Below are 50,601 nucleotides of genomic sequence, written 5' to 3'. Positions count from 1 at the left end.
AAAGCCTAGCGGCTAAAGAATTAGTGCATTTTATTTATGAGCAAGCTAAAAACAATGTACCCATAGAATTAATACTTGATGAGCTGAAATTAGCTTCTTAGAAAAATTTTCAAGTTATTTATAGGACCAATATAGTGTGAAACACTGTAACTATATTCCTGCCAAGGAATTTGAATCTACAATTGGTATTTCAACTTCTTAAATTAAAGAAGTTAAGTAAATAATAAATTTTTATGAATAATACATTATAAAGTGAATGTTTTTATATATAAGTGTAAAATATTAATATAGAGTCATTGTCTTAAAATTAGCAAATTAATAGATAAACAGTTTTTATGATATAATGAATTTATATGTACCATAGAGAGGAGCACGGATATGGATAAAGAAAAATTACTGATTTTAGATGGCAATAGTTTAATGTTCAGATCTTTTTATGCTTTGCCAGAACTTACAAATGCAGAAGGAATACACACCAATGCTATTTATGGTTTTTTAAGCATGCTTTTTAAAATGAAAGAGGAAATAAAACCTGATTATATAGTTTGTGCTTTTGATAAAAAGGCGCCTACCTTTAGACATAAAGAATATAGTGAATATAAAGCAGGAAGAAAAAAGATGCCTCCAGAGCTTTCTGAGCAAATGCCAATAATTAAGGAAGTATTAAATAAATTAGCTATAGATATATTTGAAATAGAAGGTTTTGAAGCGGATGATTTAATAGGAACCCTTTCGGTGTTTTCAGAGGGAAAGGGAATAGAGGTTTACATAGTTACAGGAGACAGGGATGCACTTCAGCTAGCCACGGATAATGTTAAAGTTATTATAAATAAAAAGGGTATGACTCAAACAGAGGTGTATGATGAGAAAAGAATGATAGAGGAATTAGGTGTTACGCCTAAACAGTTCATAGATGTAAAGGGACTTATGGGAGATACTTCTGACAATATACCAGGGGTGCCGGGAGTAGGAGAGAAAACAGCCTATAAGCTTATAAAGGAATACGGCAGCATAGAGAATGTGCTTATGAATATAGAAAATATCAGTGGAAAGAAGCTTAAGGAAAACTTGACTAATTTCAGTGAACAGGCTATTTTTAGTAAAAAATTAGCAACCATAATAACTGAAGTTCCTATAGAAATAGACATGGATTCCATAAGGTCTAAAGAAAATTTTGACATAGAAGGACTTAGAACATTATTTATAAAACTTCAATTTAAAAGTTTTTTAGACAAATTGCCAAGGGGACATGAAGAAGAAATTCAGTGTAACTATAAAGAAATAGCTGATGTAGAAGAATTAAAGAAATTTTATAAGCTTTTTAAAGAAACTATATTTGTGCTATTTAAAATAGAAAATGAAACTGTATATTCTAAATGTAACTTGAAAGATATATATATTCACTGTAATAATGAAAATTTCTTTATACCAGTTGATAAACTTATGGAGGAAAACAGAGAAAAAACCATTGAAATTTTAAAAGATATAATGGAAAACTTAAATATAAAAAAGATTTCTCACGGAGTAAAAAGTGCTTATACAGCTCTTAGAAAACTGGGCATAGAGCTTAAGGGATTAGCATCTGATACAGAAATACAGGCCTACCTAATTGATTCTTCTAAAGGGGAATATAAATTAGAAGATATTTTAGAACAATATTTATTTAAAAGTGTAAAAGGAGAGGAAATAGAAGATAATATTAAAAAGGTAATTCTTTTAGAGAAATTAAATGATGTATTTCATGAAAAGATAGAAGAATTAAATATGAATGAGCTTTTATATAAAGTGGAGCAGCCGCTGATAGAAGTATTAGCTTCCATGGAAACCCTTGGATTCAAAGTAAACAGAGAAATATTAAACGGATTAGGTGAAAAGTTTAGCTTAGAGATTGATGAACTTAAAAGGGATATTTATGAACTATCTCAAGAGGAGTTTAATATAAATTCTCCTAAACAATTAGGAAAAATATTGTTTGAAAAGCTAGATTTACCGGTGGTAAAAAAGACTAAAACAGGTTATTCTACTAATGCAGAGGTTTTGGAAAAATTATTGGATAAGCACCCTATTATAGAAAAAATAATGAATTACAGACAAATAACAAAGCTTTATTCTACCTATGTGGAAGGACTTAAAAATGTAATAGACGAGGATGGTAAAATACACTCTAGTTTTAATCAAACAGTTACCACCACAGGGAGACTTTCCAGTACAGAACCTAATCTTCAAAATATACCTATAAAATATGAAATGGGAAGAGAAATAAGGAAGGTTTTTGTTCCTGAAAATGAGGAATGTGTTATTTTATCTGCAGACTATTCACAAATTGAACTTAGAGTTCTTGCACATATAGCTGGAGATGAAAATATGATAAATGCATTTAAGCATCATAGTGATATACATACTAAAACGGCATCTGAAGTGTTTGGAGTACCTATAGATCAGGTTACATCACTTATGAGAAGCAGGGCTAAAGCTGTAAACTTTGGAATAGTATATGGTATAAGTGACTTTAGCCTTTCACAGGATATAAAAGTGTCTAAAAAGGAAGCTAAACAATATATAGACACTTATTTTGAAAGATACCCTAAGGTTAAGGAATATCTAGATAATATCATAGAAAAGGGAAAAGAAAATTCTTATGTAGAAACTATACTAAATAGAAGAAGATTTATACCGGAAATAAATTCATCTAATAAAATAGTTAAGTCCTTTGGGGAGAGACTTGCCATGAACACACCTATTCAAGGAAGTGCAGCGGATATAATTAAAATGGCCATGGTAAATGTGTATAAAAAATTAAATGAAAAAGCTTTAAAAAGTAGTTTAATACTTCAAGTACACGATGAGCTTATTTTAAATGTATATAAAGATGAATTAGAACAGGTTAAATCCATGATAAAAGATGAAATGGAAAATGTGGTAAAACTTTCAGTGCCTTTAGAGGTGGATATTAATGTAGGTGAAAACTGGTATGGAGCTAAATAACTTGAACTTATAATTGCAAGTGGGGAATTGGAATTTTAACTCTCAACGTTCCATTCTTCACTCTCGACTAAAGTAATGGGGTGATTTTGTGCTTAAAATAGGACTAACTGGTGGGGTAGGTAGTGGTAAAAGTACTATTTCTAATATATTGAAGGATAAGGGTATTAAAATTATTGATGCAGATTTTATAGCCAGAGAGGTTTTGAATATATATCCAAAAATAAAAGAAAAAATAAAAGAAACCTTTGGGGAAGAATTTTTTGATAACCAGGGCAATTTAAAAAGAAGAGAACTTGGAAATTTTATTTTTATGCATGAAGAAAGACGAAAAGCCCTAGAAGGTATAATAATGCCATATATAAAAAAAGAAATAGACTTAAGATTTAAAACCTACGAAGAGGCTGGAGAAGATATATGTATATTAGATGCTCCTACGCTAATTGAGCAAGGTATATATAAGCATATGCACAAGAATATATTGATTTGGGTAGATAGAGAAACTCAAATAGAAAGAGTTATGAAGCGAGATAACTTTACAAGAAAACAGGTTTTAGATAGAACAAATTCGCAAATGGATTTGGAAGAAAAAAAGAAATATGTGGACTTTGTAATAGATAATAGTAAAGATTTAATTAGTACAATAAATCAGATAAATTATATAATAGCAATGATTAAAAAGGATGAGGGCCACCTATGAAAAAAAGAAAATTGGTTTTAATTATTATAATATTTGCAGTAATTTTAGCAATTTTAAATGTAGAAAATATAGCTAAAAACATGTACCCATATAAATATAAAGAATATATAGAGAGATATTCAAAAGAAAATGAATTAGATCCTATGCTTATAGCTGCTATAATAAAGACTGAAAGTAATTTTAATGATAGAGCTAAATCCAATAAAGATGCCTATGGACTCATGCAGTTAACACCTGAAACTGCAAAGTGGATATCAGAAAAAATGCAAATGATAAATTTTCAAGAAAATATACTTTATAACCCAGAAACCAATATTAAAATGGGATGTTGGTATGTGAAAAATCTTCAAAAGGAATTTAAGGATATGGATTTAGTACTAGCAGCTTATAATGCAGGTAGAGGAAGAGTTTCAAAGTGGCTAAAAGACCCTGAACACTCCAAGGATGGGAAAAATCTTCATTATATACCTTTTAAAGAAACAGATAAATATGTAAAGAAGGTAAAGATTAGTCACAATATATACAAAACCTTGTATAACAATCAAAGAAAAAATAAAACTCAGTTAATTAAGGATATGTTTAAAAACTTTCATATAAGTTCTAAATAATAGTATATAATTGAATTTTTGTATTTATCCCATGACTACCTGCCGTAACACTCCCACTTCTAATAAAGTGGGAGATAACGGCAGCTACGTCCCTGGATAACGATCTCTAACCTTCAGTTGGAGTAAAAACTCCATCTGAAGGTTAGAGATCTGTTTATAAAATAAATGTAAAATTTAAAATTGAAAATTTAATATTATGCAGGTGTGGCGGAATCGGCAGACGCGCTATCTTGAGGGGGTAGTGTCCGTAAGGACGTATGGGTTCAAGTCCCATCATCTGCACCAAAAATTACATAGGATAAAATAAAAAACTAGACTTAATAATGTAAAAAGTCTAGTTTTTTATTTTAAAATTTTATTTTTTTTTCAGGATTACAGTACAAGTAATTAATCTTTGCTTTAGATGTTTTGTTTAAAATCGCATTATCAAAGAGTTTAAAAATAAAATCTACTAATTTAACAGTTACTAAGGCTAGTACAATTCCAGCTATTACGTCTATTACCCAATGTATTTCCATGTACATGGTAGAATAAACTACGCTTAAACAGAAAAAAGACCAAGCATATTTAAATATCTTATCTTTTTCATGTAAAACCACTAGAAACATGGCAAAAGCTATGGAAGTATGCATAGATGGAAAACAGTTTAGTGTCCATCCAGCTGCTTGCTGCGGTGTAAAGTTCCTTTGAAGTCTGTCAGGATTTCCAAGCACATACCAAACTTCTTGAAGACGTATTGCTGCATAAAAAGGGCTTATTAAAAAGATTTGCAATACATGAGCTGAGAGAATATATCTTATCATTTTTCTCTTATCCTTACACAAAACAGCTCTATATATAGGAATTAGTACAGGAACTACAAATCCATTATTATAGACAAAAGTGAAAAAATCATTTAGCCATTTAGCTTGATAGATTCTTGTAAAGCTAGCATCATTAAAAGGAATATTTTTAAAGGTTTCGTTCCAGTTCCAGCCCAACCCTTTTGTCATCTGCCATTGCAATACTTTTCCCCATATAGTATATCCATGTTTTTGAATAAACATTAGAAATGCCATTATTGGTATACACCATATTAAAAAATTTATAGCTCGTACATCTTTTTTTAAGTCTTTTTTTGCTGTGAATCCAGCAAATGCAAGCATTAATGTATATATAATGCTAGTAGTAGATTGACCATTAAATAGCGCTATACAAGCACTTATTGCAAAAAAACCTCCAAAAATTAAATATCCATAGTTATTCCAAATGTTATCAATGATGTTCCAAATATTATTAAGTTTGTTGCGAATATTACCGAACATAGCTACCTCCTGCAATATAAATATGAACTTTAAGTTAAATTATAACATAAAGTTAGTTAATTTGGGTATAAAGATTATTACAATATTTTTTACAAATTAGTATGTAATAGTGAATAAGGAATTTAATTTTAAATGGGTTAATGTCCATAAGTAAAAATGTAACTAGAATGCAAGATGTATAAAAATAAATTTCAAAAATATATTTACAGATAAATAACTACATGATATAATCTAATAAAAATTTAAGAAATAAAAACTGTGAAGAGAAGAGTAAATATAAAGTGAATTTAAAGCGAGCTAATGATGGTGAGAGATTAGTATGAAACTTGTATTGAAGAACATCTTGGAGTTTCTGACTGAAATTGCATTTAAAAAATGCAAAATTAGGCTCAGACGGAACCAAACCGTTAAAGAATGGGCAGTATCGAATTCATAGTTCCGTACTGTAGCTTAGAGTGAACTTGCTTGCAAGTTAATTAGGGTGGTACCGCGAAAATATAGCTTTTCGTCCCTTTGGGGATGGGAGGCTTTTTATTTTACAAAAAAACAGCTTTTTGAGAGTTTGTTAGTTTTAATGCAATTAGTATAAATTGGCTATTTAAAAGAAATAAGCTTAGGATCAATTTATAAAAAACAATCAGGTTTAGGAGGAAGTTGTTATGAACAAAAGCAAAAAGTTTCAAGTGATAAAAGGTTATAAATCAAGCTTGAGTTTAAAAGAAACAGAAAAAGCTATAAAAAAAGTTAAGGATTATTTTGAAAGGGAACTTTCAAAAAAATTGAACTTAACTAGAGTATCTGCGCCTTTATTTGTAAAGAGTGCTACAGGGCTTAATGACAATTTAAATGGATATGAAAGACCTGTGTCCTTTGATGCTTTAGATTTAGGAAAAGAGGAAAGTATAGAAATAGTTCAATCCCTAGCTAAATGGAAAAGAACTGCATTATATAGATATGATTTTGTAGAGGGTGAAGGCCTTTACACAGATATGAATGCCATAAGAAGAGATGAGGAATTAGACAATATACATTCTATATATGTGGATCAATGGGACTGGGAAAAGGTAATAAGTAAGGAATGTAGAAATGAAAAACAGCTTAAAGAAGTAGTTAGGTATATATACAGTGTATTTAAAAATACAGAGGATATTGTTCATAAGGAGTATCCTCATATAGAAAAGATATTGCCGGAGGAAATAAGTTTTATAACTACGCAAGAACTAGAGGACATGTATCCAGATCTTACATCAAAAGAAAGAGAAAATGCCATAGCTAAAAATAAAAAAGTTGTATTTATAATGAAGATAGGTGATACATTAAAATCAGGGAAAAAACATGATGGACGTTCTCCGGATTATGATGACTGGAGTTTAAATGGAGATATAATATTTTGGTATCCAGTTTTAAACTGTGCATTAGAACTATCATCTATGGGTATAAGAGTAGATGAAGAAGCTTTACTTTATCAATTAGAAAAAGAAAACTGTCAGTATAGAAAAGAATTGGAATATCATAAAATGTTATTGGAAGGAAAACTTCCTTATACCATAGGTGGGGGAATTGGACAATCTAGAATATGTATGTTTTTCCTTAGAAAAGCTCATATAGGAGAAGTACAAGCCTCACTGTGGACAGAAGATATAATAAAAGATTGCATGGAGCAAGGTATAGAGTTGTTATAAATATTCATTGAAATAATATTTATTTAACAGTATACAAACTATGTATCAAAAGAGCATATTATGCATATGTTGTTAGTGTAGTATTATTTTGTGGAGGTAAATTTATTTGGATATGGATATTAGAAAGGAAATAGATATTGAGGATGAATATGAAATGGTACCAATTTCACCTGGAGAAATGAATTTAAATATGAACCCCAATATGAATAATTATCCTATGGAAAATAATATTGATTATGATGGAATGTATAATACTCCTAATATGAATTCAGCAGGTGCTATGAAGCCAGCAGGCATGATTAATCCAATGTGTCCAGGAAATATGAATCCAGCCAATATGCCTATGATGTCATATATGATGCCATGCATGATGTATTGTATGCAAATGGCTCAAAACCCTATGGGCCCTATGGGACCAATGGGGCAAATGCCACCTCAGATGTTTATGGAAAATATGCAACCCCCTATGATGCCATTTATGATGCCTAATATGGGTGAAGGACCAATGATGCCTATGGTACCTGAAATGGAATCAGAAATGTCAAATAGGGAAAATGGAGAAAGCAATGAGGATGAGATGAATGTTATTAGATATAACAGTGAAGAAGAGAAACTTAGATATAGACCAAAAGATGTGGATAAAATTTTAAGAGAAATAGAGCGTTATAATCCAGGCGTATTTAGGATGCTAAGAAGTTATGGCGTTCCATATGATGAGGCTAGAAGAATTTGCAGAAGAATCATAAGACTTACATTAACATACTATGAAAAATAGTGGCGGAGTCACTATTTTTAGAGTGCTAGTTGGACAGAGTGCTAGAGGGCCCAAATTAGTGGGCTAGTGGGCTAGTAAAGGATAATTTTTCTTCATTGTATTACGAAAAATTTTAGAATGTAAAAAAGATAGCTAACATAATTTCACAATGTGAAATTATGTTAGCTTTTTGGCTTAACTTAAATCTTTTATTGGCGGTAGCCAGGCTAAATATATAGATAATAAATATCAGATATCAAATATCAAATAACAAATAATGTGGATTTTTTTCATTTTATCCGATGACTACCTGCCGTTATCTCCCACTTTGTTAGAAGTGGGAGTGTTACGGCAGGTAGTCATCGGATAAATCTTTCATTATAAATCAGCGGGCTACGCCAAAAAAAACTTTTTAAGTGCTAAACTTCTGAAATTTTACCTATTACTTCTTAACCCTTACTTAATTCTCAATTGTCAATTGTCAATTGTCAATTGTCCATTGTCACTTGTCACTTCTTACTTCTTCCACAAATTCTAATTTAAGAAATTCCATAGGAATTTAAACATTAATTGATATTTGATATTTGATATTTGATATTTCTATATTTTCGCTGGCTATCGCCAATAAAAGATTTTTTAAGCCCTAAAAGAAAAGATATAACTGCTTTGTTTAATGAAACAGTTATATCTTTTCTTACTATACCATTCTTCATATTCAATTAAAGGTTTTCTGTAACGCAGTGGAGGAAAATTATTCTTTCCTAGCACCTAGTACCTAATCTTTTACTTCTTACTTAATTGTCCCTTGTCCATTTTCAATTGTCAATTGTCCCTTAGTTCTTGGCGTACTGTTCAAGTCCAAAATTTCACATTTATCACGGAATTAAAATCAGATTTTTCCTATGCCATTACGTCACAATATACTCTTGTTATTTAATAAGGTAGTTTATTAGGGTTCTTGCGGGTTTTCCGTTGGAGCCTTTTTCGTATACGTCTGAATATTCTCTAGCAGAAGAACAGCCAGCTATATCTAAATGTGCGAAATTTACATCCTCTGCAAAACATTGTAAAAACATGCTGGCAACTATTGCACCGCAGCTATCTCCTGAGTTTTTAAGATCGGCACTAGGAGTTTTTAATTGTTCAATATACTCATCATTATTTGGCAATCTCCACAAATATTCTCCCGTTTCTTTACCAGAAGATATTAATTTTTCAGCTAATTTATTTGAATTAGAGAATAAACCAATATTTATACTACCCAAGAAATTAGCACAGGAACCTGTCAAAGTTGCCACATCTATAATTGTAGTAGCACCTAGTTCCTTAGCATAGGTTATTGCATCGCATAAAATAAGTCTGCCTTCTGCATCAGTGGAGATTATTTGTATAGTTTTGCCACTATAGCTTTTAATTACATCTCCAGGTTTATATGCTTTTGAAGAAGGCATGTTTTCAGCAGTAGGAATTAAAGCTATTACATTCTTCTTAGGCTTTAATTTACCTATGGCTTTCATAACGCCTAAAACAGAAGCAGCTCCAGCCATATCACCTACCATGCCATGCATTCCTTTAGATGGTTTAAGTGAAAGTCCGCCGCTATCAAAAGTAATACCTTTTCCAACTAGAGCGGTGATTTCTTTGCTGTCTGGATCACCTAGATATTGTAGTATTATTAAATATGGTTCATGACAGCTACCATTTCCTACATTTATTATTGAATTCATACCTAATTTTTCTAACATGTATTTATCATATATAGTTATATCTAAAGAGTTTTCAGTGGCTATAGCTTGAGATTTTTGAGCTAAATATTTTGGTGTTACAATATTTGAAGGAAGATTAGTTATTTCCCTAGAAAAGTTTATACTTTCTCCTGAAATTAATCCTCTTTCGATAGATTCTCTACAAGAAGATATTACGTTTATTTTTTCTAATTTAACTGGAGAAAAATCATTTTTAAAACCCTTAAATTTGTATAAAGATAAGGATATACTTTCGCCTATAGTAAATCCAAAATCATCATTAAAATTATCTAAGATATCAAGAGATTCTATGGATTCCCTGATATTTTTAAGTGCCAAGCCTAAAGACTTAAATAGTACAGATGTATTAAATTCTTCTGTTAGTCCCAGTCCTATTATGTATATTTTTTCGTAACTGGATTTTCCCATAGTGGTTAAAGTTTCAAATTCCTTAAATTTTCCCTTGTTTGTTGAGAATTTTAAAAATTCTTCTATTTCCTTTGGATAAGATAGATTGTAGTTTTCAAATTTAAAAATTAATAAATTTGAATTGAGAATTTTCTTTTCCACACTTACCATAAAAACACCCCCTATTAAGTATAACTAATTATAATATTACCACAATTATATATTTAATTTAACAATTGAAAATATTTATTATAAAAATATCAGTTAAAAAAGGAATTTATGGAGGCAATATAGAAATTTTAATTGCTTGGAGGTGTGAGGAGATATGTTTCAAGTCGATTTGAAATTTGAAGATATATGTATTGAGAGTATAAATAAAGATGATTTGGTGGGAGTATATAATTGGGTAAAAGATAATAATGTATATAAAGATGGAAGAGAAAATTTAGACTTTAAAGATTTTTGTGATAGATTTTTAGAATATTATCTTGGAGAAGGGGAGGTGTTTTTAAAAATAACTAGAAATAACCATATCATTGGATTGTTTAAAGGAGCAATAGAATTTAAAGATTATAATGAATTTTGGATAAGATATTTTGGATTAAAAGATAATGTAAATACTGAATATATTAAAAATAGCCTACTGAAAAAAATAATTAAAATATTTAGGGAATTTAATATAGGAAAATTTTATGTGATAATTTCTAGTGATGAAAAGGATGAATTGAATTTTTGGAATAAAAATGGTTTTTTATTGGTAAAGATATGTGATGACATCGTAAATGTAAAAGAAAAGGATAAGACTTTTATATTATTAAAAGAGGAAATAAAAAGTAAGAATTAATTTGGACAAGGTAGCATATATATATGAATAATTAAGAAAAAATCCGTAAATCTAAGGAAATGGGAGTTTGGTTAGGGTACTTGACAGCATTTAACTATATAAACTATAATTATATAGTGATAAAAAGGGGAATGGGTTAAGAAAAAGTTACATTTTATTAGGGGGTTTTTTTATGAACTTTAGTAGAAAAAAGGTTATTTTAGTATTAGCTTTAGGTATGATACTTTCCATTGGAAAACTTAATGTGGCAAAGGCAGATACTATACTAAAAAACAACGGAGTTTCAAAAATTCGTTCTACTAGCATAAAAGTAAATAAATCTATAAATACTCAGAATAATAGTTTGGTTAGTAATAGAGCTTCTAGAGGCGGAGATTATAATAGTGCATACCAAAGGGGAATGGGATTAATAGATTATGCCAAGGGTTTTCTAGGAAAGCCATATGTTTGGGGTGCAGAAGGACCTAATGCTTTTGATTGCTCAGGTTTAACATTATATGTATACAGAAATGTAGGAATAAGTCTTCCTCATTACACTGGATCACAAGCAGAATTAGGGAAAGCGGTAAAAAGAAATGAACTTATGCCGGGGGATCTTATATTCTTTAACACCACAGGGTATTTGGCACATGTAGGGATGTATGTAGGAAATGGCAAATTTATTCATGCGTCTTCTGGAGGTCATAGGGTAATAATAAGTGATTTGTCTCAAAGTTACTATAGCTCAAGATATGCAAAGGCTAGAAGGATTTTAAATTAGATATACAAAATCTCGATGTATTCGAGATTTTTTTTTATACAAAATCTCCTAAATTATATTGTTCTATTTATGGTTTACATAAAGTAATAATAAATATAGTTTAATAACAAGGAGGTAAAATTATGAAGTACACTAGATATAATGTTAAGAGAAAAACTAATAAAAGGTTTATAGCAGTAATCATATTGCTTGTGGCTGCAATGTTGATAGTTATTGGAAATGGTAAGGGAATAAAAATATTGAATAAAGCTGAAAATACTTCACCTAAGGAAATTAGTATTAAAAATACAACTGGGAAAAAAGAAAAAAATTTTTATGCTATTCAATGTGGAGTATTTTTAAGTAAAGAATATGCAGATACTTTAGTAAATACATTGAAACCCTATGGAAGTTCTTTTATAGTAAAAGTAGATGATAAGTTTAAAGTAATATTGGGTATATATAAAGAGGAGGACTTAGAGAAAACAGTAAGCATTCTAAATAAAAAAGAAATTCAAAACACTAAATTAACTTTTAAAATAAAAGGAGAGGATCTTTGTAATTTAGAAATTATTGAACTTATAAATGCCAATTTAGATGTTTTAAGTCAATTCTCAGATAAAAATGTAAAGGCATTTAAAACTGAAAAATTAAAAAAATGGAATAGTTCTCTAAAGGCTGTGGATGAAAAAAGTAAAAATATACAAGTTTTAAAATCTCTTAAGGACTATGTGAACAAGCTTCCTAATGAAATATCTAGAGAGCAAGTTTCTTCAGGGTATAATTTTATATATAATAGTTTAATTTCCATAAAATAATTTTTAAAAGTTTTTAAATAAATTTGTTGAATACTTGTTTATGATAATATTAAATGGTAAACTATATAAGATAGATTTTGTATGGGGATAAATGATATATTTTGAATGACTATTTTTATGAAGTTTTTGACAATAATATTAATATGTATTATGTTTAGGAAGTGATAACGTGGATTTAGTTTTAGCATCAGCGTCCCCAAGAAGAAAGGAAATACTTGGAAAAGTAACTGAAAATTTTACTGTTGTTGTAAGTACTTTCGAAGAGGACACAGTGAAATATAAAGGTGATATTCAATGGTATGTAAAGGAACTATCTAAGGGTAAGGCGGAAACTGTAAGTGCAAACTTAAAAAATGAAGCTTTAGTAATTGGATGTGATACAGTAGTATCACTTCAAGGAAATATTTTGGGTAAACCTAAAGATGAACAAGATGCTTTTTTTATGCTTAAATCTTTAAGCGGAAAGTGGCATGAAGTTTATTCAGGAATTACCATTATAAATACTAAAACAAATAAATTTTTAAGTGAATGTGTTTGTACAAAGGTTAAATTTAGTCATATATCAGATGATGATATTAAAAAATATATAGAAACTAAAGAACCGATGGATAAAGCAGGTGCATATGGAATACAGGGATTCGCCGGTATTTTTGTAGAGAAAATAGAGGGATGTTACTACAATGTAGTAGGTTTGCCTTTAAATAAATTGAATTTTATGATGAGGGATATGGGGGTAAATTTATTATAGGAGGAATAGTTTTGAATGTTTCTTTGAAGATAATGGATTTACCTAAAAATGAAAGACCAAGGGAAAGGTTGTTAAGATATGGTCCAGAGGCCTTGTCGAATGCAGAACTATTAGCAGTGATACTTAGAACAGGCTGTAAATCAGAAAACATCATTACATTAAGCAATAGAATATTAAAAGATGGCAATGGATTAAATGGTTTGTTAAATATGGATGCTGAAGAATGCATGAAGATAAAAGGTATTGGAAAAGCTAAGGCTTCTCAAATTCTAGCTTTAGCAGAAATTTCTCGGAGATTTAAAGCCTATAAATCAGGTGAAGAGTATAAAATAACATCACCTAGAGATGTAGCAAATTTATTGATGGAAGACATGAGATACCTAAAGAAGGAATACTTAAAAATTATAATGCTAAATGTAAAAAATATAGTTTTAGGTGTTAAAGATGTATCTGTAGGAAGTCTTAATTCTTCTATTGTGCATCCAAGAGAAATTTTTACTGAGGCTATAAAAAAACATAGTGCGTCTATAATATTGTGTCATAACCACCCATCAGGAGATCCGTCACCTAGTGGGGAAGATATAAATGTAACTAGGCGCATAAAAGAGTGTAGCAAAATACTGGGAATTGATTTCTTAGACCATATAGTAATAGGAAATGGAACTTATATTAGCTTAAAGGAAAAAGGAATAATGTAACGAAAGGAGAAAAACTTATGGGTTTTTTTGGAATATCAAAAGATATGGGAATTGATTTAGGAACAGCAAATACTTTAGTATACATTAAAGGTAAAGGAATTGTTTTAAGTGAACCTTCAGTGGTAGCTATAAATAATATAAATAAAAAGGTTTTAGCAGTAGGTGAAGAAGCTAAGCAGATGATTGGTAGAACCCCAGGGAATATAGTTGCTATAAGACCACTTAAAGATGGGGTTATAGCAGATTTTGATGTTACAGAAGAAATGCTTAGAAACTTTATAAATAAAGTTAGTGCTAAAAGTGCATTTTCTACACCAAGAATAGTTGTATGTTTTCCATCAGGTGTAACTGAAGTAGAAAGAAGAGCTATAGAGGAAGCTACAAAGCGTGCAGGTGCTAGGGAAGTTCATTTAATGGAGGAACCAATGGCAGCAGCAATTGGTGCAGGACTTCCAGTTAATGAACCAACAGGAAGCATGGTAGTAGATATAGGTGGAGGAACTACAGAAGTAGCTATTATTTCCTTAGGGGGAATAGTTACAAGTAAATCTTTAAGAATAGCAGGAGATGAATTAGATCAATCTATAATCAATTATATAAAGAAGCAATATAACCTAATGATAGGTGAGAGAACAGCTGAAAATATAAAGATAGAAGTAGGATCTGCTTTTAAAACTTCAGATGAGCAAAAGATTATGGAGATAAGAGGAAGAGATCTTATAACAGGTCTTCCAAAAGTAGTTGAAATAAATGAAGAAGAGGTTAGAGATGCTTTATCAGAGCCAATTGCATCTATAATAGATTCTATCAAAACTACTCTTGAAAAGACACCACCAGAATTAGCAGCGGATATTATGGATAAAGGTATCATGCTTACTGGAGGGGGAGCGCTATTAAGAGGACTTGATGATTTAATAAATCATGAAACACATATGCCGGTAAAAATTGCAGAATCACCATTAGAATGTGTTGCCATTGGTGCAGGAATGGCCCTTGCCAATATAGATAAAATGAATAAAAGAGCATAAGCATGAAGCTTTTTAAGAAAAAACTGACAGTCGCAATTATTGTGCTGTCAGTTGCATTTTTAGCCCTAATAGGCTACTCTGCAAAAAGGCAAAAGATTTCTGCAATAGAAAATGGCGTAGGTGTAACTTTGAATTCTGTACAAAAATTTATATATGATATTTGTTATGAAGTACAAAATTCTATTGGTTTTCTAAAAAACTTTTCAGAAGTTAAAGAGGAAAATATTAAACTAAAAAAAGAAAACGAAGAACTGAAAGATAAGCTTACTAGACAATTTATGATAACAGATGAAAATGAAAGATTAAAGCAAATGCTGAATTATAAAGATCAAAATTCAGAGTATGATCATTTAGGATGTGGTATCATAGGTAAAAGTGGAAGCGACTACTTAAATGGATTTATAATAAATAAGGGTAAAAAAGATGGAATAGACAAAAGAATGGCAGTGGTAAATTCTTTTGGATTAGTAGGTCAAGTTACTTCTGTAGCAGATAATTATGCTATAGTACAAACTATAGAAAATGAAAATATTGCAGTAGGAGGATACATAGTAGGTACAAAAGAAAACACTGGGATAGTCAAGGGATATAAGGACAAAAATAATAAGTTATTTGCAAGGCTGCATTATCTACCTATGGATTCAAAGGTTAAGGTAGGAGACGAAGTATTGACAGGACTTGTGGATGTATCATCAAAAGACGTAGAGCCAGGAGTATACCCAAAAGGAATAAGAATAGGCAAAATAGTAAGTATTGAAACAGATAAGGGTAAAATGATGAAAAATGCTGTAATTGAGCCTTATGTAGATTTTAATAAACTAGAAGAATTGTTTGTTTTGATTCCTAAAGAAACTAGAAAGATAAAATAATAAGGTGTGATGTAATGTGAAAAGAATAATAACAGTGTTTGTTTTATCTATAACGTTTTTAATACTGGATAATACTGTAATACCTTTTATAAATATTAAAGAATTTTATCCAAGCTTACTTTTTATATTTGCAATAAGTTATTCTATTGCAGAGGATGAGAATTCTGCAATACAAATAGGTATATTATCAGGAGTCTTACAGGACATTTATTTTCAAGGATTTTTTGGAATAAATTGTTTTGTAAATATGATTCTTTGCTTCTTAGCATCTCAAATAGGAAAAGTTATATTTAAAGAAAAAAAACTTATACCTATTTTAACTATATTTGCAGCCAGTATATTAAAGGGAGTTTTAATATATTCTTTTTCCTATGTATTAAAGTTTTATATGGAGCCTGCAAAAATTATATTTACAAGCATTTACAATATGCTTATTGGGATATTTGTATATGCCTATGTATATAAGCTTTCTACCAAAGAATACATGAAAAAAGATTGGAAGTTTTAAAAGAGGAGAGATTATATGCAAGATAAAAATAAGAAAAAGAAATTTACAAGATATACTGCATTGATAGTTTGTAATATTGTGATTATAACTAGTATTGTATCTAGATTAGTTTACTTGCAGATAGTTAAAGCAGATGAGTATAAAGTAAGAGCTGATAGCAATTACATAAGAGATATATCCACTCCTGCTCCAAGGGGAGATATTACCGACAGAAATGGAGTGATTTTAGCTACTAGCAAGCAAAGTTTTAACTTAACTTATATGGAAACTAAAGAAACTGAAAAAGTTTTTTTTGATACAATGAAGGTTGCTTTTAAAATATTAGATGAAAATGATGAAATTCAAGAAAATGATTTTCCTTTAAAAGTAAATCCTTTTAGATTTGAATTTAATGCAGCAAAAGCAAAAGATAGGGAATGGTTGGAACTTAGATTTAAAATAGATAGAGGGCTTGCAGATAGAGAAGCTAAAAAGTTATATGATAAGCAATATAATGAATTAGACTCAAAAAAGGATGCAGATAAAATTAAAAATATCCATGATAGGATTATGAAGATAAGTCCAGAGGAAACTTTTAAATTTTTAGAAGAAGAATATAAAATAAATAAGCAAAAGTTTTCTTTAGAAGATAGCCTTAGATATATGGTGCTTAAGGATGCTGTTAAGATGCAGAGTTTTTCAGGATATAAACCTGTAATAATAGCTAAAAACATAAAAAGAGAAACTGCTTTCAAATTTTATGAAAGACTAAGTGAATTACCAGGAATAGATGTTTCAAATGAGCCTATAAGATATTATCCTAATGGAGAATTAGCTTCTTCTGTAGTAGGATACATATCTAAAATAAATTCTATGGACAAGGATAGATATCAGGAAAAAGGTTATGACGCTAGCGTTGATTATATAGGTACTGCTGGAATAGAGAGGGTCTTTGAAAATAGACTTAGAGGTTCTAAGGGACAGAGAACTGTAAAAGTTAATAAATATGGTAGAATAGTTGAGGAGTTATTTAAAAAGAGCCCTTATCAAGGAGAAAATGTAAAACTTACCATAGATGCTAATATTCAAAATGCTGCGGAGAAAGCAATGGATGATACTTTGGCAGAATTAAGAAAAAACCCAAGACCAGATCCAACAGATTCAAGTATATATACAGCAAATGCTACTAGAGGAGCAGCAGTAGCTGTAGATATTAAAACTGGTGAAATATTAGCTCTAGTTAGTAGACCGGGTTTTGATCCTAACATATTTACTATTCCAGGAAAATTAAATGATGAAACTATGAAAAAATATTTCAATCCAGATTTAAATGAATTTGGAAGAGATTATATAAAGAAAATGGGATTAGCTTCTGGTGAAAGCGATATAGAGAAAAAGCTAAATGAATTATTTCCTTTAGATAAAAGTATTAAGGATAATAAAACTATAAGACAAGACATGTATGACATAGTTCCTAAATCTTTTTATAATTATGCTACCTATGGATTAACTCCACCAGGATCAACTTTTAAACCACTTACTGCTATAGCAGGATTGGAGGATGGAGTTATTGACATAAATACTACTGTCAATGACACAGGTACATTTGAAAAGTATAATGGGAAATGGAGTTGCTGGAAGCATGGTGGACACGGTATTATAGGTGTGGTAGGAGCTTTAAAAGAATCCTGTAACTATTTCTTTTATAATATAGGTTCTTTATTATATGAAAAGTATAAAGATACTTCATTAGAAAAGGCCTTTAATACACTACAAAAATATGCTGAAAAATATGGACTTGGTAATTATACAGGAATAGAGATACCAGAAAAAAAAGGTGGAGCATATAATTTTAATGATTCTATAAAAAATAGTACAATATTATTTTATTATACCGCTAGGGATATATTGAAAAATGGATATGAACCAGCTAGAAATAAGAGATTTACTCCTATAGACATAAATATAAGAGAAAAAGAAGAAGATAGCAATGTAACAGAAATAAAGAAAGATATAAAGAAAACTATAGAAAGTACAATAAAATCAGATTCAAATTTAAAGTCTAAAGCGGAAAATTCAATAAAATATACAAAAGAATTAAAAAATAATCTGAAGAGATTAATAGATACGTATGACAAAGATACTAAGAGTAAATATACAGAAAAGGATATAGAAAATGCAGCAGTAGCAACTATAGATTTTTGTATATGGGATGCAAATACTCAAATTTATACTCCAGGTAATATAATAAATGCTTCCATAGGTCAAGGTGAACATAATTTTACTCCAGTGCAACTGGCAAGTTATGCAGCTACTATAGCTAATGGTGGTCACAGATATGAACTTCATTTATTTAAAAGTGCTTATGATGAAGAAGGGAATGTTACAGAAGAAAAGAAACCTAAAGTAGTTGATGAGATAAATATTAAGCCATCTACAGACCAAGCAGTAAAAGAAGGTATGAAGGCTGTTACTGGCGAGGGTGGAACGGCTACAAAGGCTTTTGATGGATTCCCTATTAAAACAGCAGGTAAAACAGGAACAGCTACCTTCTCTGCTAAGCAAAATGAATTTGGAAGATCAGCTTTTGCAGTATATGTAGGATATGCACCAGCAGAAAATCCAGAAATAGCTGTTGCGGTAGTTGGATTTGACGCAGGCCATGGTGGTTATATAGCACCTGTGGCTAGGGCAATTTATGAAAAGTATTTTTCAGAGAGATTGAAAAAGGAATATCCATCCTATGTTCCAAAGTATAATTATACTTTAAAAACAGAAAAAAATCATGAAGCTTCGGCTAAAAGTGAAGAAAAAGACAAGCAAAGTGATGATTCAAAGGATAAAAGTGGAGATATTAAAAAAGAAAAAGATTTGAAAAAAGAAGTAAATTAAAAAAATGGGGATGTTGTACTAAGAATAAATACTACGATATATTGAGATAGATTTAAATTTTCAAAACAATTTATCGTAGGTAAATTCTTTAATGCAACAGCCTCATTTTTTTATATATTTTATAGACAATAAATTTCATATTATAGTATTATTAAAAAAAGCACTAAAAAGAAGGATTTTGCATGTGTATGTTGAAATAATAAATTATGTTGGCTTATGGAGGTCTAATTTAATTATGGTACGCAATAGTATATTGGTTAAAGGAAACAAAGAAGGATTGAATATAATTATAAATATGGAAGCATTTAAAGATTTTGAAGATATGATTGAAGCCTTAATAAAAAAATTATCTAGGGGAAAAAAATTTTATAAAGGAACTACACTTAGAATAACTACTCAACTAAAATACATAAATGAAAGAGAACTTAGAAAACTTAAGGATGCATTGTTTGATGAGCTACTAATACAAGATTGTATCTTTGAAGATATAAATGAAAAAAGCGATAAAATATTTGCAGGTATATATGAAGGGCGTACCAAATTTATTAGAAGGTCCGTAAGAAGTGGTCAAATAGTTAATTACCCAGGAAATTTGGTTATAATAGGTGACGTTAATCCAGGAGCGGAGGTATCTGCAGAAGGAAATATAATTGTCCTTGGAGTTTTAAAAGGCTATGTGCATGCAGGAAGTACTGGCAATATAAATGCTATAATAGCAGCTTTTAAACTTCAACCTCAAATAATACAAATAGCAAATGTAATAACAAGGGCTCCAGAGGATGAGGTTAAACCTCAATATCCAGAGGTGGCTAGAATAAAAGGTGAAAGTATAATAGTAGAACCTTATTTGCCAAATAAATTTATTTAATGGAGGTATATAGTATATGGGAGAAGCGATAGTAATAACATCAGGTAAGGGTGGAGTAGGAAAGACAACAACTACTGCAAATATAGGCACTGCATTAGCTGCCATGGGTAAAAAAGTTGTTTTAGTGGATGGAGATACTGGTCTTAGAAATTTAGATGTACTTATGGGACTTGAAAATAGAATAGTTTTTACAATTATTGATGTAATAGAAGAACGCTGCAGACTTAAACAAGCCTTAATAAGAGATAAAAGATTTGAAAGTTTATTTTTATTACCTACAGCTCAAACAAGAGATAAAAGTGATATAAATGCTAAAGATGTTTTGAAGTTGGTTACCAAATTAAAAGAGGAATTTGATTATGTTATAATAGATTGCCCTGCAGGTATCGAACAGGGTTTTGAAAACGCTATAGTAGGAGCCGATAGAGCTATAGTTGTAGTAAATCCAGAAGTTACATCTGTAAGGGATGCAGATAGAGTTATTGGAAAATTAGATGCAAAGGGTGTTGAAGATCATCAGCTTATTATAAATAGAATAAATTATGAGATGACTAGAAATGGAGATATGTTGGATATAGATGACATACTTGATAGTCTTGCAATAAAATTAATAGGTGTTGTACCTGACGATAGAAGTATAACCATATCTACTAATAGAGGAGAACCTATTGTTTTGGATGAGAAGGCCACAGCAGGTAAAGCATTTAAAAATATAGCAAAAAGAATAACGGGAGAGGAAATACCTTTTGAAACTGTAAATGATGAAAAAACAGGTTTTCTAGCATCCATTATGAAGCTTTTTGGTAGAAAATAAGGAGGTAGTGGAATGGATTTTTTTAAAATATTCTCTAACAAGCAGACCTCTAAGGATATGGCAAAGGAAAGACTAAAATTAATTTTAATACACGATAGAAGTGACTTTTCACAAGATTTTTTAGAGGACATTAAGGAAGCATTGCTTAAAGTTATATCTAATTATGCAGAAATAGACAAAGAGGGATTAAATGTGAAACTTGCTAAAACAGATGAATGTGATGGATGTAAACCAGCTTTAATAGCAAGTATCCCCATTAAGAAAATGAAAAATAGATATTAAATAGCTATGAATAATGAAAGTTATGTGTAAATTTATATTAGTTACACGTAGCTTTTTTTTAAATATATATGCTATAATATCATTTGTAGTGATGAAGTTTTGGAGGTCTATTATATGTTAGATAAACTTAAGATAAACAAAAGACTTTTAAAGGAAATAGATTTTTCCGTATTAATAATTTCTATAATTATAGTAGTATTTGGAGCCTTAAATATTTTTAGTGCTACTAGTGGAATAAAATATTTTAAGCTTCAGCTTTTGTGGCTTTTATTAGGATTAGCTGTGGTATATATAATATTAACTATAGATTACAATGTGATTAGAAATTATTCAACTTTGATATATTGGGCAGGGGTATTTTTACTTATTTTAAATGATTTTGTTATAGGTAAAGTAAGTAAAGGAGCTAAATCCTGGATAGGTATAGGCAGCAGGGCTATACAGCCTTCGGAATTTGCTAAATTAGGTCTTATACTTATGCTGGCCAAAAAGATAGATGACATGGAGGGCAAAATTAATGAGCCTAAGAATTTTTTTACTTTGGTATTTTATGCATTAGTCCCTATGGTGCTTATAGTTATCCAGCCAGATATGGGTATGACTATGGTATGCTTTTTCATAGTTTTAGGAATATTCTTTATATCAGGACTAGACCTTAAAGTTATATTTGGTGGGCTAGCTAGTTTAGTAGTATTTATAGCTATAGTGTGGAATTCAGGTATTATTCATGATTATCAACAACAGAGATTGACATCTTTTTTGCATCCGGAAAAAGACGCACTGGGTTCAAATCTGCAGCTTACACAATCTTTAATAGGCATAGGATCTGGTGGAATACTGGGAAAAGGATTTAGAAAAGGAACCCAAACGGCTTTAAGCTTTATTCCAGAAGCTCATACAGATTTCGTTTTTTCTGTGGTAGGAGAAGAGTGGGGACTTGTAGGTGCATTAGTTTTGTTAACATTATATGGAGTTTTGATATATAGATTTATAAAAATAGCCAGAACCTCTAAGGATTGGTTTGGAGCTATAATATGTGTAGGAGTTACATCCACATTTTTGTTTTCATTAATTCAAAATATAGGCATGACCATAGGCATTATGCCCATAACAGGTATAACGCTACCATTAATGAGTTATGGGGGAAGTTCTATACTGTCAAGTTTTATGGCTATAGGTTTAGTGTTAAATGTTTGTATGAGAAGAAAAAAAATAAATTTCTAAGGGGGGATTTATATGAAAATAGCCTTTATTGCACATGATAATAAGAAAGATGATATTATTGATTTTGTAAAAAGGTATAAAGATATTTTTATTGAGCATGAACTATATGCTACAGGAACTACAGGAAGGCTCTTAAATGAAATAGTGGGACTAAAAGTACATAGGTTTCTTTCAGGACCTTTAGGTGGAGATCAGCAAATTGGAGCTAAGGTAGCTTTAGGGGAATTAGATCTAATTATATTTTTAAGAGATCCACTTACAGCTCAGCCTCACGAGCCAGATGTATCTGCACTTTTAAGATTATGTGATGTGCACCACGTACCATTGGCTACTAATGTTGGAACAGCAGAAGTTTTTGCAAAGGCATTAAGAAGTCACTGCAATAATAATTAAATATCATAAATGAATAGCTTAAAACTGTTTTTAAAGTGTACAACTTTAGAAACAGTTTTTTTAATTAGCTCAAATTTTGCACATAAATTTCAAGCTCTACAGTAGATAAATAAATGTTTTTATTTTATAAATGTGAGAGTTGAATAATTAATTGATAAAGTTTTTGTGTAAAGGCAAAATGAAGATTGCCTCAAATAAAATTTTAGTGGTTACGTACTAGACACTGGCTACTGGGGAACGGTGATTATGGACTGGGGACTAGGGAATGGGGAGTGGCGACTAGAAATGGGTGATTTATAATTGTATCTTAAAAAATATATGAAGTACTTTGGTTATTTACAGGTGTGTAAATTAAAACTACATGAAAATCCGCATATAAGATTAATAAGATTAATATATATAAACAGTAATAAAAGATAGGAGGTAAAAAATGGGCAGTTATAATCCACAGTATAGAGAATATTACAATTCTATATTGAACAAAAGAGGAGTATATCCTAAAAATACTAAAAATTCAAATATAAAAAAGGAAGACTTTATAACCAGGAGGATAATAAGAGATTTAACAGGAGTGCTTATACTATTTATAATAGTTTTACTTTGCAAGATTGTTATTACACCAACTACTCAGAAAGTTTATAATTATTCTAAGAAAATAGTTAATGAAAATTTTGATTATAAAAAGGTCTTTGAGACTGTTAAAGCTTTTGATTTTAAAGAATTTAAAACTAAGTCCCAGGATTATATAGAAAAGGCTATAAATAAAATAAATAAAAAAGAGCCAGTAAAACAGGTAGTAAAAAATGATTATGAGGTACCCTGTGTAGGAAAGTTAGTTTCTGAATTTGGTGAAAGAGTAGACCCATTTACAGGTAAAAAGCAAATGCACAATGGAGTAGACATAGCAGTGAAGGAAAACACATCTATAAAGGTATGTGCTGATGGAAAAGTGAAAGAGTGTGGTGAGCACAAGGAACTTGGTAAATACATAGTAATTGACCATGGTGAAGGTATAGAAACTAAATATGCTCACTTAAATGAAATACTAGTAAAAAAAGATCAAAAGGTGAAGAAGGGTGAAAATATAGCTAAAAGCGGTAATACGGGTAAAAGTACAGGACCTCATCTACACTTTGAAATAATGTATATGGGAGAAAATAAGGATCCCAAGGATTTTTTGAAATTAGCAATGTGAATGGAGAATGGGATAATGAATGGTTAAGTTTAAAAAATATTTTTTTCTTATATTTTTATGTTTATTAGTTATGGGCTTTAGAGGTAAATTTTTAGTGGCGTTTATAATGGCTTTTCTGCATGAAGTAGTACATTATGTTACAGCTAGATTTTTAGGTTTTTCAGGATTTGATATAGAAATATGGCCTATAGGTACGGTGCTTAAGCTAAAAGATTTAGATGAAGCAACGCCTTTGGAAGATATAATTATTTCTGTATCAGGTCCTTTATTTAATATAATAGTTGCATTAGCTTTTCATATATTTTTTAATATTTTTAAGTTACAGCAGCTTAGATTATTAGAGATAACTAATTTAGCCTTAGGAATATTTAATTTAATACCTGCTTTGCCTTTAGATGGAGGTAGGATACTTAGGGATTTACTAAACATTAAAATTCATTATAAAAGAGCAAATATAATAACGGTAAACTTTAGTTTAGTCATTGGTTTTGCTTTTATTTTTTATTACTTTTTATTGTTTTATAAAAAAAGTATTTTTTTGTACAATTTAAACATAGGTCTTATTGGCTTATTCATAATTGTTTATTCAAGTAGAGAAAGAGAAAGGATAGTTTATTTAATTATGGGGGATGTTATTAAAAAAAGGGTTAATTTTTTAAAAAGAGGGTATTTACAAAATAGAACGGTTTCTGTTTGTAGTAAAAAAAATTTGCTATTTATGATGAATTTAATAGATAAAAACAGGTATAATATTTTTTATGTATTAAATGATGAGATGAATGTTATAGACATAATTTATGAGCAGGAAATAATAGATGCATTAAAGGTGTATGGTAATATAACTATTGAGGAGTATTTAAGATTAAAATTGACAATTGACAATTGAGAGTTGAGAATTGAGAGAACGATCTCTAACCTTCAGATGGAGTAAAAACTCTATCTGAAGCTAAGAGCTCTGTTTATAAATCATAAGCTTTTAAAGTTTTTAACTGGTGTATGATAGCCATATGTGATAAAATAATTAGATGTAAAAAACATGAGGAGGAAATATAATGAAGAAGATTTCTGATGATATTTTATATAAAGTTGAGAAACCTGCAAGATATATTGGGGGAGAAATTAATTCCTACAATAAAGATAAAAATAAAGTAGATATAAGATTTGCATTTTGTTTCCCAGATGTATATGAAGTTGGAATGTCACATTTGGGTACAAAAATACTTTACCATGTGCTTAATAAAAGGGAAGATACCTTTTGTGAAAGAGCCTTTGCGCCTTGGCCAGACATGGAAAAATTAATGAGAGAAAATGAAATTTCTATGTATGCTTTAGAGACAAAGGATCCACTTAAGGAATTCGATTTTATAGCCTTTACATTGCAATATGAAATGAGTTATACAAATATACTAAATATGCTAGATATGAGTGGAATACCTATAAGAGCTTCAGAAAGAAGTGAAGAAGATCCTATAGTATTATGTGGAGGACCTTGTGCTTATAATCCAGAACCACTTTATGATATAGCAGATTTATTTTCCTTAGGTGAAGGGGAAGAACATTTAAATGATGTTTTAGACTTATATAAGGATATGAAAAAACAGGGAAAATCTAAAGATGAATTTTTAAGAGAAGTAGCTAAGATACCTGGAACTTATGTGCCAAAGTTCTATAAAACTGATTACAACCAAGATGGAACTATTAAAGAATTTAAACCTGTTAGTGAAGAATTTCCAGAGAAAATTGCAAAAAGAATTATAAAAGATTTTAATGAAGTAGAATATCCAACAGATTTAATAGTTCCTTACACAGAAATAGTGCATGATAGAATAATGCTAGAGACTTTTAGAGGGTGTACAAGAGGCTGCAGATTTTGCCAGGCAGGAATGATATACAGACCTGTAAGAGAAAAGAAAACTGATAAGTTAGTGGAATTGGCAGATGAACTTATTAAGAAAACAGGTTATGAAGAAATATCCCTTACTTCCCTAAGTATATGTGATTATTCTGATATTAAAAATTTAATATTTTCACTAATAGAAAGATATAAGGATAAAAAGGTTGGGGTATCACTACCTTCTATAAGAATAGATTCTTTTGCAGTAGATTTAATAAAGGAAATTCAAAAGGTAAGAAAAACAGGAATTACTTTTGCTCCAGAAGCTGGAACTCAAAGAATGAGAGACGTTATAAACAAAGGTGTAACAGAAGAAAACTTAATAGATTCAGTAAGCAGTATTTTTAAAGCTGGGTGGAGTACTGTTAAACTATACTTTATGATAGGACTTCCTTATGAAACCATGGAGGATGTTAAGGGCATAGCTGAACTGGGAGATAAAGTTGTAGATGAATATTATAAAGTCCCAAAGACAGAAAGACAAAAGGGTCTTAAAGTTACTTTAAGTAGTTCTATATTTGTACCAAAACCATTCACACCATTTCAATGGAGTCCTCAGGATAATATGGAAAGTGTTAAGGAAAAAATACAGACACTTAGAAATACTATCAAGAGTAGACAAATTACATATAATTGGCATGAGTCACCAGTAAGCTATATGGAAGCTATATTTGCAAGAGGTGACAGAAGGATGTGCGATGTACTTATAAAGGCTTTCCAAAAGGGAGCTAAGTTTGATGGTTGGAATCAATATTTTAATTTCCAGATATGGCAAGAAGCACTAGAAGAGTGCGGGGTAGATGGAGATTTTTATGCATATAGACAAAGAAGCTATGATGAAATACTTCCATGGGATTTTATAGATGTAGGGGTTTCAAAGGAATTTTTAATTAAAGAAAATGAAAGAGCTAAAAATGCGGAGGTTACTCCAGATTGCAGACAAGGTTGTAAGCTATGCGGCATAAATACTAATAAGCATTTTAAAGAAGGGAAGTGTTTTGAAGGTGCGTTATTTAGTTAAGTGTACTAAAGAAGATGAAATAAAATTCATATCCCACTTAGATTTTTTAAGAACAGTACAAAGAATAATAAGAAGGTCGGAATTGCCAGCTGAATATTCAAAGGGATTCAATCCTCATTTAACTTTATCTATAGCACAACCTTTAGGTGTTGGAGTTTTCTCCTCCGCTGAGTATTTTGATTTTAGTTTAATAGAAGAATTAGATGAAAAATATATACTAGATAAATTAATAGAATCTTCTCCTTTAGGAATTAAAATACTGGATGTAATAAAGATTAAAACCATTGAAGGTAAGAAAACACCAGCTTCTATGGCGTTAGTTGAAGCATCAGATTATTCAATACATATACCTTATGAAAATGGTTCAGAAGTTGATATACAGTTAAAAGAATTATTAAATAGTAATGAATGGAATGTGATTAAGAAAACAAAAAATGGTGAAAAGGAATTTAATATAAGACCTTTAATTAAAAAAATAAAATTCCAGTTTAATGAAGGTTATTTAAAAATTGAAGTTTTAGTTACCTCTGGTAGTAAAGATAATTTATCTCCTCAGATTCTTGCAGAATACATACAAGACCATACAGAGGGAGCTCAAAAGGACAAATTTGTAAAGATTCAAAGAAAAGAACTTTATACTTATAGGGGAAAGAAATTGGTGAGTTTACAGGAATATTTTAAGAGCCTATAGAATTTTGTTGCATAGTAAAAATTATGCTTTATTAATTGAAAGTAATAAGCTATGTGAAAATTTAAATTAGGCATTGGAGAGCAGGGATTTGCAATAGGGTGGTGGAAAAGTGTGAAAAAAATATACATAGAGAAGCAAGGCACTTGCACTAGAGTAGCAGTAAAAAAAGAAGATGAGCTTAAAGCCATATTGATTCAGGAAGAAGACCGAGAGCCTCATATAGGTGAAATATATAAAGGTATTGTTAAAAACATTATAAATGCTAATAATAGTGCATTTATAGATATAGGAACAGAAAAAAACTGCTATATGCATTTACAGGATTCCAATGAAAATAAAATAAAAAAAGGGGATCATGTTATAGTAGAAGTGGTAAGGGAGGCTATTGGAGATAAAGGGCCAAGGGTTACCACAGAGATAAGTATTCAAGGCAGTTATTGTGTTTTAACTACTTTTAATAATAGAATCAATTTTTCTAAAAAAATAGAAGATGTTGAATTTAAAAGAAATATAATAAAGGGCATAAAGAAACATAAAAGTTTTGGTGTAATCATAAGAAGTAAAGCAATAGATGTTACGGTAGAAGATATGAATAAGGAAATAGAGTATCTATATAATATATATCTTAAAGTAATAAAAGATGGAACATATACTCTTAAACCTAAATTATTATACAGTAGCAGGGGAATTATAAATAGAGTTTTAAGAGAATATGTAGATGATACCTCTGCTGAAATAATTACAAATAACAAAGAGTATTATGATTACATGCTAGATTATATGATCAATAGAGAGTTACTAAGTACAAAGTTAACTCTTTATGATAAAACTGAAAACTTATTTAGCTATTATGAAATAGAAAAATCACTAGTTCATTTAAGAAATAATAAGATTTCTCTTCCATCAGGAGGAAATATAGTAATAGATAAAACAGAAGCCATGTATGTGGTGGATGTAAACACTGCTCAAAATATAAGGCATGAATCAATGAGAAAAGCTGTGCTAAACACAAATTTAGAGGCGGCAGAAGAGATTGTGAAGCAAATAAAGCTGAGAAATTTAGCAGGAATAATAATTATTGATTTTGTAGATATGCATATGGCACAGGATAGAGAAGCAATTATAAATGCAGTAGAAAAAGGCTTTAGTGATGAGGGAAACAAAACTAAAATTTACCCATTTACGCCTCTTGGACTTTTACAAATAACTAGAAAAAGAGTTGGAAAAGATATATATAGCTATTTAGAAGAAGAATGCAAAGAATGTAATGGTGAAGGAAAGCGATTGAGATTATCTTATATAGAATTTCTTATAAAGAATCTTATATATAAAATTCAAGAACAGTGTAAAGGGGATACCATATATATTGAAATTGATGAGAAATATAAGAAAAGTATTTCAGAAGATATTTTATCTTTTATAAAAGAAATAGATGCATTGGATAAAAGAGTTTATTTACAATATACTAACAATAGTGAACTTTTTAAGGTGGAGCCTCTTTTATTTATAAGTCAACTAAAAAAATTGGAAAGTTGTAAGGTTTATGAGGGGATTTTAAAAGAGTAAATTTTCCTTTACAAATGGGTTTTGTTGTGATAAAATGTCATTTGTAGACCGCTCAGATAAGGTTTTAAACGCAGAATGCGTGCCTTTGATGGCGAGACTGGATAGAGGAGGTGTATTTTAATGTACGCAGTTGTAGCAACAGGAGGAAAGCAATATAAAGTTTCTCAAGGAGACGTTATATTCGTTGAAAAATTAAATGCAGAAGTTGATTCAACAGTTGAATTAACTGACGTTCTTGTAGTAAGCAAGGATGGTAATTTAGTAGTAGGAAAGCCTGTAGTTGAAGGTGCTAAAGTTGTAGCTAAAGTACTTGAGCAAGGAAAAGCTAAAAAAGTTATAGTTATGAAATACAAACGTAAGAAGCACTTTAGAAAAAAACAAGGCCACAGACAACCATACACTAGATTACAAATTGAATCAATAGAAGCATAATTATGATTAGTGTAAAAGCTAAACGAAAAAAAGAGAAACTTGTTTGCATCAGCTTAGAAGGGCATTCAGATTACTCTGAAGAGGGCAGCGACATAGTTTGTAGTGCAGCTACTGCAATTTCATGTTCCGTAGGAGATGGAATTCTTACAGTACTTAATATACAGGCAGATTGTTCTGCAGAAGAGGGTTATATAAATATAAATATTGAAGATAATTCTCCAGAGGAAATAGATAGATGTCAAGTTTTGATGGAAACATTGCTTTTAGGATTAAAAAATATCCAGAGCAATTACGGTGGTTATATAAAAGTGCACGAAGAGGAGGTGTAACCCATGTTATTAGTTAACTTACAATTACTAGCTCATAAAAAAGGAGTTGGTAGTTCTAAGAACGGTAGAGATAGTGAATCTAAAAGACTTGGAACTAAATGTGCAGACGGACAATTTGTTTTAGCAGGAAATATCCTAGTTAGACAAAGAGGAACAAAGATTCACCCAGGTCTTAACGTAGGAAGAGGCGGAGACGATACTCTTTTTGCTAAGATAGATGGTGTTGTTAAATATGAAAGAATGGGAAGAGACAAGAAAAAAGCAAGTATCTACCCAGTTGAAGCAGAAGTTGAAATAGCTGAATAGTAAAGGCACCCTTCAGGGGTGCTTTTTTAAAACTTATATATGAAATAACCTGTGATGAAATTATGGAAAAAAGCTATGGGATTATATATAAAGACAAATGCAGGAAGTATTTTGTTTTAAGGATAATTATTATAAAAAGTTTAATTTAGTAAATAATATATTTAATGAAATAGAAAATAACAATTTAAAATTTGTTTACATATATTTTTTTAATAGATTTTATAAAATGGATATATTACAAATGTTGTGTTGCATTATTTAGAATACGCTATAATAGCAATATTTGTTTAAAATTAAAATATTGTTATAAAAACTTTTATTTAAATTGCACAGCAGTTACTAAATAACTATTTAATGTAATCATAATTTATAATATACAATTATATAGTGAGAATTTTAGATTAAAGAGGTATTAGAACTGAACTAAATATTAATTAAGGTAAGGTGAAAAATATGTTTATTGATACAGCGAAAATATTTGTTAAATCCGGCAAAGGCGGAGATGGAGCTATATCCTTTAGAAGAGAGAAATATGTTGCTCTAGGCGGTCCTGATGGTGGAGATGGAGGTAAAGGTGGAAATGTGATTTTGGTAGCAGATTCACAATTAACTACTTTACTTGACTTTACATATCGTAGAAAATATGTAGCTGAACCAGGGGAAAATGGTGGAAAAAGCAAGTGTTATGGAAAAGATGGAGAAGACTTATACATAAAAGTTCCTACAGGTACAGTTATAAAAGATTTTGAAACAAATAAAGTAATGGTTGATTTATCTCATGAAGGAGATAAATTTGTAATAGCAAAAGGTGGCAAAGGCGGAAAAGGTAATGCTAAATACGCAACGCCTACAAGACAGGCACCTTCCTTTGCAGAACCAGGTATGCCAGGAGAAGAAAGATTCATAATTCTTGAATTAAAGCTTTTGGCGGATGTGGGACTAATTGGATTCCCTAACGTGGGAAAATCCACACTGCTTTCTACTGTTTCAAAGGCTAGACCTAAGATAGCTAACTATCATTTTACAACTTTAAAGCCTAATTTAGGCGTGGTATCTGTACCTGAGGCACCAGCTTTTGTAATGGCTGATATTCCAGGAATAATAGAAGGTGCTGCAGAGGGTGTAGGATTAGGACTAGAATTTTTAAGACATATAGAAAGAACTAGACTTTTAATACACGTAGTGGATATTTCTGGTGTAGAAGGAAGAGATCCTATTGAAGATTTTGTAAAAATAAACGATGAATTAAAAAAGTACAGTGTTAAATTATGGGATAGACCTCAAATTGTTGCAGCCAATAAAAGTGATATGCTTTATGATGATGAAGCCTTTGAAAACTTTAAAAATAAATTAGAAGAAATGGGATACAAAAATATATTTAAGATATCAGCAGCAACTCAAGAGGGAGTAGCTGACCTTATGAAGGAATGTGCTAGAATGCTTAGTACAATACCTGTTTCAGAACTTGAAATACCAGAAGAAGAAATGTATATACCAGAAGAAAAGAAATTTACTTATACTATAAGAAAAGATGAAGATGGTGTTTATGTAGTAGAAGGAACTTTTGTAGATAGATTACTAAGTGCAGTAAATGTAAATGATCCAGATTCTCTAAAATATTTCCATAAAGTACTTAAAAATAAAGGTATATTTGAAGAATTAAAGGAAATGGGAATAGAAGATGGTGAAATAGTTAGATTAAATGATTTTGAATTTGAATATTTATTTTAATGGGAGGAAACATTTATTATGATGACAAGCAAACAAAGAAGTTACTTAAGAAGCTTAGCTAATACAATTACTCCAATATTTCAAGTAGGTAAAGGTGGCATAAATGAACCTTTTTTAAAGCAAATAGAAGATGCTTTAGAAGCTAGAGAACTTATAAAACTAAGTGTATTAAATAACAGTGAATTTACTGCAAGAGAAGCTTCAGATATCATATGTGAAAAAATTAAATGTGATGGAGTTCAATGCATAGGAAATAAATTTGTTTTATATAAAAAATCTCAAAAGAAACCTAAAATAGAATTACCATAATAGTTTAATTATTTAATGAAAGAAGAATGCAATATGACTAAGAAGGCTATTTTTGGAGGAACCTTTGATCCTATACATATAGGGCACTTGTATATAGCATACCAGGCCCTATATAAGCTTAATTTAGACAAGATAATATTTGTTCCCAGTGGCAATCCACCTCATAAAACAGAAAGAATTATAACTGATAGCAAGTTAAGATACCACATGATCTTTGAGGCAATAAAGGGAGAAAAGAATTTTGAATTAAGCTCTTATGAGATAGAAAAAAGAGGATTGAGTTATAGTTATGAAACTATAGAATACTTTAAAAACTCTGAAAAAGATACAGAATGGTATTTTATAACAGGCGTAGATTGTTTAATGGAAATTGAAACCTGGAAAAATGTAGATGATATTTTATCAAATTGTAAATTTATCGTTTTTAACAGACCGGGTTACAATATATGTGATATATTAAAATGGAAGGAATTTATCCAAAATAAATATAAGAAAAATATTGAATTTTTGGATATACCTTTATTAGATATTTCATCCACTGAAATAAAGAACATGATAAAAAATGGACAAGAAGTTTATTATTTGCTTCCAAAAGGAGTAGATGAGTACATAAAACATAAGGAGCTATACATTTAGGAGGATTAATATATGTGGGATGAGGAGACTATATTAAATTACTTAAAAGTTAATTTAAAAGAATCCAGATTTAAACATAGTTTAGGAGTACGAGATGTAGCGGAAAAGTTAGCCATAAAATATGATAAAAGCTTAGTTCAAAAGGCTAAAATAGCAGGGATTGTGCATGATTGTGCCAAAAATCTAAGCAATGATAAATTAATACAAATGGTTAGGCAAGAAGGTTATATAGTAGATGAAGTTAGCCAAAAACAACCTCAACTTTTGCACGGTTTAGCTGGTGCCATAATTGCAGAAAAAGTTATGAATATAAAGGATAGAGATATACTAAATTCTATAAAGTTTCATACTACAGGGAAGAGAAATATGACAACTTTGGAAAAAATCATATACATAGGTGATTATATTGAACCTTCAAGAAATTTTAATGGAGTAGAGAATTTAAGAGAAGCAGCTTTTGAAGATTTGGATAAAGCACTTATAATGGCTTTTGATAATACTATTAATTATGTGATTTCTAAGGGCGAACTTTTACATGGAGATACCATAGCTGCTAGAAATTACGCTATTATAAATGGAAAGTTGAAGGTGGAAGAATAGATGGACAAGAGAAGCAATAAAAAAATTGTAAAGAAAAAAGTTGTAAAGAAAAAGAAGAAAAATAGAGTTAAAAGATTTTTTCTAGGAATTCTACTTATAGCTTTAATAGCGTTATTAGGATTCGGCACATATTCATGGTATTCCTTATATAAGATGGGACAAAATATGGATAATAAAAATCCAAAAGACATAGTAGAAACTCCAAAGGTAGAAAAAAATGACCCAGTAAATATACTTATAGTTGGGGTGGATATTGGAGATCCTAAGCTTAAAGGAGCAAATGTACCTAAAAGGACAGATACAATGATGGTTATGCATTATGATCCTAAAGAGAAAAAAGCTCATATAGTATCAGTTCCAAGGGATACGAAGGTAGAAATAAATGGAGGTGCTCAAAAGATAAATAATGCTCATGTTCTAGGTGGAATGAAAGGTGCTATTGATTCTGTAGAAGAGTTATTGGGAATAGATATAAATTATTATGTTAAATTAGATTATGAAGGTTTTAGAAAGGTAATAGATTCTATAGGAGGGGTAGATATGCCTATAGAATATAATATGAACTACGATGATCCTGGCCAAAATTTAAGCATACACTTTAAAAAGGGAACAGTGGCTCACCTAGATGGTAAAAAGGCAGAGGAATTCTTTAGATGGAGAAAAAATAATGATAACACGGGATTAGCTGAAGGGGATATAGGAAGAATTAGAAATCAGCATTTATTTATAGAAAAAGTTATAGAAAAGGCAAAAAGCCCTAGTATAGTTTTAAAACTTAAAGATATATTAGATATAGCTTCTAAATATATAACTACTAATATGTCACCTAAAGAAATAATATCCTATGGTATGTCTGTAGCTAAAGTAGATTCTTCAAATATTAAGATGTCAACTCTTGCAGGAGAGGGAAAATATATAGGTAAAACTTCTTATTTCATATATGATGAAGAAAAGAGTACAGAATTATTAAAGGAACTTAGAGGATCTAAAACGATGGCAATAGATAAGGGATCTTTAAATATTAAAGTATTAAATACAACTAAAAAATCTGGTTTGGCAGCAAACTATGCGGAATATTTAAGAAAGATGGGATATACTCATATAGAGACGGGCAATGCTGAAAGAGTTAATGAGAGTAAAATAATTTTTAACAAGCCTTTAGAAGATAGCGTCATTAAAAATATTAAAAGAGAATTCAAAATAAATAAAATAGAACAAAACTCAGGTTCAGAAGGCAATTCTGATATAACCGTTATGTTAGGTGAAGATCAAGATTATATTAAATAAAATTTGAGATATTAAAAGGCTATGTTTAATTACATGGCCTTTGCTTTTAATGAAGGTGAGGAAAATTATGGATAATATAATAAAATATATAGTTAAAAAAGGGCAAGAAGAAGTTAAGCTAAAAGAATACTTGAAATTTACATTACAATTGTCCAGCAGGTTTATAAGAAACTCAATAAATGATAGAAGAATAAAAGTAAATGGTAAAAATGCTAGGTTAAACAATAAAGTTGCAGTAGGGGATGTAATAGAAATAAAGATAAACAAGGAAGAGGAACAAAATATACCACCAGAAAAAATGGATTTACATATTGTATATGAAGATGAGGACGTAATAGTTTTAAATAAAGCTCCAGGTATGGTGGTTCACCCTACTAGAAGTTATCCAACAGGTACTCTATCCAATGGACTTCTATACTATTTTAAAGAAAAAGGAGAAAATTGCATAGTTAGGCTAGTAAGTAGGCTTGATATGGATACCTCTGGTCTTATTTTAATTGCAAAAAACCAATTTGCCCATATGGCGTTAGCTAGGGATATGAAGGAAGAAACTTTTCAAAAGGAGTATTTAGCCATAGTACATGGAAATTTAAAACAAAAATCCGGCACAATAGATAAGCCTATATATAGAACTGATGATGATAGCATACAAAGGGTAATAGATGTAAGGGGACAGGAGAGTATAACTCATTATACTGTATTAGAAAGCTATGCTGGAGGAGACTTGGTTAAGTTAAAATTAGAAACAGGAAGAACCCATCAAATAAGGGTGCACTTAAGTAGCTTAGGACATCCTCTATATGGTGATATACTATATGGAAAAGAGGAAAAAGACTATATAGTAAGGCAGGCTTTACATGCATTTAAATTGTCCTTCCCTCACCCTAGGGATGGACACATAGTCCAATTAGAATGTGGAATGCCAGAAGACATGAAAGAGTTGATTTCGAAAATAGAAAATTTTAATACAGAAGAAGTAATAAGTGAGAAGTAAAAAGTAAGAAGTAAGAAGTAAAAAGTAAGAAGTGAGAAGTGAGAAGTGAGAAGTGAGAGGTAAGGGGGATTTTTCTCCATTGCGTTATGGAAAATCTTTAATTGAATGTAAGCAATGGTATAATAGGAAAAGGTATAACTGATTCATTAAATTGAAGTGGTTATACCTTTTCTTTTAATAGATTAAAAGATCTTTTATTGTGGACTTACTTTTTATATTTAAATCTTTTTCTTCTTTTTTTTCTTTTTATTATTAAAATTATCCTAAGAACTATATAAATAGCTAAAATTATAATAAATACATAAAATACATATTTTAAAATAGTTTTTCCTGTACTTACGGTATTAGTTAGAACAGTAGAGGCAGTGGTTTTAGGTGTATAGTCCTTTCCACTTAATAGTTTTACCTCACCTATAGATTTACCATCTAATTTTACTTGTGCTGTTCCTATAGTATCACCTTTCTTTAAAGAAGCTTTTCCTAAATTTTCATTTAGTTTAGGTTCTATTTTAAAAGAAGCTTTTGAGGCTAAGGTTTTTTCTATAGTATAGTAAAAATTTTCCCCTAAGCTTAAAGGTATGCTTGAGTTCTTGTTTATTGAATAATTTTCTATGGTTTGTCCCTTTAAGTAAGGCTCCACTAAATCAAAATTTTCATATGCATATTTAAAAAGTGCTAAAGAATCATTAAAATATGTTTTATTATTGTCATGAGTTAATGCAACTATTAATCTATGATTATCTTTTGAAGCACTAGCTACATAAGAATGGAGAGATTGTATAGTATATCCTGTTTTACCTCCCTCACAAATATTATAATAAAATTTTGAATAGGGTTGTACAAGTTTATTCTCATTCCATAAAGGACGTTCTTCCTTGCATACATTAGTAGGTGGTATTTTGTAAGAACTAGTTTTTGCAATCTTTGAGTATTCAGGTTGTTTTACAAGTTCTTTCATTATCAAAGCTAAATCTCTAGCAGAAGTTCTATGTTTATCATCATAAAGGCCACTAGGGTTTACAAAGTTTGTGTTTTTGCAACCTAGTTCTTTGGCTTTTCTATTCATCATTTGAGAAAAACCATCTATAGAGCCGCCTATATGCTCAGCTAATGCTTCAGCACAGTCATTTGCAGAGGCTAATAGAAGACCATATAATAATTGTTCTACAGTTAATTTTTCTCCTTCGAATATGTATATTTTGCTACCATCGGCTACCGGTGGTTTTTTTCCTACAGTAACCATGTCATTTAATTTGCAGTTTTCTAGTGTTAAAAGGGCAGTCATTATTTTTGTAGTAGATGCAGGGGCATAAGGTGTATCTATATTTTTAGAATATAATATTCTACCTGAATTTGCATCTAAAACTATAGCGCCATCAGCAGAAACAGCTGGCTGTGTTGGAGTAGAAGCTTTAGCATAACTGCAAAATATTAAAAAAAATGTGACTAGTGAAATTAGAAACTTTTTCATTTTTGCCTCCTTGAATGTTTTATATTTTTTAGTATATCAAAAAAAGTAGCATTAATCGATACTAAAATATGAAATAATGGCAATAATTAAAGATATGTAACTATAAATTATAAAAAAATATAACATAAATTAAAGAATATGATAACTAGTGATTATTATTTCGAATATAAATTTTAAGCTCTACACTATACAAGGTAAGAAGTAAGAGTTAATGATTTTTAATAACATATAGCCATAAGAGTTTCCAAAGCATGCTTAAAGTTTTAGCAGAAATATCGATGATAACTTTTTACTTATAGTAAATATTATGGAGGGGAGAGAATAAATTGAGAAATAGGGAAAAATATATAGGTTCATTAGTTATACTAGTTATATCAATAATATTTTTAATTGTGGGGTATAATATATCAAAACCTCAAGAAAAGAAAGTTACTTCTGAAAATATGTTTGTGGAAAGTGATACAGTTAAGAAAAGCAGCTTTAAAACAGAATCATCTAGTTCAAATATAGTGGTAGACATAAAGGGTGCTGTAAAAAAACCTGGAGTGTATACTTTAAATAAAGATAGCAGAATAAATGAACTAATTAATAAGGCTGGAGGACTTAAAGAAGATGCGGATTTAGATAGGATACATATGTCTAAAAAATTAAAGGATGAGGACTTAATTTATGTATATAGTATAGGAGAAGAGGAAAAACAGTTTGCTAGTACTAATGGAAATGCTAGTCAAGCAAATAATGGAGTAAGCTCCAAAAGTTCGGAAGATAAAAATGGAAAAGTAAATTTAAATACTGCATCAGAAGAGGAATTAAAAACTCTTCCAGGTGTTGGGGATGCCACTGCCAAAAAAATAATAGATTTTAGAGAAAAAAATGGAGGGTTTTCTTCTATTGAAGATTTAATGAAAATAGATAGGATAGGTGAAAAAACCTTTAACAAATTAAGAGATAAGGTGGACATATGAAGGTTAATATTATAAAATTACTGTATATATAGGGAGGTGTTTAATTATGAACAACAAAAGACTAACACAAATGACTAAAACCTCTGGATGAGCAGCTAAAATAGGGCCGGAGACCCTTTCAAAAATTTTAGATAAGCTACCAAAAATGAGTGACAAAAATTTAATAGTTGGCATTGAAACATCCGATGATGCAGCGGTTTATAAGTTAAGCGATGATATAGCTATAATACAAACTTTAGATTTCTTTACCCCTGTGGTAGATGATCCATATACTTTTGGGCAAATAGCAGCAGCAAATTCATTAAGTGATGTGTATGCTATGGGTGGACAACCTACAGTAGCTTTAAATATAGTATGTTTTCCTAACTGCTTACCTATTGAGGTATTGGGAGAAATATTAAAAGGGGGAGCAGATAAAGTACTAGAAGCAGGAGCAGTGGTAGTAGGAGGTCATTCTGTAGAAGATGATGAACCTAAATACGGTCTATCTGTTACAGGTGTTGTGCATCCAGAAAAGGTTTTAAAAAATTGTGGATGTAAGGATGGAGAAGTCTTAGTATTGACTAAACCATTGGGTGTAGGAATAATAAATACAACTATAAAGGCAGATTTAGCTTCAAAAGAAGCTTATGAAAAAGCCATTAAAAATATGTCTACATTAAATAAATATGCTGGAGAGATAGTGGTTAAATATCCTATAAGTGCGTGTACAGATATAACTGGTTTTGGACTTATGGGTCATATATATGAAATGGCTAGTGGTTCTGATAAGACCATAAGAATTTTAAAAGATAATGTTCCTTACATAGAAGAAGCTAAGGAATATGCTCAAATGGGATTAGTACCAGCAGGAGCTTATAACAATAGAATATATCTAGATGGAAAATATAAATTAAATGATGTACCAGAGTGGCTTGAAGATATTATATTTGATCCTCAAACTTCTGGTGGACTTTTAGTATCTATTCCTAAAGATAAAGCAGATGAGATGTTAAGTGAACTAAATAAATTAGAGCTTAAATCAGCTATAGTAGGAGAGGTTATTCCATTTACTGGAGAATATATAGTAGTAGAATAGATTATATAAACATATAACTTAAGCAGTTTAATTTACGCGGAGATAAGTGAAAGGAACTGATTATATGAACAGAGAACTTTTGAGAAATTTGCCTAAGGTGGATGAACTTTTAAAAGAAGAAATTGTAGAAAAAGAATTAAAGAGTACCATGAGAACTTTAGTTATAGACACTCTTAGAGAAACTATAGATTACTATAGAGATTTAATTCTTAAGGATAAGATAGAAAGTATTTCAAAGGAAGAAATTTTGAAAACCTTTAATAAGCTTATGAAAAAGAATAATTCTCCTAAATTAAAAAAAGTTATAAATGCTACAGGTACTGTTATACATACCAATTTAGGTAGGTCATTATTAAGTAATCAGGCAGTAGAAGCGGTAAACAATGTTTCTATGAATTATAATAATCTTGAATACAATATAGAACAGGGAAAAAGGGGTCTTAGATATAGTCATATAGAAGAACTTATAACTAGGATAACTGGAGCAGAAGCTGCTATGGTAGTTAACAATAACGCTGCGGCAGTTATGCTTGTTTTAAATACCTTATGTAATGGAAAAGAAGCAATTGTATCTCGTGGCCAGCTAGTGGAGATAGGAGGTTCTTTTAGAGTTCCAGAAGTTATGAAATTTAGTAATGCTAAATTAGTAGAAGTGGGAACTACCAATAGGACTCATCTTTATGACTATGAAAATAACATAAATGAAAATACAGGAGTATTATTAAAAGTACATACTTCTAATTTTAAAATATTAGGCTTTACTGAAGAGGTTTCCATAGAAGAATTAGTAGGGCTTTCAAAAAAATATAATGTACCTGTTTATGAAGACATTGGCAGTGGTGTTTTAATAGACTACACTAAGTATGGCTTTACTTATGAACCAACGGTTCAAGAAAGTTTGAAAAAGGGCATGGATGTGGTTACTTTCAGTGGAGATAAGATGCTTGGAGGACCACAAGCAGGCATAATTGTAGGTAAGAAAGAGTACATAGATAAAATGAAAAAAAATCAATTAACTAGGGCTCTTAGAATAGATAAAATGACCCTTGCTGCCCTTGAAGCTACTTTAAAATTGTATTTAGATGAAAAGGAAGCTATAGAGAACATACCTACACTAAATATGCTTTTAAGCAGTAAAGAAACCATAAAGAAAAAGGCAGAAAGTTTAAAAAGGAAGCTAAGAAATAAGGTTAAGAATTTTAATTTTCATATAGAAGAGGATTATTCTATGGTAGGTGGCGGTTCTATGCCTACAGAAAAAATAGAAACCTATGTAATAAAGATTACTAGTGAAGAGTTTACTCCAGAGCAAATTGAATATAATTTGAGAATGAATGAAACTCCAATAGTAACTAGAGTATATAATAATCAAGTTATAATGGATTTAAGGACTATGTTCCAAAGGGATTTTGATACAATAGTAGAAGCATTTTTAACTATGAAGTAGTTAGGTTGATAAGTAAGAAGTAATAAGTAATAACTAATAGTTAATAATTATTAATTCAACTTTTGCAGTTATAAAATAAAAATATAAAATTTGCAGGTAAGTAATAGGTAATAGATAAGAAGTAAGAGTAAAAAGCTAATAGGTAAGAAGTAATAAGTTAATTATAAAAAAACTCCTTGAGTTTTATCCTTCACTTTTACTTCTTACTTTTTACCTCTTACTTGGTCTAACTTACAAATTTATATTTTAAATTCTAAATTAAGAACATTTATTCAGCTAATGTAGCGCTTAAAATTTATATGCGGAAGTTGAGCTAATTATAATTCAACAATTCAAAAATAGGAGTGATTTAATGAAGCACTTAATAATAGGCACTGCAGGACATATAGATCACGGGAAAACAACTCTTATAAAAGCACTGACAGGAAGAGAAACAGATACGCTGAAAGAAGAACAGGAGAGAGGTATATCCATAAACATTGCATTTACCTTTTTTGACTTACCTTCAGGAAGAAGAGCGGGAATTATAGATGTGCCAGGACATGAAAGATTCATAAAAAACATGTTAGCAGGCATAAGCAGTATAGACATAGTGGTTTTAGTAATTGCTGCAGATGAGGGTATTATGCCTCAAACCAGAGAACACATGGAAATACTTCAACTTCTAAATGTAAAAAAGGGCATAGTAGCTCTTACTAAAAGTGACTTGGTAGATGAGGAATGGATAGAGCTTGTCACAGAAGATATTAAAAAAGAATTTAAAGGTACTTTCTTAGAAAATGCACCTATTTATCCTGTATCCTCAAAAAACAAAAATGGTTTTAATAATCTTATAGAAGCTATAGATAATGCCACAGAAGAGGTAGAATCTAAGGATACGGAAGGTCACTTTAGATTGCCTGTAGACAGAGTGTTTTCTGTAAGCGGCTTTGGAACAGTAGTTACTGGAACAGTTATAAGCGGAAAAGTAAAAGTTGGCGAGGACGTGGAGATATATCCATCTAAGATAAGGACCAGAATAAGGGGACTTCAAGTCCATGAAAAGTCTGTAGATGAAGCAGATGCAGGTCAAAGATGTGCTATAAACCTAGCTAATGTAAAGGTGGATGAAATAGAAAGAGGAAATGTAATTTCTAAGGAAAATGTCATGGAACCTTCTTATATGGTAGATACTAAGTTTTACTATTTAAAAAGTGCAGATAGACCAATGGAAAATAGGCAAAGGGTTAGATTATACCATGGGACAGAAGAAATTTTATGTAGGGTTGTAATTTTAGATAAGGAAGAAGTTAATCCAGGAGAAGAGGCTTATGTGCAGCTTAGATTGGAAAAACCACTGTGTGCTCAAAGAAATGATAGATTTGTAATAAGAAGTTACTCTCCTATGCATACCATAGGTGGGGGCAGTATAATTGAGCCAGTGGCTGTTAAAGCCAAGAGATTTGATGAAAAATATATAGAAGAATTAAAATTAAAGGAAAGTGGTCAGGTAGGTGGCATAATAGAAACAACTATTAAAAAGTTAAGTTCTAATTTCCCGGATTTTAAAGCTATTGTAAAGGCTTTGGGAAAAAATGAAAAGAGTCTTCAAGAGGAAATAGATGCCTTAGTGGAAGGAAATAAGGTGGTAAAATTAACTGCATTAGGTGAACCTTTATATGTACACAAAGAATTTTTGCAAAGAAGCATGGATAGGCTTCAAGAAATTTTAGAGGACTATCATTCAAAATATCCACTAAGACCAGGATTATCAAAAGAAGAAATAAAAGAAAAGATTTTTGGAAAAGGTCTAAAGCAAAAAATATATGATGAATTATTGGATATGGTTGTAAAAAATGAAATCATTGATGTGCACGGTAAGTACATATCTGCCCATGGTTTCCAAATAAAATTTAATGAAGTACAAGAAAAATTAAAGGATAAAATATTAAAGGAATACCAAAATGGAAAATATACTCCACCTAAGTTTAAGGAATTACTGGAAAAAGAAAAGGAAAAGGAAGAATTTAAAACTGTATTTGAAGCACTTATATTAAGTGGTGATTTGGTTAAAACTGATGAAGAATGCATTTTCTCTAAGAGCAATTATGAAGAGGCCAAAGATAAAATAATTGCCTACATGAAAGAAAATGGAAGCATAACCCCAGGAGAAGCTAGGGAGATTTTAGATACTAGCAGAAAATATGTGGTAGCTCTTCTTGAGTATTTTGATGGAGAAAAGCTTACTAGAAGAGTAGATAGCAAGAGAGTTTTATATAAAGCACAGTAAAAATATATTGTGAAGTAAGTGCTATAGGAAAAATCTGCTTTTAATTCCGTGATAAATGTGAAATTTTGGACTGTGAACAATACGCCAAGAACTTCTAATATTTGTCCATTTAAAGCCCCTAAAGTTTTCAAACTCACTCGTTCCTCGCTCAGACAATGAAAACTTCTTAACGGTGCTTTAAATGGACAAATAAAGAAGTTCTAAGGCTAGTTCAATAGTCCTAAATTTCACATTTATCACTCCATTAAAAGCAGATTTTTCAGTTACAGAGTACTTACTTTGTGGGGGGGCGACCTACTAAAGGATGATTTTCCTCCACTTCGTTACGGAAAATCTTTAATTATAAAAAAGAAAGCGCTCATAATATTTTTTTGGCGTAGCCGTTCTTTTAGTCAACAATCCTTAAACACTAATTTTTTTTAAGTACTGGGTACTAACCAGTTACTAGGAAGGTATAGAAATGAAGTAAGTATAACTTTTCTTTTAGCGCTTTAAAAATCTTTTATTGGCGGTAGCCACAGAAATATAGAAATATCAAATATCAATCCCTCCTCACCTAGCACCTAGTACCTAGTACATATATATTCCTAGCGCCTAAAAATTAAGAATTACACTAAATCATTTGGGGATTGGAGGCTGAACACTAAAAGAACGGCTCTGTCTAAAAATATTATTATACCTTTCTTTTTCTAACTTAAAGATTTTCTGAATAAAATGAAGAAAATCCACATTAATTGATATTTGATATCTGATATTTGATATTTGATATCTGATATTTATATATTTAGTATGGCTACTGTCAATAAAAGATTTAAATTCTAAAATTTTTCGTAATGCAATTAAGAAAAATTATCTTTAACTATTACTTCTTACTTTTTACCTACTTCTTACCTTTTCTCCACTACAAATTAAGATTTATACAAACAACTGCCTTAGGGAAAAAGGAATTGAATTTAAAATTTTCATTTATAAAAAATAGTTGAAAAAACGTTTTCTCTATGATATAATGAAACTCGTGATTTGACGAAAAAAGTATATATATGGGGGTAGATAGGTGCTGGTGTGCCTGCCGGTCTTCAAAACCGTGTTGCCGGGGTAGGACCTCGACGGGTGAGTTCGATTCTCACATACTCCCGCCAATAAAGATAAATAACCTGCAAGCAAGTAATATCAAGGATTACAAGGCTTGTAGGTTTTGTTGTTTTTTAATAAATTCATTAAAAAAGTTGTACGATGGTTGTGCAGTAATTTTTAAAAAAATTTATTTAGAGGGTGAAAAAAATTTTATTTCATACATTAGTTAATTTAGCTAAAGAATTAAATAAAGAAAAAATTCTATGGGCAGTGGGAGCATCTGTAGTTTTAAATAATTATGGATTAATAGATAAACCTAATGACATAGATATATTAGTTCATATAAAAGATATAGAAAAAGTGGATATGATTTTAAAAAGATTGGGAAGAAAAAAGTTAAGAGAAAAAACAGATACTTATGCAACAAAATATTTTTATGAATATGTGGTAGAAGGTGTAGATATAGATATTATGGCTGGATTTATTATTAAGCATAATAGTGGTGAATATCAGTATTGCTTTGATGATAAATCTATAACTGCAATAAAAAATATTAAAGGGGAATGTATTCCTTTAACGTCTTTGGAGGATTGGTATATTATATATCAATTAATTCCGGGAAGAGAATATAAGGTTGGTATTATAGAGCATTATTTATTGAAAAATGGGCTCAATAATATTAATTTAATAAATAGTGCCTTAAAAGGAAATCTTCCAGAACAGGTTAGAAATAGAACAGAAAAATTATTGTATAATATTGAGAAATAATGGGTTGTTGTATTAAAGAATTTATATATGATATATTGTCTTGAAATTTTAATTTTAGCAAAATATATCATAGTATTTATTCTTAGTGCAACAGCCCTATTATTTATGAAAATACCCGAAAACCTCTGTTGCTTGTCTCGGTGGTGGTTCAAATGTGTCAGGGTTAAGATTTTTTAAAATAATAAAGTTTAAAGTTTTCCACAGAAAAATCTACTAAGCCCTTATTATATAGATAAGCTAAAAAAGCAGATACTGTAGAGTAGGTTATGTGGTAAGCTTTAAAGTCTATTTGCAAGTCTTTTAGTATGCATAAGTTTTCTACTAAATCCTCTTTAGTTAGAGGCTGGTCTAATAGTTCTAGAAATAAATTTATATAATCCTGAAGGTTTTGTATATTTCTATCAATTAAATTTAATAAATCTTCTTTGCTTAAGACTTTTTCACTGTGACTAGGCAAGAAAAAGTCTGCTTCTACAGTTTTTAAAAAATTTAAGGTACTTAAACTTTCTTCTATATTGTTTAAATAAGGAAGAGAGTATTTGTCTAAAATCTCATCACTAAATATACTATCCCCAAGAAAACATACTTTTTCAGGAGTTATAATTCCTATTTGATCTACAGTATGTCCTTTTAATGAAATTATTTCAAATTTATCATCACCTATTTTATTTATTCCTTCATCTAAAATAAAATCCACAGGGCAAGGTTTAGCTGAATTTGCTAGTGGCTTTATTGGACTTGAGGTATAAAGTATTGATGAATATATATATGGATTTTCTATATATAACTTTTCATTAGCTGAAGAAAACACTTGGCAACCTGGATAGTTATCTGTAAAAAATGTATTTCCACCGCAGTGGTCTCCATGATTATGAGTATTTATTATGTATTTAGGATGAAGGCTATTATTTAATAGCACTTCATTTACTTTTTTAGCTGAAGAGTTGTTTATTCCTGTGTCTATAAGTATGCAATTTTTGTTTTTGAAGGTATACACTCCTATATTAGTAGGAGAATCTATGTAATAAGTATTGCCCTTTATTTTGTTTAAATTCATGTTGACACTTCCTTTTTATATGTTTTAAAAATCTAAAAATAATGATAACACAGGATTTATGAAAAATACAAGTGAGCACATAGGAATATAATCAATTTCAGATGTAGAGATATTTTTATGGGTATAAATTATTATATTGTGTAAAAAATAAGTGTATAACTTGGAGGTGATTTTTTTGAAAAAATTATTATACATTTCCGTAAATTCAAAGCCAGAAAATATGTCTACTAGTAAGACTGCTGGAAGATATTTTGTAAACCGCTTTATGGCGGAAAATACTGATTATACAGTGGAAGAGCTGGATTTATACAATGAGTATATACCAGAACCAATTTATAAATATTTTAAGGGAAGGGCAGAATTAGTTACTGGTGCCGAATATGATTCACTATCTGAATATGACAAAAAAGCTGTAGATAGAATGAATCAGTTAAGCGATCAATTTTTAAGTGCAGACACATATGTAATTGCTGCACCTATGTGGAGTGTAAGTTTTCCATCAATACTTAAAAGATATTTGGATTGTATAATGCTTAATAATAAACTTATAAGAATTTCACAACAAAATGTAGAGGGACTTTTGGAGAATAAAGAAAGAAATATGGTATATATCCAATCATCAGGAGGCATTTATCCTAAGATATTGGGGGCAAATGTAAATCATGGCGTAGATTACTTTCACGACATTTTTAAGTTTTTAGGTATAACAAAGTTTCAAAAGGTACTAATTGAAGGTGTAGATATGCCAGAGGTAGGGAAAGATAAAGCTCTCCAAATGGCTTATGAAGAAATGGAAGGGATAGTTAAAAAGTTTTCTAGAGAGCCTATACTTAAAAAATAAATAGGAATTTAAAGAGGCTGTAGACTAAGCACGTAATTGGTTTACAGTCTTTTTTTATGATATAATATTAAAAAAACATATCTAAGCATGAAGCCATGCTCTTGGGTGGGTAAATGAGAGTAAAGTAAAATTATATATGAATAAGACTAAGGTAGGAATTTTTATGTGTTATGTTTATATATTAAAGTGTGTTGATGATACTTTATATACAGGATGGACAAATGATTTAGAAAATAGATTGAAAGCTCACTTAAATGGCAAGGGGGCAAAATATACTAGATGTAGATTACCTGTACAATTAGTGTATTTTGAAGAATGTATGGACAAGTCCTCTGCTTTAAAGCGAGAGTATAAAATAAAACAAATGAAAAGAAAAGAGAAACTAGAGTTAATTATGAGAAAAAATATAGAGGTTTAGAATTTGTTAGCTAAGATGCGGCTTTATACTAGAGTATAAATTAGTTTCTTCAGAGAATTAAAATCTTAGAGTTAGATAATTAAACCTTCATGGGAGGAAACTGGTATGAGAATTGGTTCTATTTATGATAAATTTATAAAATGGAAGAATAATAAAATAACACTTTTAAGTGCAAAGGAATCAGAGGAAAAAAACTTAAGTTTAATAAAGAGATTATTATATATAAAAAATAATTATTGTTTTTCACAAAAGGATGAAATACTTTTTACTGCAGTTAAGGATAAAAATTTAGAAGATATAAAATATTTCTATGAAAACATGGAAAATAGCAATAAACATAGTTATGATACTTTGCTAACTTCCTTATCTAAGGAGCCCACTGTATCTAAAATTGATGCTTTAGCAGAAGAATATTTTATTAAGTATAAAGTTAGAAATAATTTAAAATTGCAGATATTAAAGGATGAAAATATAGAAATAGAAATATTAGAAAAATGCATTAATAAGGTTAAGGAAAACTATAAGAGAATTAAGATATTTAAAGAGGATAAAGTACAACTTATTTTAAGTGAAATAAGGTGGATTAAAAATTTAAATTATGAAGATTTAGACAGTTATCAAAAGGCTCCAAAACACAATGGACTTAGAAAAAGTAGTAAGGCCAGGGAAGGAATTTTCTTAGTTAAAAATTTATATGAAAAAGAAATGGACAAATTATTCTATGTAAGCTATGAAGATATGCTGGTTTACGCTGCTAAGGAAGCTGATTTAAATCCAAGATTTGTTCATATTTTAGTGGATGGATGTGAGAGACTTACATATTTACAGTGGAATTTTTTAAAGGCTTTATTGAAAGGTGAGACTTATTCAAGTTTAACATTAGCTTTTAACATAGAAAATGGAGAGTCTGTATATTGTCCATTTATGAAAAATGGAAGATTGTATACATCAGTATTTCAAGAAAAAGTTAAGAAATTTAATTTAAAGAATAAAAAACATATGGATAAAATGCAAGATGCGGAACAGCAATGCGGAAAGATTAAAAATATAGATGCTCTTGAGAAGTTCCAATACTTTGATTTGAGGCATAAAACAAATGTTACCATGATGAAAGATTATTCAAGTTCTGATGAAATAGTAGTTAACCATGAAGAAGAGGTTTTAGAATATAGTAAAGATGAAGTAACCAAAATTCCTGTATTTACAAATATTGCAGCAGGAGAACCAATATATATAGATCCGTCTTTAGAAGGTAATTTCTCTATTCCTAAACAGTGGATGAAAGGACTTAAGGATTGTTTTATATTGAAGGTAAAAGGGGACAGTATGATAAATGCCAATATTAATGATGGAGATTTTGTGGTGATACATAAGCAAATGGATGTAAATAATAATGATATAGTTGCAGCTAATATATCTGGAAGTGCCACATTGAAAAGACTTAGTATAAGTAAAAAAGGCGTATTCTTAAATCCTGAAAATAAAAAATACAGTCCAATTCCTGTTAATGAAGAGGGAATATTTATTTTAGGTAAAGCAGTAGGAATAATAAGGAGAATTTAAAGATAATGTATTAGCAGGATTATATGCAAAATCTTTTTTTATAGTTTTTTCAAATCCGAACAAGCAATATGTGAATTGAAATTTTTGGATAAAATTTGACTTTTTATCGTAAAAAATATAAGTTTAATGTATGGAAGCTAATTTATCCGATGACTACCTGCCGTAACACTCCCACTTCTAACAAAGTGGGAGATAACGGCAGCTACGTCCCTGGATAACGAGCTCTAACCTTCAGTTGGAGTAAAAACTCCATCTGAAAGTTAGAGCTCTGTTTATAAATAAATGATTTTTTTAGCTTGGGATATAAAAAATTCAGTATGAGGTGATAATTTATGAAAATTGCAATGCCAAAATTAAATGAAGAATTAAATCAACACTTTGGTAAAAGTGAAAAATTTGCCATAGTAACTACAGAAGGAAATGAAGTAGTGGATATTAAGGAAGTTTCTGCAGAAGCTTTACAGCATAATCATGAGGGGCTTGCAGAATTTTTAGAAAGTGAAAAAGTAGAAGTGGTTATTGCAGGGGGAATAGGACAAGGCGCTTATGATCCGTTAATACAAAAGGGATTTAAAGTTGTAAGGGGAGCTTCTGGTAAAATAGAAGAGCTGGCAAAAGCATATTTAGAAGGAAGCTTAAAAGATAAAAAAGTTATGTGCAATCATCATCATTCACATGAACATCATGCTTCAATTAAAAAATTTAAGTAAAACTATGTGGAGTTGAGAATGTAGGAAGCAAGAAGTAGCAAGTAAGAAGTAAAAAGTAATAAGTAAGAGTTCTTGAAAAAATTCAGCTTTGCTGAATTTTCACCACAACTCTTACTTATTACTTTTCACAAATTAATTATAAAAAACTCTTTGAGTTTTATCCTTATCTCTTACTTTTTACTTCTTACCTAGTACCTCTTACTTATTTACATGTATGCTTTTTTCCTGTGCTTATTTTTCTTTTCTTCTTTTGCACAGAAAAACCAAATTTACCTATAGATTTTGATGGCATTGGGTAATATTCTCCATGACAATAACTTATTAGATTAGCTTTTTCATAATGAATTTTACCATTAGAATCTATTAAACTATCATCTACGTGAACTGCCAGTACTTCAGCTAAAAAAAGATCATGAGTTCCTAGGGGAGTTATTGATTTTACTTTACACTCCAATGAAACAGGGCAATCCTCTAGTATAGGCACATTGATATTTTCAGAATTAGAAAGTTTAAGGTTAAATTTTTCTATTTTATCTATTTCCCTTCCGGAACGGACCCCGCAAAAGTCTACTATATTAACCATAGATTTTGATGGTAAATTAACTACAAATTCTTGGGTTTCTTTTATATAATCATATGAAAGTCTTTCAGGTCGTATGGCTACAGTAATCATAGGAGGTTTAGTACAAGCTGTGCCTATCCATCCAACAGTAAAAACATTAACATTTCCTTCCTTATTTTTGCAAGTTATCAACACGGCAGGTACAGGATTTAACATAGCACTGCCTTTAAAAATTTTTTTACTCATTTATATACCTCACTTAGTTTCAATTTTTACACTTATACTATTATAATTCACATGGGATTAATTTTCTATAAATATTTCTCCAGAGACGTAGCTGCCGTAACACTCCCACTTCTAACAAAGTGGGAGATATAACGGCAGCTACGTCCCTGGATAACGATCTCTAACCTTCAGATGGAGTATAAAAACTCCATCTGAAGGTTAGAGATCTGTTTATATAGTGAGTTCCCATTAATAATAAATTAAAGAAATTATAC

At 30.1% G+C, this 50,601-nt stretch carries 47 protein-coding genes, 2 tRNA genes and 1 other annotated feature; of the genes, 44 read left to right on the top strand and 5 right to left on the bottom strand.

Features of this window, described 5'->3' with window-relative positions:
• Positions 1-378 precede the first annotated feature (378 nt).
• From polA to FGK85_RS04285, 4 genes are all read left to right on the top strand, one after another.
• Positions 379-2,985 carry a DNA polymerase I gene (gene polA / locus FGK85_RS04300; protein ID WP_138204053.1) on the top strand — a complete coding sequence of 869 codons (2,607 nt, stop codon included), beginning with the start codon at positions 379-381 and terminating at the stop codon, positions 2,983-2,985.
• Positions 2,986-3,073: 88 nt separating this feature from the next.
• Positions 3,074-3,682, top strand: coding sequence for a dephospho-CoA kinase (gene coaE, locus FGK85_RS04295; RefSeq protein WP_138204051.1), 609 nt, complete (start codon positions 3,074-3,076; stop codon positions 3,680-3,682).
• A complete protein-coding gene (locus FGK85_RS04290; protein WP_138204049.1) occupies positions 3,679-4,290 on the top strand; it encodes a lytic transglycosylase domain-containing protein in 612 nt (203 codons plus the stop codon). The genes coaE and FGK85_RS04290 overlap by 4 nt, the downstream gene beginning before the upstream one ends.
• A gap of 198 nt (positions 4,291-4,488) precedes the next feature.
• Positions 4,489-4,575, top strand: a tRNA-Leu gene (locus FGK85_RS04285).
• 62 nt (positions 4,576-4,637) lie between these two features.
• Here the strand turns inward: FGK85_RS04285 and FGK85_RS04280 are convergent.
• Positions 4,638-5,594: a phosphatase PAP2 family protein gene (locus FGK85_RS04280; RefSeq protein WP_138204047.1), complete on the bottom strand. Its 957-nt coding sequence runs from the start codon at positions 5,592-5,594 to the stop codon at positions 4,638-4,640.
• 249 nt (positions 5,595-5,843) lie between these two features.
• Positions 5,844-6,110: a binding site (T-box leader), on the top strand.
• Between the two features lie 143 nt (positions 6,111-6,253).
• Between FGK85_RS04280 and asnA the strand changes: the two genes are divergently transcribed.
• A complete protein-coding gene (gene asnA / locus FGK85_RS04275; protein ID WP_138204045.1) occupies positions 6,254-7,276 on the top strand; it encodes an aspartate--ammonia ligase in 1,023 nt (340 codons plus the stop codon).
• Between the two features lie 106 nt (positions 7,277-7,382).
• Complete coding sequence (locus FGK85_RS04270) at positions 7,383-8,051, top strand: hypothetical protein (protein ID WP_138204043.1); 669 nt, start codon at positions 7,383-7,385, stop codon at positions 8,049-8,051.
• 908 nt (positions 8,052-8,959) lie between these two features.
• On the opposite strand, the gene FGK85_RS04265 is transcribed toward FGK85_RS04270, so the two are convergent.
• On the bottom strand, positions 8,960-10,354 hold the full coding sequence (locus FGK85_RS04265; RefSeq protein ID WP_138204041.1) for a M17 family metallopeptidase: 1,395 nt from the start codon (positions 10,352-10,354) through the stop codon (positions 8,960-8,962).
• Positions 10,355-10,508: 154 nt separating this feature from the next.
• On the opposite strand from FGK85_RS04265, the gene FGK85_RS04260 reads away from it, so the two are divergent.
• From FGK85_RS04260 to FGK85_RS04125, 28 genes are all read left to right on the top strand, one after another.
• Positions 10,509-11,027, top strand: a complete 519-nt coding sequence (locus tag FGK85_RS04260; protein WP_138204040.1) for a GNAT family N-acetyltransferase — start codon at positions 10,509-10,511, stop codon at positions 11,025-11,027.
• Positions 11,028-11,199: 172 nt separating this feature from the next.
• Positions 11,200-11,787, top strand: a complete 588-nt coding sequence (locus tag FGK85_RS04255) for a C40 family peptidase (RefSeq protein ID WP_138204038.1) — start codon at positions 11,200-11,202, stop codon at positions 11,785-11,787.
• A gap of 122 nt (positions 11,788-11,909) precedes the next feature.
• The gene (locus FGK85_RS04250; protein ID WP_138204036.1) at positions 11,910-12,584 is read left to right on the top strand and encodes an SPOR domain-containing protein; all 675 of its coding nucleotides are present in this window, start codon (positions 11,910-11,912) and stop codon (positions 12,582-12,584) included.
• A gap of 169 nt (positions 12,585-12,753) precedes the next feature.
• Complete coding sequence (locus tag FGK85_RS04245; RefSeq protein ID WP_138204034.1) at positions 12,754-13,332, top strand: Maf-like protein; 579 nt, start codon at positions 12,754-12,756, stop codon at positions 13,330-13,332.
• 11 nt (positions 13,333-13,343) lie between these two features.
• A complete protein-coding gene (radC, locus tag FGK85_RS04240; protein WP_243122800.1) occupies positions 13,344-14,030 on the top strand; it encodes a RadC family protein in 687 nt (228 codons plus the stop codon).
• 17 nt (positions 14,031-14,047) lie between these two features.
• Positions 14,048-15,058: a rod shape-determining protein gene (locus FGK85_RS04235; protein ID WP_138204032.1), complete on the top strand. Its 1,011-nt coding sequence runs from the start codon at positions 14,048-14,050 to the stop codon at positions 15,056-15,058.
• 2 nt (positions 15,059-15,060) lie between these two features.
• On the top strand, positions 15,061-15,927 hold the full coding sequence (gene mreC / locus FGK85_RS04230; protein ID WP_138204030.1) for a rod shape-determining protein MreC: 867 nt from the start codon (positions 15,061-15,063) through the stop codon (positions 15,925-15,927).
• A gap of 16 nt (positions 15,928-15,943) precedes the next feature.
• Positions 15,944-16,435, top strand: coding sequence for a rod shape-determining protein MreD (mreD, locus tag FGK85_RS04225; RefSeq protein WP_138204028.1), 492 nt, complete (start codon positions 15,944-15,946; stop codon positions 16,433-16,435).
• A 15-nt stretch (positions 16,436-16,450) separates the two neighbouring features.
• Entirely contained in the window at positions 16,451-19,306 is a 2,856-nt protein-coding gene (locus tag FGK85_RS04220; RefSeq protein WP_138204026.1) for a penicillin-binding transpeptidase domain-containing protein, read from the top strand.
• A gap of 235 nt (positions 19,307-19,541) precedes the next feature.
• The gene (gene minC / locus FGK85_RS04215; protein WP_138204024.1) at positions 19,542-20,174 is read left to right on the top strand and encodes a septum site-determining protein MinC; all 633 of its coding nucleotides are present in this window, start codon (positions 19,542-19,544) and stop codon (positions 20,172-20,174) included.
• A gap of 16 nt (positions 20,175-20,190) precedes the next feature.
• Entirely contained in the window at positions 20,191-20,988 is a 798-nt protein-coding gene (minD, locus tag FGK85_RS04210; RefSeq protein WP_138204022.1) for a septum site-determining protein MinD, read from the top strand.
• A gap of 12 nt (positions 20,989-21,000) precedes the next feature.
• Positions 21,001-21,270, top strand: a complete 270-nt coding sequence (gene minE, locus FGK85_RS04205) for a cell division topological specificity factor MinE (protein ID WP_138204020.1) — start codon at positions 21,001-21,003, stop codon at positions 21,268-21,270.
• 114 nt (positions 21,271-21,384) lie between these two features.
• Positions 21,385-22,494, top strand: a complete 1,110-nt coding sequence (gene rodA / locus FGK85_RS04200) for a rod shape-determining protein RodA (protein WP_138204018.1) — start codon at positions 21,385-21,387, stop codon at positions 22,492-22,494.
• 12 nt (positions 22,495-22,506) lie between these two features.
• The gene (mgsA, locus tag FGK85_RS04195; RefSeq protein ID WP_138204016.1) at positions 22,507-22,887 is read left to right on the top strand and encodes a methylglyoxal synthase; all 381 of its coding nucleotides are present in this window, start codon (positions 22,507-22,509) and stop codon (positions 22,885-22,887) included.
• A gap of 430 nt (positions 22,888-23,317) precedes the next feature.
• Positions 23,318-24,082 carry a M23 family metallopeptidase gene (locus FGK85_RS04190; protein WP_138204014.1) on the top strand — a complete coding sequence of 255 codons (765 nt, stop codon included), beginning with the start codon at positions 23,318-23,320 and terminating at the stop codon, positions 24,080-24,082.
• Between the two features lie 19 nt (positions 24,083-24,101).
• Positions 24,102-24,968, top strand: coding sequence for a M50 family metallopeptidase (locus tag FGK85_RS04185; protein ID WP_138204012.1), 867 nt, complete (start codon positions 24,102-24,104; stop codon positions 24,966-24,968).
• A gap of 166 nt (positions 24,969-25,134) precedes the next feature.
• Positions 25,135-26,997 carry a TIGR03960 family B12-binding radical SAM protein gene (locus FGK85_RS04180; protein ID WP_138204011.1) on the top strand — a complete coding sequence of 621 codons (1,863 nt, stop codon included), beginning with the start codon at positions 25,135-25,137 and terminating at the stop codon, positions 26,995-26,997.
• Positions 26,981-27,688 carry a TIGR03936 family radical SAM-associated protein gene (locus tag FGK85_RS04175; RefSeq protein WP_341472465.1) on the top strand — a complete coding sequence of 236 codons (708 nt, stop codon included), beginning with the start codon at positions 26,981-26,983 and terminating at the stop codon, positions 27,686-27,688. Before FGK85_RS04180 ends, FGK85_RS04175 begins: the two co-directional genes overlap by 17 nt.
• Positions 27,689-27,799: 111 nt before the next feature.
• Entirely contained in the window at positions 27,800-29,254 is a 1,455-nt protein-coding gene (locus FGK85_RS04170; RefSeq protein WP_171011323.1) for an Rne/Rng family ribonuclease, read from the top strand.
• A 120-nt stretch (positions 29,255-29,374) separates the two neighbouring features.
• Entirely contained in the window at positions 29,375-29,686 is a 312-nt protein-coding gene (rplU, locus tag FGK85_RS04165; protein WP_138204005.1) for a 50S ribosomal protein L21, read from the top strand.
• 2 nt (positions 29,687-29,688) lie between these two features.
• Entirely contained in the window at positions 29,689-30,015 is a 327-nt protein-coding gene (locus tag FGK85_RS04160; protein WP_138204003.1) for a ribosomal-processing cysteine protease Prp, read from the top strand.
• A gap of 3 nt (positions 30,016-30,018) precedes the next feature.
• A complete protein-coding gene (gene rpmA / locus FGK85_RS04155; RefSeq protein WP_138204000.1) occupies positions 30,019-30,321 on the top strand; it encodes a 50S ribosomal protein L27 in 303 nt (100 codons plus the stop codon).
• 453 nt (positions 30,322-30,774) lie between these two features.
• On the top strand, positions 30,775-32,052 hold the full coding sequence (obgE, locus tag FGK85_RS04150) for a GTPase ObgE (RefSeq protein ID WP_138203998.1): 1,278 nt from the start codon (positions 30,775-30,777) through the stop codon (positions 32,050-32,052).
• 18 nt (positions 32,053-32,070) lie between these two features.
• Positions 32,071-32,361: a ribosome assembly RNA-binding protein YhbY gene (gene yhbY / locus FGK85_RS04145; RefSeq protein ID WP_138203996.1), complete on the top strand. Its 291-nt coding sequence runs from the start codon at positions 32,071-32,073 to the stop codon at positions 32,359-32,361.
• A 33-nt stretch (positions 32,362-32,394) separates the two neighbouring features.
• A complete protein-coding gene (gene nadD / locus FGK85_RS04140) occupies positions 32,395-32,997 on the top strand; it encodes a nicotinate-nucleotide adenylyltransferase (protein ID WP_138203994.1) in 603 nt (200 codons plus the stop codon).
• Positions 32,998-33,009: 12 nt separating this feature from the next.
• Positions 33,010-33,597 (top strand): bis(5'-nucleosyl)-tetraphosphatase (symmetrical) YqeK, encoded by a 588-nt coding sequence (gene yqeK / locus FGK85_RS04135; RefSeq protein ID WP_138203992.1) that lies wholly within the window; start codon positions 33,010-33,012, stop codon positions 33,595-33,597.
• Entirely contained in the window at positions 33,598-34,884 is a 1,287-nt protein-coding gene (locus FGK85_RS04130; protein WP_138203990.1) for an LCP family protein, read from the top strand. It begins immediately after the preceding gene.
• Positions 34,885-34,951: 67 nt separating this feature from the next.
• Entirely contained in the window at positions 34,952-35,878 is a 927-nt protein-coding gene (locus tag FGK85_RS04125; RefSeq protein WP_138203988.1) for an RluA family pseudouridine synthase, read from the top strand.
• Between the two features lie 205 nt (positions 35,879-36,083).
• Here FGK85_RS04125 and FGK85_RS04120 read toward each other — a convergent pair whose 3' ends face one another.
• The gene (locus FGK85_RS04120; RefSeq protein ID WP_138203986.1) at positions 36,084-37,349 is read right to left on the bottom strand and encodes a D-alanyl-D-alanine carboxypeptidase family protein; all 1,266 of its coding nucleotides are present in this window, start codon (positions 37,347-37,349) and stop codon (positions 36,084-36,086) included.
• A 326-nt stretch (positions 37,350-37,675) separates the two neighbouring features.
• Here FGK85_RS04120 and FGK85_RS04115 point away from each other — a divergent pair, with 326 nt between their 5' ends.
• From FGK85_RS04115 to FGK85_RS04095, 6 genes are all read left to right on the top strand, one after another.
• Complete coding sequence (locus FGK85_RS04115; protein ID WP_138203984.1) at positions 37,676-38,314, top strand: ComEA family DNA-binding protein; 639 nt, start codon at positions 37,676-37,678, stop codon at positions 38,312-38,314.
• Positions 38,315-38,360: 46 nt separating this feature from the next.
• Positions 38,361-39,392 carry a selenide, water dikinase SelD gene (selD, locus tag FGK85_RS04110; protein ID WP_138203982.1) on the top strand — a complete coding sequence of 344 codons (1,032 nt, stop codon included), beginning with the start codon at positions 38,361-38,363 and terminating at the stop codon, positions 39,390-39,392.
• Positions 39,393-39,456: 64 nt separating this feature from the next.
• Positions 39,457-40,839, top strand: a complete 1,383-nt coding sequence (gene selA / locus FGK85_RS04105; RefSeq protein ID WP_138203980.1) for an L-seryl-tRNA(Sec) selenium transferase — start codon at positions 39,457-39,459, stop codon at positions 40,837-40,839.
• A gap of 352 nt (positions 40,840-41,191) precedes the next feature.
• Complete coding sequence (gene selB, locus FGK85_RS04100) at positions 41,192-43,108, top strand: selenocysteine-specific translation elongation factor (RefSeq protein ID WP_138203978.1); 1,917 nt, start codon at positions 41,192-41,194, stop codon at positions 43,106-43,108.
• A 1,042-nt stretch (positions 43,109-44,150) separates the two neighbouring features.
• Positions 44,151-44,247 (top strand) — tRNA-Sec (locus tag FGK85_RS15260).
• 133 nt (positions 44,248-44,380) lie between these two features.
• On the top strand, positions 44,381-44,950 hold the full coding sequence (locus FGK85_RS04095; protein ID WP_243122799.1) for a nucleotidyltransferase family protein: 570 nt from the start codon (positions 44,381-44,383) through the stop codon (positions 44,948-44,950).
• Between the two features lie 163 nt (positions 44,951-45,113).
• Here FGK85_RS04095 and FGK85_RS04090 read toward each other — a convergent pair whose 3' ends face one another.
• The gene (locus FGK85_RS04090; RefSeq protein ID WP_138203976.1) at positions 45,114-46,007 is read right to left on the bottom strand and encodes an MBL fold metallo-hydrolase; all 894 of its coding nucleotides are present in this window, start codon (positions 46,005-46,007) and stop codon (positions 45,114-45,116) included.
• A 175-nt stretch (positions 46,008-46,182) separates the two neighbouring features.
• Between FGK85_RS04090 and FGK85_RS04085 the strand changes: the two genes are divergently transcribed.
• From FGK85_RS04085 to FGK85_RS04070, 4 genes are all read left to right on the top strand, one after another.
• Positions 46,183-46,848: an FMN-dependent NADH-azoreductase gene (locus tag FGK85_RS04085; RefSeq protein ID WP_138203973.1), complete on the top strand. Its 666-nt coding sequence runs from the start codon at positions 46,183-46,185 to the stop codon at positions 46,846-46,848.
• 163 nt (positions 46,849-47,011) lie between these two features.
• Positions 47,012-47,266: a GIY-YIG nuclease family protein gene (locus FGK85_RS04080; protein WP_138204055.1), complete on the top strand. Its 255-nt coding sequence runs from the start codon at positions 47,012-47,014 to the stop codon at positions 47,264-47,266.
• A 105-nt stretch (positions 47,267-47,371) separates the two neighbouring features.
• Positions 47,372-48,829, top strand: coding sequence for a transcriptional repressor LexA (gene lexA, locus FGK85_RS04075; protein WP_138203971.1), 1,458 nt, complete (start codon positions 47,372-47,374; stop codon positions 48,827-48,829).
• A gap of 332 nt (positions 48,830-49,161) precedes the next feature.
• Positions 49,162-49,539, top strand: a complete 378-nt coding sequence (locus tag FGK85_RS04070) for a NifB/NifX family molybdenum-iron cluster-binding protein (protein ID WP_138203969.1) — start codon at positions 49,162-49,164, stop codon at positions 49,537-49,539.
• Between the two features lie 202 nt (positions 49,540-49,741).
• Here the strand turns inward: FGK85_RS04070 and FGK85_RS04065 are convergent, their stop codons facing one another.
• The gene (locus tag FGK85_RS04065; RefSeq protein ID WP_138203967.1) at positions 49,742-50,347 is read right to left on the bottom strand and encodes a flavin reductase family protein; all 606 of its coding nucleotides are present in this window, start codon (positions 50,345-50,347) and stop codon (positions 49,742-49,744) included.
• Between the last annotated feature and the right edge of the window lie 254 nt (positions 50,348-50,601).

Origin of the sequence: Haloimpatiens lingqiaonensis (assembly GCF_901447495.1) — a bacterium.
Taxonomy (GTDB): Bacteria; Bacillota; Clostridia; order Clostridiales; family Clostridiaceae; genus Haloimpatiens; species Haloimpatiens lingqiaonensis.
The sequence above is the reverse complement of the archived record's forward strand: the minus strand, read 5'-3'. Positions and strand labels throughout refer to the sequence as shown.

What these genes read in the sequence shown, in the direction of transcription:
- polA (WP_138204053.1), top strand. Translation starts at nt 379, where the DNA reads ATGGATAAAGAAAAATTACTGATTTTAGATGGCAATAGTTTAATGTTC.
- FGK85_RS04290 (WP_138204049.1), top strand. Translation starts at nt 3,679, where the DNA reads ATGAAAAAAAGAAAATTGGTTTTAATTATTATAATATTTGCAGTAATT.
- FGK85_RS04280 (WP_138204047.1), bottom strand. Translation starts at nt 5,594, where the DNA reads ATGTTCGGTAATATTCGCAACAAACTTAATAATATTTGGAACATCATT.
- asnA (WP_138204045.1), top strand. Translation starts at nt 6,254, where the DNA reads ATGAACAAAAGCAAAAAGTTTCAAGTGATAAAAGGTTATAAATCAAGC.
- FGK85_RS04265 (WP_138204041.1), bottom strand. Translation starts at nt 10,354, where the DNA reads ATGGTAAGTGTGGAAAAGAAAATTCTCAATTCAAATTTATTAATTTTT.
- FGK85_RS04260 (WP_138204040.1), top strand. Translation starts at nt 10,509, where the DNA reads ATGTTTCAAGTCGATTTGAAATTTGAAGATATATGTATTGAGAGTATA.
- FGK85_RS04255 (WP_138204038.1), top strand. Translation starts at nt 11,200, where the DNA reads ATGAACTTTAGTAGAAAAAAGGTTATTTTAGTATTAGCTTTAGGTATG.
- FGK85_RS04250 (WP_138204036.1), top strand. Translation starts at nt 11,910, where the DNA reads ATGAAGTACACTAGATATAATGTTAAGAGAAAAACTAATAAAAGGTTT.
- FGK85_RS04235 (WP_138204032.1), top strand. Translation starts at nt 14,048, where the DNA reads ATGGGTTTTTTTGGAATATCAAAAGATATGGGAATTGATTTAGGAACA.
- mreC (WP_138204030.1), top strand. Translation starts at nt 15,061, where the DNA reads ATGAAGCTTTTTAAGAAAAAACTGACAGTCGCAATTATTGTGCTGTCA.
- FGK85_RS04220 (WP_138204026.1), top strand. Translation starts at nt 16,451, where the DNA reads ATGCAAGATAAAAATAAGAAAAAGAAATTTACAAGATATACTGCATTG.
- minC (WP_138204024.1), top strand. Translation starts at nt 19,542, where the DNA reads ATGGTACGCAATAGTATATTGGTTAAAGGAAACAAAGAAGGATTGAAT.
- minD (WP_138204022.1), top strand. Translation starts at nt 20,191, where the DNA reads ATGGGAGAAGCGATAGTAATAACATCAGGTAAGGGTGGAGTAGGAAAG.
- minE (WP_138204020.1), top strand. Translation starts at nt 21,001, where the DNA reads ATGGATTTTTTTAAAATATTCTCTAACAAGCAGACCTCTAAGGATATG.
- rodA (WP_138204018.1), top strand. Translation starts at nt 21,385, where the DNA reads ATGTTAGATAAACTTAAGATAAACAAAAGACTTTTAAAGGAAATAGAT.
- mgsA (WP_138204016.1), top strand. Translation starts at nt 22,507, where the DNA reads ATGAAAATAGCCTTTATTGCACATGATAATAAGAAAGATGATATTATT.
- FGK85_RS04190 (WP_138204014.1), top strand. Translation starts at nt 23,318, where the DNA reads ATGGGCAGTTATAATCCACAGTATAGAGAATATTACAATTCTATATTG.
- FGK85_RS04185 (WP_138204012.1), top strand. Translation starts at nt 24,102, where the DNA reads ATGGTTAAGTTTAAAAAATATTTTTTTCTTATATTTTTATGTTTATTA.
- FGK85_RS04180 (WP_138204011.1), top strand. Translation starts at nt 25,135, where the DNA reads ATGAAGAAGATTTCTGATGATATTTTATATAAAGTTGAGAAACCTGCA.
- rplU (WP_138204005.1), top strand. Translation starts at nt 29,375, where the DNA reads ATGTACGCAGTTGTAGCAACAGGAGGAAAGCAATATAAAGTTTCTCAA.
- FGK85_RS04160 (WP_138204003.1), top strand. Translation starts at nt 29,689, where the DNA reads ATGATTAGTGTAAAAGCTAAACGAAAAAAAGAGAAACTTGTTTGCATC.
- rpmA (WP_138204000.1), top strand. Translation starts at nt 30,019, where the DNA reads ATGTTATTAGTTAACTTACAATTACTAGCTCATAAAAAAGGAGTTGGT.
- obgE (WP_138203998.1), top strand. Translation starts at nt 30,775, where the DNA reads ATGTTTATTGATACAGCGAAAATATTTGTTAAATCCGGCAAAGGCGGA.
- yhbY (WP_138203996.1), top strand. Translation starts at nt 32,071, where the DNA reads ATGATGACAAGCAAACAAAGAAGTTACTTAAGAAGCTTAGCTAATACA.
- nadD (WP_138203994.1), top strand. Translation starts at nt 32,395, where the DNA reads ATGACTAAGAAGGCTATTTTTGGAGGAACCTTTGATCCTATACATATA.
- yqeK (WP_138203992.1), top strand. Translation starts at nt 33,010, where the DNA reads ATGTGGGATGAGGAGACTATATTAAATTACTTAAAAGTTAATTTAAAA.
- FGK85_RS04130 (WP_138203990.1), top strand. Translation starts at nt 33,598, where the DNA reads ATGGACAAGAGAAGCAATAAAAAAATTGTAAAGAAAAAAGTTGTAAAG.
- FGK85_RS04125 (WP_138203988.1), top strand. Translation starts at nt 34,952, where the DNA reads ATGGATAATATAATAAAATATATAGTTAAAAAAGGGCAAGAAGAAGTT.
- FGK85_RS04120 (WP_138203986.1), bottom strand. Translation starts at nt 37,349, where the DNA reads ATGAAAAAGTTTCTAATTTCACTAGTCACATTTTTTTTAATATTTTGC.
- selA (WP_138203980.1), top strand. Translation starts at nt 39,457, where the DNA reads ATGAACAGAGAACTTTTGAGAAATTTGCCTAAGGTGGATGAACTTTTA.
- selB (WP_138203978.1), top strand. Translation starts at nt 41,192, where the DNA reads ATGAAGCACTTAATAATAGGCACTGCAGGACATATAGATCACGGGAAA.
- FGK85_RS04090 (WP_138203976.1), bottom strand. Translation starts at nt 46,007, where the DNA reads ATGAATTTAAACAAAATAAAGGGCAATACTTATTACATAGATTCTCCT.
- FGK85_RS04080 (WP_138204055.1), top strand. Translation starts at nt 47,012, where the DNA reads ATGTGTTATGTTTATATATTAAAGTGTGTTGATGATACTTTATATACA.
- lexA (WP_138203971.1), top strand. Translation starts at nt 47,372, where the DNA reads ATGAGAATTGGTTCTATTTATGATAAATTTATAAAATGGAAGAATAAT.
- FGK85_RS04070 (WP_138203969.1), top strand. Translation starts at nt 49,162, where the DNA reads ATGAAAATTGCAATGCCAAAATTAAATGAAGAATTAAATCAACACTTT.
- FGK85_RS04065 (WP_138203967.1), bottom strand. Translation starts at nt 50,347, where the DNA reads ATGAGTAAAAAAATTTTTAAAGGCAGTGCTATGTTAAATCCTGTACCT.